The following is a 57,671-nucleotide window of genomic DNA, read 5'->3' as shown; positions in this document are numbered from 1 at the left end:
TATTATCATAATTTACTCCTATTTTTATTTATTACTGTGATCATGTCTTTTTTTATTTCCTGTATTGCTGTTTTTATTAGCCCCTGCAAGCGAAGCAAATATTACTCTTCCTGCTTCTTTAGGAAGTACATTATCTATTTCTATATCAACGTTTTTTCCTATTAAATGTTTCGCATTATCAACAACAATCATAGTACCGTCTTCCAAATATCCAAGTGCCTGCTTATCTTTACCTTCTCTTATAAGATCTATTTTTATAGTTTCACCCGGTAAAACAACTACATGCAAAGAGTTAGCTAAATCATTAATATTTAATATATCAACTTCATGTATAGATGCTACCTTCATCAAGTTAAAATCATTTGTAATAACTTTAGCATCCATTTTTTTAGCAAGCTCTATAAGTTTTAGATCAACTTCTTTTATATTTGGAAAATCTATATCTGTTATTGAAAGCAGTATATTTTTAGAAGATTTCATTTTATTTAATATTTCTAAAGCTCTTCTTCCTCTTATTCTTTTTTGAGGATCTCTTGCATCGCTTAAAAATTGAACTTCTTTTATAACAAATTCAGGCAGTATAAGAAGCCCGTCAAAAAATTTCTTTTCAGCTATATCATATATTCTTCCATCAACTATAACAGATGTATCTAATATTTTGGCAGTTTTTGTTTTATCAGGCTTTGTTAATTTAAGCATATTTGATATATTAGGTATAAATGCCGAAATAATACCAAATGTTAAATAACCCTCTATAAAAAGAATAATAAGTTTTTCATTTAATGATAATGATATTCCTATTATATCGATAGCTGTTAAAGTTAATATTACTGTTACTATAGTTACAAAAAATGATATAAAAAAAGCTAATGCTGTTTTAGACGATTTTTTTCTAATAAATAAGAATTCAAATAAAAATACTAAAATAGAACTAACTAAAAATATTAATAAAGTTCTATAATTAAAAGATTTAAATTGAAAGTAATCTATTAAAGCAATTAAAAAAGATACTGCAAAGTACGCTATTCTCCACATAATTTTCCCCTAATTTATATATTATGATATATATTATTTTTTAATGGAATAAATTAATTAAGATAAATACAAAAATTATTCTTCTTCAGTATCCTTTTTTTTCTTCTTAGTTTTAGTGTTTTCTTTAACTATCTTTTCCTTTTCTAAAGGTTTAGTTTTAAATTTTTTAGCAGATTTTTCTAAAGCATTAGATACTATATCTTCAATTTCATCTTTATCTTTTTTAAGTGCTATACTAATTTCATTAACAATAAACATATAAGCTTTTTCATATAAACGTTTTTCACTAGCAGACAGCTCTTTTAATTTATTTCTTGTGAATAAACTTCTAGCAACTTCTATCGTATCTTTAATATCTCCGCTTCTAAGCTTCTCTTCATTTTCCTGATATCTTATTTTCCAATTATTTTCTATATCATGTATTTTTGTCTGCAAAACGTTTAAAAGATTTTCAGCTTCAGCCTTTGATATTATCTTTCTTATACGATATTCTTTGACTCTATTTATAGGTACTTTTAATGTTATATTTTCTCCTTCGCATTCTAAAACATAACATTCTACTAAGTTTGAATTTACTTTATTATCAGATATACCTATAACTTTACATATTCCATACATAGGATATACCACATAAGTATTTATTTTATACATAATAGCCTTTAAAATTAAGTCAAATTCTTTATTCTAAAAAAATATAATAATATACCTCCATACATTATATATCAACAAACCAAAAAATCAAGTACAAAAATTGGTATAAACTTTATAAAAGTTTATACCAATTTTATATACAAAATATTATTCTTAATTACATTTTTCTAAGAGCTATACTGAGAAAAAAAGCAAAACCTCCCCATATAGCTAATAAACTAAGTACCATAAATATAGCAGAATCAAATCCCATAATTTATCTCCTTTATGTTTAATAATATTATTTACTTTGCGGTATATTAGGCTGTCTGTCTTTAAACTTAGCTAGTAATATTCCAACTATAAACGCAATAACAGGCATTGACCATCCTAAAGCTACTAAAGCCCAAGTAGGATAATTACCATAAGGTGTTTTGAAATCATTTATTAATTTCAATGATAGCATCACAGCTAAAAATATTGGTGTTAAGAATTTTAAGCAGAAATCCCACCATATACCAACTTTAAATTCACTTACAGTGTTGATACTTTCTTTAAATGAACCAAGTTTATATACCCAAGCTATTAATATAATCTCTATTAAACCGCTTACTACAATATTGTAGTTATTTATAAAGGCGTCAACTATATCAAGTATTGAAAGTCCGCTTCCTGTAGCATATACCATAGATATAGCACCTTGAATTATTATTATGATTATACTTACTTTCTTTCTATTGAAGTGGAATTTATCTATAAATGAAGATATAACAACTTCAGCAAGAGATATAGCAGAAGTAAGTCCGGCAAATGCAAGTACCAAGAAGAATACAAGTCCGAACAAGCCATTTAAACCAGGTAAAGAATTAATAGCTTCTGGGAATACCATAAATGCTAAACCTATACCGCCGCTTCCAGCTACTTCAGCTACTTCTTTTCCTTGTGAATGTGCCATATATCCTATTATACTAAATACTGTTATACCGGCAAATAAACTGAAGCTTGTATCAGCAAAACCTGTCATAAATGCATTGTTTGCTATATCAGAATCATCAGGCAAATAGCTTGAATAAGTTATCATTATACCAAAAGCTACAGACATACTGTAAAATACCTGAGCATAAGCATCTATCCAAATTTTAGGATTAGTAAGTTTAGAAAAATCCGGTTTAAACATATAATCAAGACCAGCTAAAGCACCAGGCAAACTAATACCTCTTACAAGAATAATTACCACCAATACAGCCAATAAAGGCATAAATATTTTATTAGCTTTTTCTATACCATCCTTAACACCGCCGATAACTGAAATTAATATAATGATCCATACTATAATTAATGGTATAGCTACTCCAAAATTAAAATTACTAAGTGAAAAGCCGGATTGAAGTTTCAAATATTCATTAGTAAAAAATCCAGCAGTATCAGTTCCCCATTTCAAACCTTGAATAGAAAATAATCCGTAAGATAATGACCAAGCAATAATAACAGAATAGTAAATAACTATTGCAAAACATGTAAATACCTGCAGCCAGCCTAACCATTCCCAAGAAGGATTTAAAGCCTTTAAAGCACCTGGAGCACTTTTATGTGTTTTATGACCTATAGAGAATTCTAATATCATTATAGGTATTCCAGCTGTAAGCATAGCTAGAAGAAACACTATCATGAAAGCTCCGCCACCATTAGATGCTACCATATACGGGAAACGCCATATATTACCTAAACCAACAGCAGAACCAATAGCAGCTAATATAAAACCTGCCCTTGTACCCCACTGTCCTCTGTGATGATGATGACTCATCTTTCCTCTCTCCTTTTTATTGATTTTCTATATGTTAATTTTTTATAATATATGAAAAAGCATAAAATAGCAATACTTTTTATAGAATTTTTTTTCACATAAATAAATAATATAGATATAAAATATAGAACTTTATATATAAATATATTTGTATTATAAAAATAGAGGATATATAATAAATTAATATTATATATCCTCTAAAATAATATTATAATTAAAACTTAAAGAACTTCATAGCTTCTTGTAATGAATTAGCTTGATTTACTAAATCTCTTGAAGCACTTTCTGCATCTCCTACTAAAGCATTATTCATTTGAGTAGCACCATCCATTTCTGATACTGCTCTATTAACCTGTTCAACTCCTGCCTGCTGTTCAACTGCTGCTGAACTTATACCTTTCATTATGTTAGCAGTTTCATCTATTTTCGCTCTTAGATCATCAAATATCTCTTGTGATTTATGAGCAGTTTCTGTAGCCTTATTTATTTTATCATAAGCATTATCAACTAAGTCTGTAATGTCTTTAACAGATGACTGAGTGGTTTGAGCTAAGTTTCTTACTTCGCTTGCAACTACAGCAAATCCTTTTCCCTGTTCTCCGGCACGTGCTGCTTCTACTGAGGCATTAAGTGCAAGTATATTGGTTTGAAAAGCTATATTTTCTATAATTTTAGTAATATTTCTTATTTTTGTGCTTGCTTCATAAACTTCTTCTATATTGCTTGTTGTTTGTACTATAATATCTCCTGCTTCATCTATAGAAGATTTTGAAGATATCATCATATCATTTCCTGTTAATGAATATTCTGTAGACGATTTTATTGTAGAAGCCATTTGTTCCATAGAAGCTGCCGTCTGCTGCAAACTTGCTGCCTGAGCTTCTGTTCTTCTTGATAATTCGACATTTCCTTTAGCTAATTTTTCTGAAGCATTCATAATACATATAGAAGCATCATTAACTTCCTTTATAGTTTCTACTAATTTGCTTCTCATATTCATAAATGAATTTGATAATATACCTATTTCATCTTTTCTCTTTTTTATTTTATTTCCGCTTGAAGTTAAATCTCCTCTTTCTATTCTTTGTGCTTCTTCAACAACTATAGATAAAGGCTTTGTTATAGAACGTATAAATATATTGATAAATACAGCTATAGACATTATTGTTATTATTCCAAATATAATACCGCTTATAATAGCTTTTCTATTTTCAGCAAATATTTCTTCAGAAGTCATAGTCATAGAAGTAATCCAAGGAACATATTTCATTCTAGTATAAGACCCCATCATTTTATGATTATTAGCTGTGTAAGTAACTACACCTTTTGATAATTTTTTATCGAATGCTTCTTTATAAACGGAAGGAGCATCGCTATTAACTTTGTTATAATCTGTATTCATTAATACTTTTAAATCAGGAGATATTACATCCAATCCTCCTGTTTTTCCTAATTTTATACCTTCTATGTAATTTTTATAGAATTCTCTCCAGTTAAAAACTGTATATAAATAACCAACTTCTTCAGAACCGTTTCTTACAGGTGTTGCAAAAATAAATGATAATTCTCCATTAACTACAGAAGGAGCAAGTCCGTTTCCATAACTTACGCTTCCATATCCGTATTCTTTATTTTTTAATTTATTCCAAATATTAATATTGCTGTCTGTGAATTTTGAACCTACCCATTTATTATAATCGCTGTCTGCTATAATTATTCCATTTTTATCAACTATTCCTACATGTATAGCACAGGCATTTTTCTCCCTAAAAGTTTTTAATGTTGTTTCTACTCTATCTGTTCTAGTTGGGTCTTGATTTACAAGATATTCTTCTACTATAGGTATAGAGGCATAAGTTTCAAGTATATAAGATTGCGTTCTAAACCAAGCATCAAATACTGATGAGTATCCCATTACAGTTGTTTCAAATCCTTCAAATCTGCTTTTAGATATTCCATTTCCTGCTATTGTAAGCGATATAATTAGAAGTATTGTTATTAATATAGTTGTAACAATACATAAAATAACTGGAACTTTAACCGCTAAGCTGTTAAAATGTTTCATAATTCAATCCACTCCCATGTATAAGTCTAACAATATGTACAACAAATAATTTAATAATTATTTTTTTATTTTCAATTATTTTTTTTATAATTTTATACAATTGTAAAATTATAAATTAGTTTTGTTAAAAAAATATACGATATTAATATATTAGTAAAATTAATTGTTAAATAATTTTTATATGTAAAATATATATAGAAAATAAAAATCATTATTGATAAGTGAAAAAAATCCGAAAAATATTCATAATACAAAATTTTAATTTTATGGTACTAAAATGAAAATATTTATAAACGGTAAAGAATTATCAGTAATGTTAGAAAATGAAGAAAATGCTTATGAAGTATTAAAGCCTATAGAAGAATGGTGCAATTCTAATGATTTTCTCATTAATAAAGTTATTATAGATGACAGAGAGCTTCAGCCTTATATAGACGAAGAATATGAAACTATAGCAATAGATACAATAAACAAAATAGAAGTTGAAGCATTAAGTCATGCTGAATATTCTCTTTATTCTATTATGTCAATAATGGAATATCTTGAAAAAGTGTATAATACTGTTCCGGAATCTTTAGGCCAGAAAGATATTGAGGCTTTAAAAGACGGAATATCTTGGATACTTGATTCAATACCTAGAGCTATATTTTTATTTAATATGAGCTTGGATTCTTACGGTATCATACATATATTAAAAATGATTGAAGTAAAACTAGAAAGATTGAATTCTTTGAGCGATAATTTAGAAAAGAGTATAGAGTTCTTTAAGGATGATTTTAAACCTTTCTTAGCAGAAAAAATGATGCCTGCAATGGAGCTTGTTATAGAAGAAGCTAAAATAAATACTATAGCTTTATTTGCAAATAATATAACAAATAGTAATGCTTTATACAAAATAGGAAGTCTGCCTAAATTTTTACCTTTAATATTGGATATATTAGAATCTATTGTTAATAAACTTCAATCCGGAAATGATAAAGATGCATTTATATATGCAGAAAAATTTTCACGTATAGTAAGTTTTTCATTCAGCATACTTTCAAATGTAGCTTCTATGTATTCAATAGATTATTCTCAAATCACATTAAATTTGGTGCCTCTTTCCGATGCCATTAATGATTTTAATGAAATGATGAATAATGTTTTGGAAGCATTTTCCAATGAGGATTATATATCAATAGCAGATTTATTAGAATATGAGATAAAAGAAAGAATAGAAAATATTATGAATTATATACCGCTTGTAGAGGAACATATTGAAAAACTCAATGTTTGATTTTGGAGAGAGTGATAATTCTTTTAAGCCTATGGCTGAGAGAATGCGTCCTCTTTCAATAGAAGAAGTTTTCGGTCAGAAGCATATATTAGCTGAAGATAAAACTTTGAGAAAAATGATAGATAAAGATAAAATTACATCTATGGTTTTTTTCGGTCCTCCCGGTGTAGGTAAATCAACTGTAGCGTCAATAATAGCAAAAAAAACTAAAAGTGAATATATTAAACTTAATGCTGTACTTTCAAATGTTTCTGAAATCAGAGAAGCTATTAAAAAAGCAGAGAAAAATTTAGAAAATAGAAAAAAGACTATTCTTTTTATAGATGAAATACATAGATTCAATAAAAGTCAGCAGGATGCTCTTCTTCCGGCAGTAGAAAATGGCAGTGTAATACTTATAGGAAGCACTACGCAGAATCCTTATTTTTATCTTAATAATGCTTTGCTTTCACGTATAATGCTTTTTGAATTTAAGAATTTAGATGATAATGACATTAGAGAAGCTATAGAAAAAGCGATTAAAGATAAAAGAGGGCTAGGGGAGGCAGATGTTGATGTTGAAGATGAGGCTGTTAATTTAATAGTTCGTTATTCGCATGGAGATGTTAGGAAGGCTTTTACTTATCTTGAAGCTTCATATTTGGCAACTCAGATAGATGAAACTAAAGAGAAACTTACAATTACAGAAGAAATAGTAAAAGATGTTACAAGCAAGCAGTCTATAACATTTGATGAAGATGAACATTATAATACAATAAGTGCTTTTATAAAAAGTGTACGAGGAAGCGATGTTAATGCTGCTGTTTATTATTTGGCTAGAATGCTTGAATCTGGAGAAGATCCTAGATATATAGCAAGAAGACTATGCATATTAGCTTCTGAAGATATAGGACTTGCTGAACCTAATGCTATGAATATTGCTGCTTCTCTTGTAAGCATTATTGATTTTATAGGCATGCCGGAAGGAAGAATTCCATTAGCTGAGGTTACAATATATTTGGCATTATGCCCTAAATCAAATTCAGCATACAATGCTATTAACAAAGCAATAAAAGATATAAGAAACGGAGAATTATATTCCATTCCTAATTATTTAAAAGATAATAACTCAGCATCATTTGACAGAAAGAGCAATGAAGAATATAAGTATCCGCATGATTTCCCTTATCATATAGTAAAGCAGGATTATTTAGAGAAAGGCATAAAGAAAAATTATTATGAGCCTGTAGATATAGGTGAAGAGCGTGAGCTTAAAAAACGCTATGAATGGATTGAGAAACATATATAAATATAGCTATTTATGTCACTCATTTTTATATGTTTTTTGTTAAAAGTTTTATTTCCGCTTAATGTAGAATTAAAATTAAATTTTTCTATATTTTTATTGGAGGTAAATATGTATAACATTATTTTGGAAGATGGGGGATATGGAAGTAATCTTCAAAATAATAAATATGTAAAAATGAGTGATTACATAATAGGTATTCCCCACACTTCCGCAATTATTTCTTAGATTATAATTTTATTACCTATAAATAAAAGTTGAAAAAGTTTTATAAAAATATAGACTAATTTTATAAATTGTATATAATTATAGAATTACATATTTTATAATTGGAAATTTTAATGGATACAAAAACAATAAAATTAATTTTATGTTTAGCTATATCAATATTTTTCTTATCATGTTCAAACAATAATAGCAAAGAAAATATTATTATATTTTCAACTACCAGCCTAAGAAATCCATTAGCAAAAATATGTAATAATTATAAAGCAGAAACAAAAAATGAAATAGAATGTTTATTTGATTCATCAGGAAGATTAAGACAGCGAATACAAAATAATGATTATGCAGATTTATATATTTCGGCTTCTATTGATGAGATAAACATATTAAAGGATATAGAACGTTTGCATAATGACACTATAAACAATTTAGTTGGAAATAAAATAGTTTTAGTTATGCCTAAAGATTTGAATATAAATATTGATTCTTTTTTAGATTTGACTAATAGCTCGGTAAAAAAAATAGCAATAGGGGAGTCAATGACTTCTTCAGTAGGACGTTATACAGAAGAGATATTAAATAATTTGGGTATATACAATAAGATTGCGGATAAATTTATTTTAGGAAAAGATGCTAAGGAAGTAATTGATTTAATAAAAAATGATAAAATAGACTGCGGAATAGTTTATAAAACAGAAGCTATATTAAATGATAATGATTTAAAAATAGTTGCTGAAGCTGAAAATAATACAGAGATAATTTACAGTATTGCTGTATTAAAGAACTCTTCAAAAGAAAAAATGGCAAGAGAGTTTATAGAGTACTTATATACAGAAAAAAGTCTTAATATATTCAAAGAATATGGATTTGATATTATTGATTAAATTTTATTTGTGAACTAATAATATCTTATAGTTAATTAAGCTTTAACTTTTTAGTTAATTTATTGCTTATACTTTTAGTTCCTGATTCGCCTACAGATGTTAAAAAGAATTTCTTATCTGATAATTTTTCATCTATAACTTCATTTACCAATTTTAAATCTACACTGTCTATATATTTATAAATATCTTTTAATGAAAGGTATCTAGAAGAATATAATTCATTTCTTGCATTTTTATTCATTATAGATTCAGCATTAAATTTACTGAAAGCCATTGAACTTTTATAACTTTCTTTAGCTTCTTCAAGTTCTTCTTCTGATATTCTTTCTTTGAGCAGTTTTTCCATTTCATAATATATGCTTTCTATTGTTTCTTTATACCTATCTAAACTAGTTGATCCATGTATTTCAAAAGTACCGCCGTTTATAAAACTTGAATTATAACTATATATACTATAGCATAAGCCTTTATTTTCTCTTATAGCCTGAAACAGCCTAGAATAAGCACTTCCTCCGAATATATCATTAACTATATTCATGGCATATCTTTTTCTATTATCGCATGCATTGTATGAAGGCTTTACTAATGAGAAATAAACTTGATGAAGCTCCTTTTTTTCTTTAGTTATTGTTTTATAATAAAAAGGTAAATCCCCATTAACGGTTTTAGATTTTTTTTCTAACTTTATATTTGATAATCTTTTTACAGCATATTCGGCATCAAAATTACCTGCTATTGATATTATTAAATTATTAGAATGAAAATGTTCTTTAAAATAATTATATACTTTATCTCTGCTTATTTTTTTTATATTGCTTATATTTCCTCCTATAGGAAAACTCATAGAAGTTCCTTTATATGCTGCTGCAAAAAATTGATTTGCTGTTATTTCCTCAGGAGTATCATTTGACATTTTTAATTCTTCTATTATGACTTTTTTTTCTTTTTCTATATCATCTTCTCTAAATGCTGAATTCATTATAACATTTTCTAAAGTATCTATAGCTCTGTCAAAATATTTAGATATTATATTTATATAGAATGTTGTTAAATGTCTTGATGTAAATGCATTAAATATTCCTCCTACACCTTCTATATATCGTATTATATCTTTAGCTGTAAGATCATGAGTGCCTTTAAATAACATGTGTTCTATAAAATGAGTATATCCGTTTTCTTCTTTAGTTTCATTGGCACTTCCTGTTAAAAATACAAATCCTATTGATACAGTATCAAGCATAGGCATTCTTTCAAGTATTAATCTAGTGCCGTTTTTAAGAGTTATTCTTTTTACCATATTGTTTACCATATAAAATTATTGATTATTATTATACACTAATTTTATAATTTTCGACAATATTAATTATAAAAATGAAATTATATTATATATAATAAAAAAATAATTATAAAATATCACATATAGATTTTATAATATTAACTTTTTTTCTCTCTCTTTCGCTTAGAGGAGCATATTTTGATTTGTACATAACATCATTGGCAAGTACTATAAATTGTTCTTTTATCATCTCCGCTGCTTCTTTAGGAGTTTTACCAGTACCTTTTATAGCCAAATCATCATTATTAATAACAAAATGATCATCTGCTATTTTAGTTAAATAACCTTTTAAAGGAGCCTTAAAATGAAAGTCATCTACATTGCTGAAATTTAATTCTACTTTTTGTTTCTGTGCCATTAATTTATACCTGCCTTTTTTGCATAATCTTCATTTGTTAAACTAAATGTTTTTTGCGTGAATATAATATCATTAGTATTGAATGCATACGGTGTTCTGCCTTTTAGTTTGCTTACTCCATTTGATATAGCTTGATCTATAATGATATAAAGTTCTTCAGCATGTCTTTGCTGATATTTCATAACATCGGCAATAACTATTTCATAAGCAGTTTGTCTTGTAGGAGCCCCTGTATCGCCTATAATATGGTATGAATTACCATCCAAAGAGTCTATCCATAAATAACTGCCTTCGTTATCATAAATCTCAAAATCTATACTAACCTTCTGAGACCAAAAAGACATAGCAGCATGGGCATACATTAATCCGTCAATATTTTTATCTCTTAATATAGAAAAAACATCTCCGTCAATTGCAAGCGTACCTGTAGCAGCTACATAATCAGCACCTAATACATAGTGATAATCACTAGGAAGGGCGGCAAATTCATTATCTCCTATAGCCTCTTTTAATGTTACAAGTTTAATCATTTCATTTTGAGAATTAAAGTTGCTTATAAAACTGTTTAATACAAAGTCTGTATAAATTTCTGTATTTAAATATTTAAGTCTGTCATAGTATTGATTTGTCATGCTTTTAGGAAATGTAAATGAAGCAACAGCAATAGTTCTAGGCTTGCTTATTACTTCATCAACTCTTACATACGAATACTTACTTGCACATGAAATAAATATAAATAAAATTATTATAGCTAATATATAAATTTTAATTTTCATCTTTTAATATGCTTCCTATTCTTCTTCTGTTTCTTTTACATTATTTTGTATATTTTTTTCTCTATAAGCTACAACTTGTTTTATAAGAGCTCTTACAGCTATATCTGAATCGGTGGAAGAAAGCAGATTAAGAGATCTGTCAACTCTGCCGTCATCATAATCCTTTAAAGCTTCTATAGCAGCTATTCTTACCCATTTATTTTTACTAGATAAACTTTCTAGTATAGGGTTTAAAAGTTCTTTAGCTTGAAGACGTCCTGCAACTTTTAAGCCTTCTATTTGAACTTGTAAATCAGTGTCAGAAATAGCTCTTTTTACTCTATCTATGGCCTCAGCATTTTTAGCATCTAGTTTTCCAAGACCAAGAACTGCTAAACAGCGTACATTGAAATCAGGATCTTCTACACTTGCTCGTAAAAAATCACTGTATGCAATTTCTGCCTCTATATTGCCGAGGAGCCATACAGCCTCAGCTCTTACCTCTCTGCCGCCGTTTTGTGCAGCATTTATAACTTCCAATATAACTTCTTCATTATCCGGATTTTTAGCAAGCTCTTTTTCTGCTTTATGCACATCATCAAGTCTGCGTAAAGCAACATCCTTTTCAGAACATGATAAAAATAAAAAAGAAATTATTATAAAAATTAAAATATTTATATTTCTAATCATTTATTACAACCACTTATTCTTTATTTTATTAATCTCATCTTTAGCTTTTTGTACATCTTCTATAGAGCCTTGTGCAAATGTATCCTTTCCGCCTCCGCGTCCTCCAGCAGCAGCAATAATATCTTTTATTATATTATTTGCGGATATATTTTTATCTTTTAAAGCACTTCCTGTAACCTGTACAAGTATAGAGTTAGATGAGTCTGTTTTACTTATCATTATGCTGATGCCGTCTTTTACTCTTTCTTTTATAGTGTCAGCATAAAGTCTAACATCTTTTATATCTTCATTAAATTCTAAGTTATAGAATCTAATTCCATTTAAATCTTCAAAATTATCCATAAATGAAACAGCAGAAGCACCTGAAGTTTTAAGCTGTTTAATTTCTTTCTGCAGTTTTTTTACTTCATTTTGAAGGTTTTCTGCTCTTACAGTAAGTTCATCTGTTTTTGAAGCATTTAATATATGAGCTAAATTTTTCACTTTACTAAATAATTTACTAGCTTCATGAGCAGCTTTTAATCCTGTGATAGCTTCTATACGTCTTACACCGCTAGCCACAGAACCTTCACTTACTATATGGAAATAACCAACTTCGGATGTATTTGTCAAATGGCTTCCTCCGCAAAGTTCTACTGAAAAACCATTTCCTATATCTAATATCCTTACAGTATCCGGATATTTTTCTCCGAATAATGCTTTTGCTCCGCATGCTATAGCCTCTTCTTTAGGCATGTATTTTATTACAGCAGGCATTGACTTAAATACCACCTCATTAACCTGATTTTCTATGCTTATTAATGTATCTTCCGGAATTGAATCAGGATGAGTAAAGTCAAATCTTAAGTATTCATCGCTTACAAAACTTCCTGCCTGATTAACATGATTTCCTAATGTAAGCTCTAATACCTTTTGAAGTATATGTGTAGCTGTATGATTTTTTCTTATAGCACTTCTTCTGTCAAAATTAACAAATAATTTTATTTCTTCTCCTACACTTAAAGAATGACTGCTGCAGTCTGCTATATGTATAATAGTATTTTCTTTCTTTTGAGTATCTATTATTTTAATTATTTCTTTTTTGCTGTTTTCTATATATCCATTATCACCAATCTGTCCTCCCATTTCTCCATAGAAAGGCGATACATCTGTAATGATAACGGCATTTGAGGATGAAGCTTTTTCTTTTTTACTATTATCATCATATACAGCAATAATTTTAGCATTTACGCCGTTTATAAGATTATCAGTTTCTTCACCTACATATTTAGTTTCATAATTTTCAACATATCCGAATTTTGATTTTTTATCTTCTCCAGTACCTCTGCTTCTTTTCTTCTGCTCTTCCATAGCCTCTTCAAATCCAGCCTTATCAACTGTAAATCCATGATCAGATGCCTCTTCTTCTGTTATATCTATAGGAAGTCCGTAAGTATCAAATAGCATAAATGCATCTTTACCAGATATTACTTTGCTGTTTTTATTTTCTTCCATTACAGCATAAAGCTTATTCATTCCGGCAGATATTGTATTTATGAATTTATTTTCTTCATCTTTTAATATTTTTTTTACATTCTCTTCTTCTTTAGGAAGATAATCATATATATCTTTATATACATTAACTACAGAAGATGTAATTTCATTTAAGAAAGCACCTTTATGTCCTAAATCGCTTGCAGTTTTTAATGCTCTTCTTAAAAGTCTTCTAAGTACATATCCTCTTCCTTCATTAGAAGGAGTACATCCTTCAGATATTACAAATACCAATGCTCTTAAGTGATCTGCTATTAAATTGATTTTAGTTTTATTTTTATCTTCATATTTTACATTTAACTTTTTTGCTATAGCATCAACTATAGGCTTCATTACATCAGTTTGATAATTGCTTTCAACTCCTTGAGTAATATAGCACAATCTTTCAAGTCCCATACCTGTATCTATTCCAACATTTGGAAGAGGTGATAAATTGCCGTCAGTATCTTGGAAGAATTCATTGAATACTAAATTCCAGAACTCTAAATATCTTTCACAATCGCATCCAACATAACAATCAGGTTTTCCGCATCCTTTCTCTTCACCCATATCAATATAAAGTTCACTGCAAGGTCCGCAAGCTCCTGAATCTCCGGCAGGTCCCCAGAAATTGTCTTTTTTACCGAGTCTTACTATCTTTTCTTTAGGTATTCCAATATGTTTGTTCCAAATCTTAAAAGCATCGTCGTCCTTTTCGTATATAGAAACATATATTTTTTCAATAGGAAGTTTAATTACCTGAGTAGAAAATTCCCAAGCAAATTCTATAGCCTCTTTTTTAAAATAATCGCCCATAAAGCAGAAATTACCAAACATTTCAAAAAATGTATGATGTCTTGCTGTTTTTCCTATATTTTCTAAATCAGAAAGTCTGAAGCATTTTTGTATAGATGCAACTCTTGAATATGGTGCTTTTTTTATTCCTGCATAGTATGGCTTGAATTGAAGCATACCAGCAGTTGTAAATAAAAGGCTAGGGTCATCTATTGGTATAAGTGATGATGATTTTTCTATAGCATGTTTTTTACTTTTAAAAAACTCTTTAAATTTTTCTCTTAATTCCAAGTGTGTCATATTCTAATCTCCATATATATAAATTATCTATTAATCACATTAATATTGTTATAATCATAAGTATATGTTTTATTAATGATATACTAAATTAATTATGAATGCAAGTAAAAACATAAAAATAGTTAACATAACTTAAGATGATTAATATAAAAAAAGAGACTGCAGTTAATTATTTTCTGCAGCCTCTTACTTGTTCTTTTTTAACTTACTATTCTATTATTATTACATAAGTCATTCTAGCACGTTTAATTGTTATTGTGAAAGACTTATCATTTCCGTAAGATTTAACAAACTCATTATAATCATCTGTATTAGAGATAGTTATTCCATTTATAGCCTTTATAACATCTCCAGGTCTAAGTCCTGATTGATATGCTTTAGAGTTTTGTGTCATATTAAGTACAACAACACCTCTTTCATTGCTTCTAATTTGAAGTCTTTGAGATATTTCAGGAGTAATATTAGAAACATCTAATCCCATCCAAGAACGCGTATTGCTTTGTCCGTTATTTGGCAAAGTTCTGTTTGGAACAACTTCTTCATCGTCAACTCTAGCTTCGATTCTAACTTTAGTAGTTCCTTCTCTTCCGTTTCTTAAATATTTAACAGTAACTTCTTTTCCTACTTTTGTAGTAGCCACCTTATTGAATAAATCTCCTGATTTAGTCATTTTTTCGCCGTCAAATTCTGTAATGATATCTCCGTCTTGCAAACCGCCTTTAGAAGCAGGGGAATCAGGTATAACTTCACTTACATAAACACCGCTGTTTTGCTTAACATTAAGACCTCTTGATAAATTTTCATCAATATCTTGTAAGTATATACCTAAATATCCTCTTGTAACCTTTCCATTTTCTTTTAAATCTGTCATTACTGAAGTAGCAAGATTAATAGGAGTAGCAAAACCTATACCAATGCTTCCGCCTGAAGTAGAGTATATTAAAGTATTAATACCTATAACTTGACCATGAATATTGAATAAAGGTCCTCCTGAGTTACCAGGGTTTATAGCAACATCAGTTTGTATATATCTTTGATATTTATTGGCTCCTACATCGCTTCTTCCTTTAGCACTTACAATACCGAAAGTTACAGTATTATTAAGTCCGTAAGGATTTCCTATAGCAATGGCAAACTCACCAGGTTCTATAGCATCGCTGTCTCCCAAAGCAACATAAGGGAAAGTTCTATCATTAGAATCTATTTTTAATAAAGCCAAATCATAAGCCTCATCATATCCTATTAATTTAGCAGGAAGCTCTCCGTCTTCGCCGTAAAGCGTAATCATTATTTTAGTAGCACCTTTAACTACATGGTAATTGGAAAGTACATAACCTTCTTCATTAATTATGAATCCGCTTCCTAATGATTTTTGACTTCTTCTTTGTCTAGGCATCTGATCTCCGAAGAAAAATCTAAAAAATTCATCAGCATATCTGTCTTCTTCAGTTTGTCCTGCTTCAATTTCTGTAGATATATTAACTACAGCAGGCATATTTTTATCAACTACTTCCCTTATAGCACCTTCAACAGCCAAAGCACCGTCTAATGAACCTGAAAAAGCTGTTTTTTCAGGTGCTGCTTGAGCATGAACCAAGAACTCATCTTTTTTATAATTTTTTTCATACGAAAAAATAAAAAATGAAATAATTATACCAACTAAAGTGAATGTAAGTCCAAGATTTAAAAAGAACATAAAAGAACGTTTTTTTTGCTCCATATATGCATAACCTCCTTCGATAAAATATTTGTTAACCTTTTTTAAATTACTAAAAATTATATGATTTGTCAAATTTATAACAGTTAAAAACTGATATTATAAAATAAAATTATATGAAATGTAAATCCTTTAAGAAAATTAAATACTAATTTTAGTATACAATATAAACCGCCGGCAAAAAAATAAAGTAAAAAAGATTATTTATAATCATTAGTATCATAAAATATTTCAGGTTCGCCTTTAGGCCTTGTATTCCATCTAGTATGAACCCAAAGCCAATTTTCCGGGTGTTTAGCAATTATCTCTTCCAGTTTTTTTGTGTATCTTTGGACATTATGTCTTAATGTTTCTTCTTTTGTTTCCTTTTCTTCTATATACATAATATCATGTACTATAATTTTATGATGTCCGTATCTGTCAGACAAATCATAAAGTATAGCCATAGGAAGTTTTGTTTTCATAGCTATTGCAACAGGTCCTACAGCTGTAGCACATGGATATCCGAAAAAATCTACGAATATACCTTGTGTGTAATTTTGATCTGATAAGAATGCTACAGGTGTATTTTTATTTAAAGCATGGAATATGTCTCTTAAATCCCCCCATCTTGATATACATGTCATTCCTCTCTTTTCTCTCCAAGATTTCATATATACATCTAATTTAGGATTATCAAGAGGCCTTACTATAACGCTAGGATCATAACCTTTTATGGCAAAATAGAAAGCTATATATTCCCAATTTCCTATATGCCCAGTTATAGCTATTATTCCTCTATTTTTTTCATGCATAGCCTTATCAAAAATATCCTGACCTTCTATTTTTATTCTTTTCAAAATTTGTTCATTAGACATTCTTGATGCTTTTATAAATTCAGCAAAAGTCATAAGCATTGATTCCATAGAACGTTTTGCAATTTTTTTCCTTTCATGGAAACTTTTTTCTGGGAAAGCCTGCTTTAAATTTATCAAAGCTACTTTTCTGCTTTTAAAAGCAAATATATACATTAAAATACCCATTAATTTTGCAAAAAGCACAACAGTAATATACGGCATAAAGGATATTATTTCCATTAGTATACGTAATGGAATATATTCAAGCATAACAACTTTCGGTGATTTATAAGCCAAAGTAAAACCTCACACTATTTTTTTTCTTCTTCTGTATCATCTAACAAATTTTCATCTTCTTGAGACTCTTCAAATTCTTCTTCAGAATTATTATCATCTTGTTCTTCAGTTTCAGAAACATCTTCATTTTCTTCTGTATTTACATCTTCAGCATTATTTTCTGCTTCATTATATTCGCTGTCATTATTATTTACATTGTCATCATTTATATTGCTTTCATTATTTTCAACTGATGCAGTAGCATTCTCTTCTTTTACAGCACTTTCATTTGCAGCAGCTGTATTTTCTACTATAGGCTGCTCTTCTTCATCTCCGCCTTCAATTAAAATTCCAGCACCGGATAATTCTCCTTGAGTAATCAAATAATTAAAACCAGCTACAAAGTAATAAGCTTCTGTTAATGCTTTCATTACATTGTATCCTTGTATTCTTTTTTTAGTTTTTCCTATTTCAGCAGAAAAAGTTAATATATCATTAGGGTTTTCAATTATTCTTTCTCTTTCTTCTTTATCCAATAAAAGCTTATCTAATTTTCTTTTGAATGGTGTGATTATAGAAACAAAAGTATTTCTTAAATTCTTAGCTAAGTATGAACGCTGTCCGTTTTTATCTGAAAGCATTGATACTCTTTGTTCAAAACGCATAGTTTTATCTGCTTCTACTTTTTCTATAGTTTTGCAAAGCTCGCTGTATTCATTTAATCTTGAATTAGTATCTGATAATGATAAGAATATATTATTGAAATCATTTTTATAATCTGTTCTAACTTGATTATCATAAACTAAATTATATCTTACTTTGTTAGATACAAATACAGCTGAATATTCTCTGTCTAAAAAATCTATTAAAACTTTTATTCTGTATATTTTATCTTTAGTTGAAACAATGAAAAAAGGATCTGCTTCATATTCTATATCATTATCTTCTTTTTTGAATGACACACATTTATTTATAAGTTTAACACCTATAGATTCAACTTTACTTAGTTTGTCATCTTCAGCATTTTCTTTATTCTTTCCTATATTTTCCTTTGCTTCCTCTATTTTTATTTCTTTCATTTTTTCTTTATCTTTTTTGAGTTTTGTATAATATCCTAATATATCAACGTCAGTAATATTTAAATAGCGGTTAAAATCATTTATAGTTTCAAGTCTTTCTTTTGAGGCATATTGTAATAAAGCAAACAATTTAGGATAATATTTTGAATATACAAGTTCTACAGCTCTTTTAAATGCTGAAATTCTTGAATTAACTATTCCTTTACTTATGTTATCAACCATAGCATAAGCAAACATAGCTTTTTCTCCGGCTAGTTTCATTCTTGAAGAATATGCATGAAGAACATATAAAGGTCTGAACATTGCTTTTATTTCTTTAACATAGCTTTCAGCGATAACATTAGTATTTAATTCTTTAAATGGTCTTAAAAAATCTTTATATAATTTTTCATCGTATTGATCTTTTATTCTTTCCAAAAGCTCTAAATCGTCTAAATCTTTAGCAAATTGCGATATTATTTTTTCATGTTTTATTTTAGAATCTACATTTGAAGATTCTACAGGGTTTAAAGCATTAAAAATAAGAGTATCCATTTCAAGTAAAGCAGCTATTACATTTTTATCTATAAAATTTAGGAATTTAGGATTAACATTTCCGCCTACAAAAGTTATAACCCCAGCACTAAGAGCATTGAACCATAATTTAATGTTGAAAAATATGCTGTTATCCTTTTTTAGGGCAATGGTATTACTATTAGAAGCTGATGTTTTTGATTTTGATTTATTATCAGAAGATGAAGATTTACTTGATGAAGCATCAGATTTGCTTTTAGAATCTGATGATGAACCTCCGACTAAAGTATTGCTTCTTCTTGACCCTCCGATTACTCCTGTATTCGGCTTCTTTTTTTCTGCTATTACCTCTCCGCCTGCATCAACAAACTTATTAAACAAGTCTTTTCTTGTATTTTGTTCAAGATTATCTAATTTTAATCTGTCTCTAGTGTTGTCTATTTCACCCATAGAAAGATAGCTCCCTTATTAAAAAATTATATTTTATTTTTCTCTATGTATTATAGTAGCAGTGCCTTGATTTTCTGCCATAATAGTCATGCTTGATATTTGTACATGACTTTTACGAGTTAATACATACTCTATATTATCGGCTATATCTTCAGCATATAAAGGACTAAATCCTTTATATACATTATCTGCTTTTTCTTTATCTCCTTTAAATCTTACTGTAGAAAATTCTGTATTAACAGCACCAGGTTTAATATTTGTTACTTTTACAGGCTTATCTATTAATTCAATTCTGATACTGTCTCCAAACATATCAACAAATGATTTTGTAGCACAATATATAGCCCCTCCGTTATATCCTTCATCGGCAGCAGTAGATGATAAATTTACTATATGGCCATATTTGCTCTTTAATATAAGCGGAAGTATTAATCTAGTTAATACTATTAATCCTTCACAATTAACTCTAACCATCTGTAATACATCTTCTAAATTATTATTATAATATACATCTTTGCCTAAAGCTAAACCGGCATTATTTATAAGTATATCTATATTTTTCCATTCATCTTCAAGATTATTTACAGCATTAATTATTTCATCGGGTTTTGAATAGTCTATTTTTATTACTTTTACTTTTATATTATAGTCTTTTTCAAATGATGATTTTAATTCATTAAGTTTATCTATTCTTCTCGCAGATAAAATAAGATTAACACCGTTAGAAGCAAGCATTTTTGCTACAGCTTCTCCAATACCTGCACTTGCTCCTGAAATAAATGCTAATCTTCCGCTAATATTTTCTGTATACATTATGACTCCCCAAATTTTTATTTTTAATTATATATTTTGAATACTATATTGCAATAGTATATAAAAAATATTTTTTGTTATGCTATTGCTTATAAAAAATAAAGGGAGTATATTGTATAAATATACTCCCTAATTAATTACATAACAAATTATTATTCTCTAGTTCTAACCATACCGGCTACATCCTGAGCAGTGTACTGCATGCCAACTTCATTAAGATATTTAGTTACTAAAGCATCCATTTGTTTTTTCAAACCTTTAGAATAAAGCTCCATAACTACAGTACAATTTTGCTGAGAATCCCATTTGCTTTCTACAACAGAAGCACCTCTTATTCTTCCGCCAACTCTCTCTTGTATAACATATTCATCTATCATACCTTTTTCTGTTGAACTCAATGATTCTATATAAGAACCTACTATTTTAGCAACTATTTTGTTTTTTGCATCTAATTCTGCAGCTTGTTTTGCAGCTAACTCTCTTCTAAATTTATCAGAAGAGTCTATATCTGGAGATGGAGAACCCATTCCCATTACTCTAAATGTATCATCATTAATCCATCCTTCAGGATTGCTTCTGCTTACACCTGTTCCGCATGATATTACAAATAGAGACAGCATCAATGCAGCAATACAATATTTTGAATATTTTTTCATAGATTCCCTCCTTTTTTCTCTCTATAAATTAATTATACATTTTTAAAATTATATTGCAATAGTATTAACATATCGGAAATATAATAAAAACAAATAAATTTTATATTATTAATTTACCATTCCTTCAGGATCTTGTGCCGTATGCTGCATTCCTACTTCATTTAAGTATTCGCTGACTAAATTATCCATTTTATTTTTAAGTCCTTTTCCATATAATTCCATAACAACAGTGCAGTTTTGCAGAAAATCCCATTTGCTTTCTATAACAGATAGACCTATTACTTTTTCTGCAACTCTTTCCTGTATGACATATTCATCTATCATATCTTTTTCTGTTGAATTCAATGATTCCATATAATAACCTACTATTTTAGCAGCTATTTTATTTTTTCCATCTAATACAGCAGCTTGTCTTGCATTAACTTCTCTTTCAAATTTATCTGATATATCTTTTGAAGGTGAACCCTTTCCTATTACTCTAAATATGTCATTATTAACCCAGCCTTCCGGTTTATTTCCGCTGATGCCGGTTCCGCATGAAATTATAAATAATGAAATAACAAGCATTATAATTACTATTTTCTTTATCATAAATAAATGCCTCCATAATGATATATTCTAATTATAAATTTAATATCTTCATTATGAAAATTATATATATTTAATAGTATATTTCAATATACATTATTATAAATTTTAAGATTATAATTGACATAAAATAAACATTATATATAATTATTACTTAATATTTCTAAATAAAATCAAGGATCTAAAATGAAACTCAAACATACAATAAATTTCATTAAAAAACATACAGTAGCTATTTTTGTGAAAGTTGAGAAAGAAGAGCCTAAAGTATGTACTTTTAATGAAGAATACATAAAATTATTCAATAGTTTAGTTAAAGATAAATATTATACAACTTCCACTCCATTTGCATTTGCTTTTGCAAGCAATACTAGAGTTATTTTTATTACCTATAAAGAAGTAAAAAATTATATGTATGAGACTTGGAAAAATGCCGGAGCTTCTTTGATAAAAATAATGAAAGATTTGCATATTGATGATATTGAAGTTGATATGGCTGAATTATTTTCAGAAATAGCATCTGAGGAATCTTATATACAGTTTTGTTTAGGTATTATACTTTCTTCATATAGATTTGATAATTATTTGGGAGATAAAAGATTAAAGGAACAAGCAGTTATAAAAAATATTCTTTTGGTTTCAGAGCATAAAAAAGATACGGAAAATGCTATATTAAAGGCAAGTCAGATAGCAGACTGTATATTCTGGGCTAGAGATATGATTAATGAACCAAGCAATGTTATAAATTCATTAACATTTACAGACAGAGCTAAAAAACAGGCTGAAAGCAGAAAAATCACAACTACAGTTTTGACTGAAAAAGAATTAAAAGCAGCTAATATGAACGGAATACTAGGAGTTAATGCAGGAAGTAAAAATCCTCCTAGAGTATTTATAGCACAATATAAAAAAGCAAAAGCTAAGAGAAGCATTTTATTAGTTGGAAAAGGAATAACTTTTGATACAGGCGGAATGTCATTAAAACCAGCTGACAGCATGTATGGAATGAAAGATGATATGTCAGGGGCAGCTGCTGTATGCGGAGCATTATTTTTAATATCTGATATGGGTTTGGATGCCAATGTTACTGTAATATGTCCTTTAACAGATAATAAAACAGGAAGCGGAGCAATAAATCCGGGAGATGTATTAAAAATGCATAATGGTGTTACAGTAGAGGTTGTAAATACTGATGCTGAGGGAAGATTAATACTTGCTGATGCTTTAGCTTATGGAATAAAGAAATATAATCCTGATTATGTTATAGATATAGCTACATTGACAGGTGCTTGTTCTATAGCTTTAGGTAAACATGCTACAGGATTAATGTCTAATGATGAGTTTTTATCAAATGCAATTAAGGAAGCAGGAAATGATACTTATGAGAGAGTTTGGGAGCTTCCAATGTTTGATGAATATAAAGAACAGATAAAATCCGATATAGCAGATATAAAAAATACAGGCGGAAGAGAAGCCGGAACAATTACAGCAGCACAATTCCTTTCTTATTTTACAGAAGGTTCAAAATGGGCTCATTTGGATATAGCGTGCACTTCTTACAGTAATACAGATAATAAATATATATCTAAAGGCGGTACAGGAGTAGGTGTTTATCTTCTTGCTAAGACAGTAGAAAAACTTGTTGATATAGAAAAATTTTGATAATTTCAATATTTAATTAATAAATAAAAAATAATCATAGTATATAAAAATGCTATGATTATTTTTTATTAATATTTTCCCAATTTAAGTTTTTTTCTTTATCTTTGTCTGTTATTTCCCTAATAATTTTGCATGGATTTCCAAATGCAATGACATTATTTGGAATATCTTTTACAACAACGCTTCCGGCACCTATAACTGATCCATTTCCTATAGTTACCCCTGGAATAACAATGGTATTAGCACCAATCCATATATCATTTCCTATTGTTATGGGGTATGCATATTCTATGCAATTATTTCTTCTTTCTATGTCTAAAGGATGTCCGGCTGTATAAAACCCGCAATTAGGTGCTATAAATACATTATTTCCAAATTTTACTTTAGCACAGTCCAAAATTACACAATTATGATTAATGTAAAGATTATCACCGGCTTCTATATTAAATCCATAATCACAATAAAAAGGAGCATTAATTCCAAAATTTTTACCTATTTTTCCAAACAATTTTCTTATAATATCCTCTTTTTCTTTTTGCTGATTTGATTTTAGAAAATTATAATCAAAACATAAATCTTTTGCTTTGTTTCTCATTTCTTCTAAATCTTTATCTCCGCTGAAATACTCAAATCCGTTAATCATTTTTTCTAATTCATTCATTTTTTATCCTTATTATTGTTAAATAAATTATTAAAATGCATTATAAACTACATAGCGAAATAAATAAAGAAGTTTTTTTAGTTTAAACTTGAAATTATTTACATAACATGGTATAATAAATGTTCAAATTATAAAAAATGGGAGTGAATATGCCTTCAGGAAGAAAAAGACTTCGTCAAAAGATGGCTACGCATAAACGCAAAAAACGTTTACGCAAAAATAGGCATAAAAAGAAATAATATATAATAAGCATTATACTCAATATAATGTTTTCATCTCTTTAATTTATAGTTATTTATTGGGAAAGAATAGTATGTCAGCCAATGTAAATACTCTTATAGAAGTATGTGTAGGGTTTCATTGCTCTATGAATGGTAGTTATGCTCTTTTAGAGGCTATTCGTTCTCATTATGACTTACAGATAGGTGTACCATCTGCTGATGGTATGCTGCTTAGAGAGATGGAGTGTATTCATGATTGCCATAATGCTGTGCCTGTACTTATTAATGGTATGGAATGTACAAAATCGTCTTTTAAAAGCATTATAAAGTATATAGAAGCTGTACATGTAAGAAAAAGATGAAAAAATTTGTGTTGCATAGCCAAAATTGTATAGATAATATTAATTTATACAGAGATAGTTTTGGGGATTATTTGATAAATGAAGTACTTGCTGAAAGTATATTAAAAGAGCTTTATAATTATCCTATTCTTACCAGAGATATTTTTCAGCATTCTTTATATGAAATCCTAACAGAAAATAATAACAATAAAGAAAATAATATTCTAATAAATGCCTGTTCATTTGACTATTTAGTTTTTAAAGATAAGTTTCTAATAAAAAATAATCCTCATCTCATTTTAGACGGTTCTGTATTTATAGCTAAAATTCTCGGAATAAAAAATATAGATATAGTATTGAAAGACTATTACTTAGAAGAAAAAGATATATTATTAAAGGCCATTGTAGAATTTGAAGATTCAAAATTTACAAATGATATAAAAATTTCCCTATATGATGAAGAATTATATTATCAGGAAAATAAAATCAGAATAACCCCTCATTATTTAGAAAATAAAAAATATGTATTTGATTTAGAAACTATAGCTCAATTTACATATTTAGCACATATAGGAGAATTAAGTTTTAAAAATTATGGTTCTTCCAGTCTTAAAGGAACTTATATATTGTCTTTATCCGGAGATATTATATATCCTAACATATATGAATTTGAGATAGGAAAATCATTTAAAGATATAGTAAAAACTGCAGGAAATTTTGATAAAGATTATAGTATAAAATGTGTATTTACCAATGGTTTTTTAAATCCGCCTATGGATATTGATACTTTTTTAAAAATGAACTTGGATTATGATATTACACTTGGAAATGGAGGAATATGTTTTATACGTGAAGACAGATGTATAATAAGAGTCGTATTAAAAATCGTTAAATTTGCTAAAACTATTTCATGTAAAAAATGTATGCCTTGTAATTATGGTTTTGATTTATGCGAGTATTATATTAATAGAATACTTTTAGGAAAATCTATTTTTAGCGATTATTCAAATTTAAAAGATACTGTTAATATGATATATAATTTAGCATCTTGTTTATATATAAAATCTTTAGCTTATTGTATATTATCAACTATAGAAATGTTTAAAGATGAATTTCTTTATGCCGTAGAAAATAAGATAACCTTATATAGCTTTATATAAAAAATCATTATTTGAGAGATTTTATTATGATAATAAAATTCACTGTGGATGGTAAAACAGTTTCTGCCCAAAGAGGATATACAATATTGCAGGCCTTATCATACGTAAATATTGATATACCGCATTTATGCTCATATAAAATGAACAGTACCAATACTTTTGATAAAGAAGATAATTTGTTAAGATGCAGATTATGTGCTGTTAAAGTTAAGAAAAAAAATGAGGAAACTTATAGTATAAAATATGCCTGTAATGAAATAGTAGAAAACGGCATGAGTGTTTTAAATAATGATGAGGATATAATAAAATACAGAATAGCATTATTAAATGCTATACTGTATATGCATAAGCCTATATGTGAAAGCTGTAATGCTGATTATATTTGCAAATTAAAAAAATATTTAGATATTTATAATGTTTCTATAGAACCTTCAAATGATGCCTCTAATGATAGTAATATAGAAGATATAAAAAAAATTGTAAAAGGTATGAATTTGCCTAAATATATTAAAGCAGATTATGAAAGATGTATTAATTGCGGAATATGCGAAGATTATAAAACTATAAGCGGATATTCTTCTATGATAGTTGATTTTTGTCCTACGCATGTATTTTATACAGAAAGATCTATAGATGATAAAATCAGCGAAGATATAAGTACAGCTAAGAGTATAAGAAGTTTTTGTATAGGATGCAATTATTTATGCGATGCAAATTATATATATATCAGCAGCAGTATAAAAGATATTTGCTCCCCTTCAAAAAAGAAGTATGCTTTATGCGATTATGGCAGAAAAATGGATTACTATTCCAATAATACATTTGAAATGCCTTTAAATAATGGAATTCAATACAATTTTAAAAAAGCAAAAAATATGTATTATGAATTTATGTCTGACATAGATGTTAATTCATGTTTGGCTGTATATTCAAGCATGTATCCTATAGAAGATATCAATGCTTTTGATGAACTTATTTATTCTACAGGTATAATTAATAGTATGATAAAAAAAAATACAATGTCTACTAATTCAGAAATTATAAGAGATAATTATACAAATATAAATAATTATTCTATTAAAGAGTTAAAAAATAAAGAGTATGATCATAATATTGATTTGAATAATAATAATTTTAATAAATTTATAATACTTGGAGATGCCCTTGATGATATTAATGATGAAATAATATCTTTTTCCAAGAAAAATAAAGGAAATTATATAGTATTCAGTCCATGCTTTTCTATATTATCTTATAATGCATATTTAGCTTTTCCTATATCTGGTCTTGGGGAGTTCAGCGGACATTATATAGATAAACATGGAAAGAAAAAAGAAATGCAGTCTTTTTTGAAAAGTAATAAAAACCGATTAAATTTAAGAGATTTGTTAAAATATTTGTATTTATGAAAATTTTGTTCTATACTATATATTAGGAGGTTTATTGATATATTAGCTTAAATTTTATTGTGTTTTTATTATATAAAAGGAGATTTTTTTATGGCAAAAACAAGGGCTGATATACTCCATAGTGATAAAAATTACGATATCATTATTATAGGCGGAGGTGTTATAGGTGCAACTATAGCATTAAAGACATCACGTGTAGGAATTTCAACTCTTCTTTTAGAAAAACATGACTTTTCTTATGGGGCTTCTTCCCGTACTTCAAAAATGCTTTCAGGCGGATTTAATGATATGAACAGCAGAAATATAATATCTACTGCTTTTAAAGTAAAAGAGAGAAATAATCTAATGTATAAAAGCTCTTTTGATTCATTCGGCATCATTAATCCCATATATGATCATGGCGGAAGCGGTATATTCAGAGAGGAGCTAAAAGCTTCGTTATATGATATTTTATCTTTGTTCGGAAAGACTAAAAGGCATGTATCCCATAGCAGAAATTCAACATTAGAATGTTTGCCTGATTTAATAAATAACGATGTAATAGCTTCTATAGAATATTATGAAGGTTTATTAGATGATTCCAGATATGTAATGGAAATACTTTTAAAGGCTGAGAGTTATGGGGGTGATATATTAAATTATGCTGAGGTAAAAGCTTTTGAATATAATCAAAAAGAAATACAAAGTGTTATATTCAGCGATAATATTACTAGAAAAATTCACAGTGCTTCAGCTAAAACAATATTAATAGCAGCAGGGGCTTGGGGAAACAGCATAAGTTCTTTAGTTCCAAACGGTTCTTTTGAAAATAGGGTTTCTTATGTTAAAGGTACTCATTTAGTTATTAACAGCGATTCTATTCATATCAATAAAGCTGTTGTGCTTCCTAAAATAAAATCAAGACCTAATATATTTTTAATGCGTTGGAAAAATACAACTATAATAGGTCCTACAATAAAAAAATATAATTCTGACTTAGACTGTATATATGCCACAAGCGATGAGGCAGAATATTTGCTTGATGTTTATAATACATATTTCAGCTCTATAGTTAATAAAAATCATATAGTAACAACTCAGTCCGGAATGATGCCTGTAAATCCATCTAATATAAAAATACATGCACATCCTAATTACAGGCTATTTATGGTTGAAGGCGGAAATTTCACTACATCATCTTTGGTTGCTATTAAGGCTTTAATAAAGATGTATGGAAAACCTTATAAATGGTTTAGTAATCAAAAAATAATGACAAACAAATTAGAAAAAAATATTGACTGGGTATTAAATGAAGGCATAGTAAAATTCTTAATAGATTATTATGGTTCTGTTGATTTGGTTTTGAGGCTTAATGAGTTTTGCAAGAATGACTCTTCTTTGCTTGTTGAAGTTGGACTTGATTATAGAATAAATAGGGGATTAATAAAATATTTTATAGAAGTTGAACATGCTTTGCATTTAGATGATATTATGATAAGAAGACTAAGATTTATTTTAACTGAAAGTGACTGCGGAACATTGATTGCAGAACATATTGCAGAAGAGATGGCTAATGTTTTGGGATGGAATAAAGAAAAGATTGAATGGGAAATAAAGAGATACAGAACTGAAATAAAAAGAGCTAGAATTTCATTATTTTAATATATAAAAAGAGCAGGACTATGAATATTAAGTTCTGCTCTTTTTATAATTATATTAAATCTTTAAAACCTTTTAGTATATTAAGTCCGGTGCTTCCGCTTTTTTCCGGATGAAATTGTATTCCATATACATTATCATTTTTAACTACGGCTGGTATATTTATTTCATATTCACTATCTGCGATTATGCTTTCTTCACAGTCTTTTCCATAATAAGAATGCACAAAGTATACATATTCCATATTGTTAATATATTTAAATATTTTATCTTCTTTTTTTATATTTATATTATTCCACCCCATGTGCGGTACTTTTAAATCTTTATTTTTTAAATCTTTAACTATAGGACATATATTTCCTTTTATTAATCCAAGTCCGTTATATTCTCCATATTCATAGCTTTTATCAAAAAACATCTGCATACCCAAGCATATACCTAAAATTAATTTTCCTTTTTTGGCTTCCTCTATTATAGTATTTTTGAGTATTCCGTTATTTATTTTTTCTAATTTTGTTATAGCGTCTCTGAAAGCACCTACTCCCGGTAATATAATTGCATCAGCATTCTTTATGATTTTTTCATCATCTGTAAGTTTTGTATCTATTCCTACATAATCAAGAGATGACATTAAAGAAAATAAATTTCCTACTCCGTAATCTATTATAGCTGTCATATTAATATCCTAGTTATTGATTAATAAAAATTATTTAGGTTATTATACTGAAATAAAATATAAAAGTCAAAATACTATTGATTATTTTCAATCATTCCCTTTGTAGATAATACTTCATTTTTATATTTTTCATCTATTTCGCAGGCTTGAGATAAAGCACGTGCTACGCCTTTAAAAATGGATTCTATAATATGATGCGTATTTTCACCATGAAAAGTTTTTATATGCAAAGTTATATTCATAGAATTTGTAAATGCAGTAAAAAATTCTTTTACAAGTTCTGTGTCGAAATCTCCTACTTTTTCATGCTTTAAATCGCTGTCAAAAACTAAATGGCTTCTTCCGCATATATCAACTGCTGCCAATGTTAAAGCCTCGCACATAGGCATGCAGAAATTACCATATCTTTTTATTCCTTTCATATCTCCCAAAGCTTCAGAAAAGCATTTACCCAAAACTATACCTACATCTTCAACTGAATGATGATAATCAACATTTATATCTCCAAAACATTCCGTATTTAAATCGAATCTGCCATGACGTGCAAATAAATCAAGCATATGATTAAAAAAACCAATATTAGTGTTATTAGTATATTTGCCGGTTCCGTCTATATTTAATTCTATTTTTATTTTTGTCTCATTAGTATTTCTTTCTATAGCTGAAGTTCTCATATTTTTTAATCTCCTAAAATATTATTTTATATTATAATAATAATGCTTTTAATTTTTTTCAATATCTTTAAAAAACTTTTATAGATTTGATATATAATTATTATATAGGAGTTAATTATGGGAACTTTAGAAAATTTTGATGTTCATAATTTAAATGATTCTAATAATAAGATGACTAAAGAGCAGGTGAGGGATAAGGTTCATAAAGATAAGAATATAGAAAATGCTATTAAAAACGGAGTTGAAAATTATTTAGATTCTATAATGAAGCAGTTATATTCTGATACGGCAAATGCTGAATATGAATATCTAAGCGGATATACTCTTATCACAACAGAAATTTTTGAAGAAGGTTATGTTATTTCTGATGTTCATATAGATGTTAATATGATTATATATGATTATTCCAGTAAAGATGACGGAAAAATGGAAAGATATATAGCTTTGAATAATAATTATTTAATGGGACTTAATTTAAAATTTAAATTAAAAAATATAGATGATGATATAGAAGATATTGAGGTTAGATATTTTAATATATACGGCTTTACAGATAATTTAAAAAAATAAGCTGATAACTTATTATAGTTACCAGCCTTTTATAAGAATAAAATATTAAGATTTGTTTTTTTTCTTTAAAGCAAGTATAGAAATAAACTCAAAAGCTATATTAGCAGCTAAATAAGAAGTGATTTCAGAACTGTCATAACAAGGAGCAACCTCAACTATATCAAATCCTACATAATTAACATTAGATAAAGCTCTAATCATAGTTAAAGTTTCATAAGAAGTAAATCCTCCGACTTCAGGAGTACCAGTTCCAGGGGCATAAGCAGGATCAACAAAGTCTATATCAAATGTTAAGAAAGTTTTATTATTTCCAACTCTGTTTAATATTTCTTCATTTAATTTTTCAAATCCCATTTCTCTTACTTTATGTGCAGGTATAAGTTTTAAACCAAGCTCAGCAGCTTTTTTAAACTCATCAGGATCATATAAAGAACCGCGCATTCCTATTTGTATAGATTTATGAGGATCTATTAAGTTTTCTTCTATAGCACGTCTGAAAGGTGTTCCATGATTATATTTCTGTCCGAATACCAAGTCATTTATATCAGCATGCGAATAAAAATGTATTAATGATACAGGACCATGTTTTTTAGCTATGGATCTTAATTCTGCCAATGTAATAGAATGATCTCCTCCAAGTGAAATAGGTATAACATCATTCTTTAATATTTCATCCATTTCGGATTCTATATTTTTATAAGTTTCTAAAATATATCCAGGAATTATGTTAATATCGCCGTAATCGGCACCATTTAATTCTTTTAATACATTAACTTCAAATATAACATTATTAGGCTTAATCATAGTTGATATTTGCCTAATAGCACTAGGTCCGAATCTTGCACCGGTTCTATATGAACAAGCTGTATCAAATGGTATGCCTACTATAGCAAAATCCAAACTTGATAAATCTGAAACTTTAGGAAGTCTCATAAAATTTCCTGTATTGCAGAATCTAGGAGAGCTTAATGCACTTAATGGTTTATTTTCCATAAAAATATCCTTAAAAAGAAAATTGATTATAAAAACAAATTATATTATAAAATATATTTTGTCAATTATATATTTATGGAAATAAATCTGCATGCTCTTTCTGCTGCATCTTCTATTAAAGTTTTGGCATTATTAATGGCTTCTTCAATTGTAATAGACTTTTTAAATACAGGCATTATAGAACGTATGCCAAATTCATATACTTCTTCAGCATTTTCCAACATGGATCCTACTACAGCAATTACAGGTATATTATTAGCTCTTCTAGCTACACCTACAGGAACTTTTCCTTCCTTAGTTTGTCCGTCAATAGCTCCTTCTCCTGTTATAATTAATGAAGCTTCTTTTATTTCATTTTCAAAATCTATTATATCAAGTACAGCATCTATTCCTCTTTTTAACTCAGCATTGCAGAATGCAACCAATCCTCCTCCAAGTCCTCCTGCAGCACCGGCTCCTTCCAAATAATCTATTTCTTTGTTAAATTTAGTTTTTACAATTTTTGCTATGTTCTTAAGTCCGTTATCAAGTATATCAAAACTTTCTTCGGTAACCCCCTTCTGCTTACCATATACCGCTGTGGCTCCCTTTTCTCCATAAAGCGGATTTTTAACATCGCATGCCACGCTTATTTTTATATCAAATATTCTTTTATCTACATTACTGTCATCTATATCAGCAACTTTTATCATATTTTCAGCGATAGCTTCAAGTTTATTATTATCTTTATCTAAAAACTTATATCCCAATGCATTAGCCATACCTATGCCGCAGTCATTAGTAGCACTTCCTCCGATACCTATTAATATTTCTTTTATATTATTATTCAAAGCATCTTTTATAAGTTCTCCTGTTCCGTATGTAGAATATTTTAAAGGATTTCTTTTTTTATCATCTACTAAAGTAATTCCTGATGCTTCTGCCATTTCTATTACAGCTTTGTCTTTATTAATAAGACCATATTTTGCTTCTATTACTTTGCCTTCAGGATTTTTTACATTAACTTTTTTTATGCTGCCGCCTGCGGCATAAAGTATAGAATCAACTGTTCCTTCGCCTCCGTCAGCAACTGGTATTTTTTTTATTTTTGCATCTTTAAATACTTTTAATACTCCTTTTTCTATACTATTGCATACTTCTAAACTGCTTGCACTTCCTTTGAAAGAATCTGGTATTATTATTATTTTTTTCATTATATTATTATCCTAATAATTAAATTATTCACATTGTAATTGTGATAAAATATTTTTATAATATTCAAAATTTTCTTCAATATTATCCGTTGATGCTGTAATAGTTTGTATAACTAATCTATTGGAATTTTTTCCGAAAGTAGAGAGCTGTAAAGAATCAAAAGTTTCATTATCCTTTAATATTCTGAAAATACTATGATTGGCTGTTACTCTTGACCATATTAAATAAGCATCATCATTTACTTTTTCCAATTGTATTATTTTATAAGAGTCCATTTTATATTTTTTATTTTTTATATTGAATTGATTTTGAAATTCATTTATATAATCGTCAACTGAATTTATTTCTTTACTTTTTATCCATCTCAATGTCATACTAGTATCAGTTTTTTTGGTATTTGAAATTGAAGAGGCATCTATTTTCACAAAGCCGTTTTCAAATTGAAATGGTATTTGATTATTAATAAATATTTGCCAATTATTTGGATGAAGTATTGTTATGCCGTATACACTAAAAACAGATGTATTTTCTATTGTGTTATTTCTTTCAATAATGTTTTCCATAGTTATTTGCCAATTTATTAAACAGATGCAATTAAAATAAAAATTGCATCTGTTTTTTATTTATATATATTTTATTTATTATTTACCATATTTGATATAGAATCTTCCATAACAGAAGAAGTTTCAGCACCAGAATATATTATAGAGTCTATTCTAGTATGGAATTTTGCTACTACTTCCTGAGGACATTTTGTAACAAGACTTACCAATATAAACAATATAGAATTAACTACTAATGCCCATATAAGAGCTGAGAAACCCAAAGGAGGAGCTACAAAGAAAGTAAATACTATAGCTGTTATTAATCCTGCTATAGTACCTATTATAGCACCTTCTTTTGTACTTCTTTTCCAGAATAATCCGCCTATAGTTTCAGGCAATATCTGAGCAAAAAATGGTGATGACAATTTATATGCATAATCTGTAATTGAAGCAGGTCTTATAGCTACTATTATCAAAGTTATTATCATCAAGCAGAATAATACTATTCTTCCGAATGTTACAACATCTTTTGAAGAAGAAGCTGCATCATTTTTAAATTTATGTAAATAAATGTCTCTTGAGGCTATAGCAGATGCTGACAATAAAAGAGAATCTGCAGTAGATACGCCAAAAGCAAATAAACATAATAAAGATATAAATGCTACTATAGGAGGTGCATACTGAGTTGATAATACGGCAACTACGTTATCTGGTTTAGGGAAATTAGGTCCCAATATAGCCGGAGCCAATATAGCACCTATTAATACTATAGGAGTATAAACTAAAACATAAGATATAGGCATAGCCCAAGACATTTGTCTGAAATTATCTTTATTTGCTGCTACGAATGTTCTCATAAATATATGAGGCCATACTACAGTTGCTATAGCTCCTGTAAGTGCATTACCTATCATTCCTTTCCAGTCAAATGTTCCTCTAGGTCCAGGCATAGATAAAATAGGAGCAGTTTCAGGATTCTGCATTATTATTTCTACAGCTTGAGCAAATCCTCCGTCTGGGAAATGTTTGATAGTAAGATATGAAATTAATACTATTAAAGTACCGAATCCAAGTATCATGTGGAATGTATCCATCCAAGCTACTCCTCCCATACCTCCGCCGATAATGTGAAGAGATACAACTATAGTTCCAACAGCAACAGCTATAACGTAAGGAACTAAACTATTAGTTGTTACTACTACAGCATCACCTATAGCTATAAGCTGCATAGCTACATAAGGTACAATGAATACAATTAATACTAAAGCTATTAAGATTCCGTAAAACTCAGAATAGAATCTGGATCTTAAGAAATCAACAGGGGTACTAAATCCATATTCTTTACCTAATAACCATAATCTGTAACCTAATATTACAAACATCAAACCGGCAACCATACCGCCTGTATTAGAATAGAATCCTATACCATCCTTATAAATACCTGCAGGTGCACCGTAAAATGCTAAAGCAGAAAATACGGATATAGATGTTGTACATAATAATATAAATGGATTTAAACCTCTATTGGCAGTAAAAAAACTTTCTGATGATTTACTTGTAGTTTTAAAAGTTTTAAATCCATGAAAAACTATAAATATAGAGTATATTAATATACCTATAGAAATGAGAACTGAATTTACCATAATATTATACTCCTAATCAACTATTTTTTTGAATAATCAACATGTTTTTGCGTTTTGAAGAAAGCATTAAAATATAATCCCCATACTACAGATGCAGGCACCGGCAAAAATAATAAAACACAAAGCTGCAGCGGAAGCCATCCGAATAATATAGGATTTGGTATCATTGTTACTATTACATAATCAAATAAAAAGTAACATATATTAAATAATACAAACAATAGTTTGATACTTTTTTTCATATTGTATATCCTCCATTTTTATTTATAGTCATAAAATCCTTTTCCTGTTTTTCTTCCCAAATCTCCGGCTTCTACTTTTTTTACTAGGAGAGGACATGGTCTGAATTTAGAGTCTTTAAATCCGTCATATAAAGTATTCATAACAGAAAGAACTGTATCCAATCCGGCAAAATCAGCAAGTTCTAAAGGTCCCATAGGAAGATTAGCACCATATTTCATAGCATTATCAATATCTTTAGGTTCAACCCCTTCCATAACTAAAAACATAGCCTCATTCCACATTGGAACAAAAATTCTATTAACAATAAATCCTGGAAAATCCTTAGCAGTTACAGAAATTTTATTCAATTTATCTGATACATCTTTAACAAAATTAAATGTTTCTGATGATGTATTAATACCCGGAATAATCTCAACTAATTTCATTACAGGAGCAGGAATGAAAAAATGCATGCCTATTACTTTATCTGGTCTATTTGTTACAGAAGCTAAAGAAGTTATTGATAATGTAGAAGTATTAGAAGCTAATATAGTTTTTTTACCGCATATTTTATCAAGCTCTTTAAATACTGATTTTTTTATTTCAATGTTTTCATTAACTGCCTCTATAACCAAATCGCTGTCTTTAGCATCTTCATAATTAACGCTAATTTTTATTCTTGATAAAGTTTTATCTTTTTCTTCATTAGTGCATTTATTTTTTTCTGCCATACGGATTAATTGTGATTCTATTTTCTTGTATGCATTTTCAACTAGTTCTTTTTTTATATCTATAAGAATGGTATTAAATCCGCTGTAAGCACATACTTGGGCTATACCGCTTCCCATTAAACCAGAACCTATTACAGTAATCACTTTTTCCATAATTTAAATTCTCCTTAAATTATTGAAGATTTCTAAATATAGCAGAAATTCCCTGACCTCCGCCTATACACATAGTAATCAAACCAAGTTTAGCATTTCTTCTTTTCATTTCATGCATCATTTTAACTGTTAATATACATCCAGTAGCTCCTACAGGGTGTCCATGTGATATAGCTCCGCCATTAACATTTACTATATTCTCATCCAATCCAAGATCTCTTATAACAGCTAAACTTTGAGATGCAAATGCTTCGTTTAATTCTACTAAATCCAAATCTTTTACATCCATATTAAGTTTTTTTAATAATTTTTTAGTAGATAAAGCAGGTCCGAAACCCATTAATTCTGCTTCATTACCGGCAACAGCATATCCTACGAATTCCATTAAAGGTTTTGCACCTAATTCTTTAGCTTTTTCTTCTGTTGTCATAACTACAGCAGCTGCACCGTCATTAATACCTGAGGAGTTTCCTGCTGTTACAGAACCGCCTGTTTTGAAAGCTGGTTTTAATTTAGCAAGTTTTTCTAAAGTAAGTCCTCTTTTAGGATGTTCATCTGTATCTATAATAACAGTTTCTTTTTTGTTAACTACTTCTACTGGTATGATTTCTTCTTTAAACTTTCCTTCATCCTGTGCTTTTATCATTTTTTCTTGGCTTGATAATGCGAATTTATCCTGATCCTCTCTGCTTATATTATATTTGTCAGCAACATTTTCTGCTGTCATACCATTGTGGAAAGGTCCTAAAGGCCAAGTTAATATATCTAATAAACCATCCTCTAATTGCTGATGTCCCATTCTGTATCCGTTTCTTACATTAGTTACATAATAAGGAAGTCTGGACATATTTTCTGTACCGCATGCAACCACTACTTCAGAATTTCCTGTTAGAATTTCTAAAGCACCGTCTACTATAGCCTGCAAACCGCTTCCGCATTGTCTGTTAACGCTGTATGCAGTTGTTTCTTTTTCTAATCCTGCTTTAAACATAGCAGCTCTTGCTATAAATCCGCTGTCAGCTATTTGACCTACATTGCCAACTATAACTTCATCTACTTTTTCTTTTGCTATTTTAGCTCTATTAACAGCTTCTTTAATTACTATTCCGCCTAAATCTATTTGATTTATAGAGCTAAGTCCTCCCATAAATTCACCTATAGCAGTTCTTACACCGCTTATTAATACTATTTTTTTACTCATATAAAACTCCTTTATAATATCATTCCGCCGCTTACTTCTATTATCTGTCCGTTTATATAAGAAGCTTCATCGGAGGATAAAAATGCAACCATATTTCCTACGTCTTCAGGTGTTCCGGCTCTTCCAGCAGGTATTTTGCTTATCATTATATCCCATACTTTTTCAGGAACAGAACGCGTCATGTCTGTTTCTATAAATCCAGGGCATATAGCATTGCAAGTTATTCCTTTTTTTGCTAATTCTCTAGCTGCAGTTTTTGTAACTCCAATAACACCAGCTTTTGATGCAGCATAGTTAGTCTGACCAATATTGCCAAGCCAGCTCATAGAAGAAATATTAATGATTCTGCCGTATTCTTTTTCTCTCATTATTTTGGCAGCTTCTCTTGTCATGTAGAAAGTTCCTGTTAAATTAACAGCTATTACATTATCCCATTGTTCATCAGTCATTTTATGAAGCATGCTGTCTTTATTAATACCAGCATTATTAACAACTATATCAACTTTGCCGTATTCTTTAATTGCAGTTTGGAATATATTGTTTACATCTTCCAGCTTAGCAATATTACCTATAAGACATAATGCTTCTCCGCCTTCTTTTTTTATTTCTTCTACGCATTCTTTAGCATTGTCAAGAATAACGTCTGTAACTACAACTTTAGCTCCTTTTTCAGCAAGCTTTTTAGCAATTCCTTTACCTAATCCTCTTCCGGCACCTGTTACTATTGCAACTTTTCCGTCTAAAATTTTACTCATATATTTTTCTCCTTGATTATTTTTTCATTTTATCTTTTAAATTGAATTTACCCTTATTAAATAAATCCAAATCCATAGTTTTTAATTCTTTAGAAATAATAGGTTTGAAATCCATTTGATCTAATATATCTTTTTGTAAATCCATACCAGGTGCAATTTCTATAAGAACAACACCTTCTTTTACAATTTCAAATACAGCTCTCTCAGTTACAAATACAACTTTCTGACCTTTTGCTCTTGCAATCTCGCCGTTAAAAGATATTTGACCTACATTGGCAACCATCTTTCTGATTTTTCCTTCTTTGACTATTGTTAATTTATTATTCTCAAATGAGTATTCGCATTCAGAAGCAGTAAAGGTAGCACAGAATACAACTTTTTTAGCATTCTGTGTTATATCTATAAATCCGCCTGCACCTGTGCATCTGTCTCCCATTTTAGTAGAATTAACATTTCCGTATTGGTCTAATTCCCCAGCACCCATAAATGTAACATCCACTCCGGCACCATTATAATAATCCATTTGTTCATGGTGAGTTATCATAGCATATAAGTTTTTACCTATACCGAAATCTATTCCGCTTGCCTGAACTCCTCCGTATATTCCTGATTTAACTGTTATCATAATATCATCAGAAACACCTTCTTCATTGCATATTTTTCCTACAACATCATTTGGTATTCCTGTTCCTAGATTTATTATGTTGCCTTCAGCTATTTCCATACATGCTCTGCGTCCTATGAATTTTCTAACGCTGAACTCTAAAGGTGCTATATTGCTTTGAGGGCTTCTTAATTGTCCTGAATATGAAGGGTCAAAATACCAAGATGAAGTTTGTCTATGATCTTCAAAAGGATTATCGCAGACAACAACATAATCTATGAATACGCCTGGTACAGTAACACTTTTTGGATTTAATGTTCCTGTAGCAGCTACATTTTTAACTTGTGCTATAACTTTTCCTCCAAATCTTTTAGTAGCAAGTACAGCAGGCAATACTTCCAATTTCATTGCTTCTTCATCAGTAGTCAAATTACCCATTTCATCGCATACTGTTCCTCTTATCAAGCAGTAATCTATAGGTATTGATTTATATAATATATATTCCTGATTATCTATCATTATTATTTCTGATGTATTTTCATTCAATTTTTTTGTTCTGTCATTCATTTTTCCGCCCTCTATTCTTGGATCAACGAATGTTTTTAAACCTACTTTTGAAATTTTACCTGGAAGTCCGCAAGCCATGCTTCTATAAAGCTGAGCTATTTGTCCTTGAGGCATACAAAAAGCCTCTACTTTATTATTTGCAATCATTTCCATCCATCTAGGCTGCAATCCTCAGTGAGAACCTATTATTCTTGTAACAAAACCCTCATGGGCAAAATGCTGTATACCGTCTTTTCTGTCACTTTGTCCGCATGAATGCAGTAAAGTAAGATTACTAGGATGTTTAGTTTCTAAAAATCTTTTTTCTAAAGCTTTAAGTACAGATTCTGAAGCACTTACTAATGTCATACCTACCGGACATACTGTTTTATTATCTTCAAATAATTCCGCGGCCTCTTGTGCTGTTATAAAATTGTTTTTTAGCATATCACTTTCCTTTTTATTCTGTTTTTTTATTATTAAAAAAATTTTTTATTGCATTTTTATCTATTTTTCCATTTATTGTTTTTGGCAAATCATTTACAAATTCAATCTCAACAGGAATTTTGTATTTTGCTAAATTATTTGCTAGTATATTGTGCAAATCATCATAACTATAAGAATAACCATCATTTAATTTCACCATAGCAGCAGGAACTTCTCCGTATTTTTCATCATTTTTAGCTACTACTGCAGTTTCTAATATTCCTTCTATTTTGTATATTTTATTTTCAACATCAAAACTGCATATCTTTTCACCGCCTCTGTTAATCATATCTTTCTTTCTATCAACTACATATAAGTATCCATCTTCATTCAAATATCCTATATCTCCGGTTTTAAGCCATCCGTCTGTTATGTTGTTCGATTCTAAGTTATAATAATTTTCCAATACAACAGATCCGCTTACATATATTTCTCCTTTCTCTCCATATCCGCATTCTTTTCCTTCTTCGTCCATTATTTTTACATTGAATCCCGGTATAGGAATTCCTGATGAGCCTATATATTTACTGTCAGCAGCTCCTATTGGAAAAATTGTTCCTGGAGATGATGTTTCAGTTAATCCGTAAACTGTATGGAAATCTGCATGAGGAAGCCATTTTTTTATTATTAAAATGTTTTTTGGAGCCATATTGCTGCTTCCGCATGCAAAACTTCTTAAACTTGGAAGAGCAGGAAAATCATCTTTTATTTCTATCAAAAGCGAAAATACTGTAGGAGAGGCATGGATAAATGTTACATTATTTTTTAATACACATTCTAATACTTCTTTAGCATTAAACGTCTTCTTCAAAAATAAAAGACCTCCTGCATATATAAATAATCCTAATAAAGCTACGATTCCTGTTATATGATAAATAGGAGTTGCTATTATTGAGATATCTTTATCACTAATATTTAAAATTCTTTTATATGATATTATTGCATGTACCAGATTATAATTTTTTAATAGTACTGCTTTGCTTTTTGATGTTGTTCCTGATGTAAACATAATTATTGCATCTTCTTCTAATTTTCTTTCTGTATTATCCGCTATATTATTGAAATTCAAATTTGAAGAGTATATGCTGCTGAAACCATAATTATTTGATTCATTATCGCATTTTATTGTTTTTAGATTTTTTCATTTTTAAAATAATCTATATATTTATTGCCTGCAACTACGCATGCTATATCTAATTTGCTGTATAATGATATTATTTCTGATTCTTTATATTTTGATGGGAATATAACGTCAACGGCAGATAATTTTGATACGGACATAAGTGTAATACAAAATTCTATAGAATTAGATATTAAGATGCCTACTTTATCTCCTTTTTTTATTCCTATTTCTTTTTCCAAATAATACGCGAATTCATCTGTTAATTTTAATAAATTGCTATATGAATATTCTTTTTCATTACTGTCTATAATAGCTAATTTATCTTTAAAATATTTGGCACTTTCCAATAGAATATCATACATGCTTTTTGCTTCATCTTTATATGTATATACATTTTTATCAGCAATTTTTATATATTCCATTCCTTTTTTGATATCATCATTCCAAAAAGATTTGCCGCATATCATAGTAGAGCCTCGAATATATTATTAAATCAATTAGAATTCTAATTGATTTATATATAATATAGTCAAAAAAAATATTCTTGTCAATAAAAATTAAAATTTAAAAATTATTTTGACAATTTAATTATTTATTAGTATAATGATTCCATAATAATTTTGAGGAAGTTTTATATATGGACAATAATAGTTTAAAGCTTGTGGTTGTCTTATCAAAAGCTCATAATGCATATATAAAAAAAGTGAAGGCGAATATAAAATCTTTGGGGTTTTCCGGCAGTGAATTTGGGGCTTTAGAATATCTATATAATAAAAAAAGTGTTGTGAGTGTACAAGAATTATCTGAGAAAATACTGCTTACAACTGCAACTACTGCATACACTATAGAAAAACTTATAAAAAGGGGATATATCTCAAAAAAAGAAGGTTCATTTGATAAGAGGTTTGTAGAGATTTCTTTAACTAAGTCTGGTAAAAAAATTATGCAGGACCTTTTCCCTATACATTCAAGTTTTTTAGAAAAATTAAATCCTTTGACAGAAAAAGAAAGTGAAGAACTTATAGTTTTATTAAAGAAATTAGGAAAATCAAACAAATAAATTTTTATTAGTTAAATGTATTTTCCTATTAAATTTATCAATATATAATAAAGTTCTATATCATATTGTTCATAATAGTGCCGCATGGAATTTAGTATGCTGTCTGAAATGCATGAAAATAGATTTTCTATATTGCATATCATTTTTTTTATGTTTTCTTCATTTAGTTTTATTTCATTATCATCATAAAAATTTGGTGTTATATTTTTTATAATTGTTATCTTATTGTCATTTACAAAATTATCTTTTAGAACATTTTCTATTATATTTTGATAGGATACGAAATTATCTATATTGAAATCATCAAAACCTACATAATTCTTTTTTTCTATATTGGAAGAATATAAATTATATAAATCAGAATTTTCTATATTTTGAAATAAAAAATTTATAAAATGTTCTATGTCTTCTTTTTTTATTTCGTTAAATGGTATATTATTAATGGATGAGGATTTATAATAGATATTATAGTTATTATTAAGCATTGATTCTTCTATAGTTTTATCATTAAATATTATGTTATTTTTTGATTCCTCTATATCATTTGAAATCTTTTTATTTTTCTTTTCTTGTTTTAATAATTTTTTATAGATATTTATATATTCATAATATTTATCTTTTTGTCCAATGCTCATATAAAGCTGTGCTATTGATTTATATGTTTCTGCTTCATTATATTTTAAGTCTATAGATCTATTCAAATTAAATAAAGCTTTTTTATGATTTCCTATCTTAAAATATGAGTTGCCTAGCCATAATCTATTTAAATAATTATCTTTATCATTATTTAATTTTATTGATTTTTCTAAATATTTTATAGCTTCATCGTACTCGCTGTCTATATAATTAATATATCCAATCCAGTAAAATGCTAAATAGTTATTATCATTATTATTTTTTTCATTGATATCTATAGATTCCAGAAGATGATGTACAGCATTTTTGTAGCTTTCTAATCTGGCATAACAGATACCAAGATATAAATGATTCAAGTATTCATTGCTTTGAACTTCTGTAAGTCTTATAAAACATTCAGATGCTTTTTCTATATCTTCATATTCTAAAGCAATATTTCTAGCTTTTTCAAAACATTCTTTTGATAATGAATCATCTTCTATAACTTGATATAATTCGCCTATAGTAAACCAAGTGTCAAATTCATCATCTTTTAATCTTATTGATTCATTTAAATGTTTTAATGCTTTATCGTATACTTGCAGCAGAAAATATGTTGATCCTGCATAGTATCTTATAAGATAATCATCATCTTTTAATGATATAGATTTCTCCAAATGCATAATAGCGGTATCATAATTTTTTAATTTTATATGGCAGTATCCAAGATATCCGTATACTAGATAATCTTCCGAACCTAATGACATAGATAAATATATTAAAGCATTATTATAATCGTTTTTTTTGGCATAGCTGATACCCAGCCATAATGTATAATATTTGTTTGATGAATCTAAATTATAAGCATCTATAAAACATTCCAAAGCCTCTTTATATGAATGAAATACATCATAGCATCTTCCCATATAGTATTTATATATAGCCTTGTTTCTAGGGTTTTTTTCTAAATATAGTACCTTTGTAAAATTCATCATTGCAATATCATATTTTTGTAATTTATAGCTGCAGTATCCCGCTTTGAATATAGCTTCTATATTATTAGAATCAATATTATCTAATACATTATTGCATAAGGTAAATGCATCATCATAATTTTTATCATTTATATATTCATCTATTTCTTGAAGATATCTATTAATATTTTTCATAATCCACTTATTATAAATGATTATTAGGAAATTTAAACCTATAAAATTTTATAAGTTTTTATAATATACAATTTTTTATTGAAATTACAACCATATTGTATATTTTATAAATATATTAAAATAATTTTTATAAAATGTTATATTTTAAGTGTAAAAAACATATTAGGATAAAAATAATGAATAATCTAACATTTTTGAAGACTTATACATAAACCATATACTTATATACTAATAAAAAATACCATATAATTTAACTCTTGAAAAATAATATATAAAAGGATATTACAATGAATAATATAAATTTTGATATACAAAGCACTAAAGATAATTACTTCAAAAGCTTAGAAGAAGCATATATAGAACCTCCTAAGAAAATACCTTTCTTTTTAAAACTGCCTATGTGGATAGCAAAAAAGAAAGTGAAAAAAGACTTACTTCTTCCAAAGATTTTAGCTTGGAATCCTAAAACAGCAATAAGTTCGGGAATAATGGAAGCGTTAATAACTCATGATGATAAAGAAGTACCTAAAAGGCTTTTAAAACTTATAAGGATACAAATATCGATAGATGTTGCATGTCCGTTTTGTATAGACATGAACAGTTTTGAATATGATAAAGACAGTGTAACAGAAGAGGAAATAAAATATTTACAAAATAAAGATGTGGATTCCTGCCAAACCATGTCAAATAGAGAAAAAATAGCTTTAGAATATATTTCAGCTATAACAAAAACTCCTGTAATAATATCAGAAGAATTAATCATAGAAGTAAAAAAAGAGTATTCAGAGCGTGCAATATTAATATTGGCTTCCACTGCTGCACAGGTTAATTATTGGGCAAGGCTTATAAGAGGCTTGGGAGTTCCTACTGCCGGGTTTACAAATATATGTAAAATTAATAAAAAGTGAGATAAAACTTCAATATCATATTATATTTATAATATAAATAATATTTCTAATGTTGTTTTGTATTGGTCTAAAAATATTTTTGTAATAGAAAATAATATTTGTAAAAAAGACAGCAAAGAAATAGATTTTAATTTTGATTTAATGAGTATTAAAGAAGATAATGATAAAACAAAATTATATCAAATATTATATTGGATTGTTCCGGCATTTCAATTTATAAAATCTAATAAAGAAAAAATAAAAAATTATTATAATGAAAATATTTTAGATTATATACTTTTTGAAGAATCTGAAAATTATAAAAGATAAAATATTATTTTTTTCATTACTATATTTATGTAAAAATAAAAACGGCATCATATCTTCATCTGATTTAGAAACGATAGTATTATTTAGGGATTTAATATTTAATGCTGACATTGAATACACATCTGAAAATATTACAGCTTTGAAAGAAATAATAAAGTTAAATGATATGAATAATTTTACTTCTATTGGGTTTATATACATTATATTGACAAAAGAAATGTTATAAGTTTTAATAAAAATATAATAAACAAAATATACAACTATAATATATGAACATAGAAGTTAAAGTAACAGCGGGAGCTAAATCCAACAGTTTTAAATTAGAAAATGGGGCTTATTCCATTCGTATTATGGCTAAGGCTATAGACGGTAAAGCTAATAAAGCTATAATTGATTTTTTGGCTTATGAGCTTAATTTAAAAAAAAGAGATGTTGAAATATTAAAGGGTGAGAAAAGCAGCAAAAAACTTATTTCTATTAATATAGATGAGAAAAATCTTCAAAAATATTTTAATAAATAGTTAATTTTTTAAATTGCTATTGATTTTTTATATTAATTCTATATATTAATAATCATAATAAATCAGGGGTCTATATATGGCTAATAAATTTATATGTTTTTTAGCATTGTTTATCATCATTTCATGCGGTAATAATACTAATACTTCATCAAAAAATAAAAATACTTCAGATATGGAAGAATCAAAATTTTATCTTCTTACCGGAAATATATCAGGTGAAGAAGCATCAATGTATTTATATGTTAATGAAAAAAAGAATACTATAAGCGGATATTATTATACAAAAAATAAAAAAGCAATGATTACTGGAAAAATAAATAATAAAAAAATTAATTTACAAGAGATTGATCAAAATAATAATATACATGCTAATATAGTTGGGGTTTTAGATGAAAATATAAATTTTAATGCTGAGATAAGATATGAAGAGGGTAATGAAGTTAAGGATATGGAATTTTCTTTAAATAGAAATATTCCGGTGTATTATGCTGATATAGTTGATTATTATAAAAATGATAATATAGGAAATGCTATATTTTCATATCATAAAACTTTGCTTTTATTTACTAAAAACAATGAGATTAGTTCAATGGATATGGAATCTTCTTTGAATTATGCTAAAGAAGAATGTGAAAATTATTATAATGAATGGAAAACTCTCATAGCTGACGGTGTTAATTCTAATGCTTCCTATGAAATAGATTATACTGTAAATGTTGGTTATATAGATAATAGAGTAATAGCACTTGATAATTATTCTTATGTATATACTGCAGGAGCACATGGTGAAAAAGCAAATATTCAGGAAGTGTTTTCTTTGGAGAGTTCAAACTTAATTACAATAAGAGATTTAATTTTAGATTTTAATAATAATGATTTAATATCTGTAATGAGAGATAAAATACTTAAAACAGGAAGTACAAAGGAAGATTATTTCAATTTTGATGATATAACATTAGAAAGTTCTTCATTTAGAATACTTCCTAATTCCATCAATTTTATATGGCAGACTTATGATATAGCACCTTATTCTACAGGAGTGACAGAGATAAGTTTTAGTTTTGATGAGTTAAAGCCTTATGTAAGAGAAGATTCTCCATTGTATTATTTGTTTTTATAAATTGATACAATAACTTTTTATAACTATAATTTATTAATTATAGTTATAAAAATTGTTATTAATGTTGTTTTCATTATTGAAATATAATAATTATTATTTTTTATACTTAAAATTATTCGTTTTTATTGAATTCTAAATCTTTTAATTCTCTTAATTTTGGAAGGTCATCCAAACTATTTATACCAAAATGCATAAGGAATTTATCTGTAGTACCGTAAGTTTGTCTCTTATCCAAATAGTTCTTTCTTCCTTTCCAAGCAATAAAACCATCTTCCATAAGAGCTTTCAAATGATAACCGCTGTCGCTTTGTCTTATATCATCTATTTCAGCTTTAGTTAGAGGCTGTTTATATGCTATGATTGATAATGTTTGAAGCATTGCTTTTGATATTTTTTTCTTACGTTTTTTATCATAAATAGCAGATAAAGTACCAAAAGTTGAAGGTATTATAGTCATAATAATAGAATTTCCAACTTCAAGAATTTCTATAGCACTTCCTGCATTTCTATATTTGTTATTTATGTTTTCTATATAATTTCTTATATCAGAATTTTCACATTTAAAAAGATTTCTTAATCTAGCTATGTCTATACTGCCTTCTACATATATTACAGCTTCCATAATTTTCTCAAGTTCTTCTTTATTTGATAAAATAGACTCATCTATTTCTAAAGTATTCTTTTCAGCTGTATTAACTTCTTTCTCTTCAGTTTCAACATTTTCTGCAGTTTCTTTTATATCATCCATAATATTAATCAAAATCCTTTTTTATTTTATATTTGTTATTATAACATATATAAAACTTTTTTCAATGGTGCAGAAACATTTGGAATTTATATTTTCGATAAAAGTAAAATTATATTGAGCAATTTATTATTAAGTCTTTGTATAAAATAATATATTTTTATAGTATAAATTGGCATAATTAAATTTAATTATCATAAAATAAATGTTGCTAAAATAATAAAAAATGTTATTATATTTTAGTAAAATACTAAAAAAATAGAATAAATTTATATGAATATAGAATTTTTACTTTCGGCTAAATTTGATAATAGAAGGGTTATTCCTACACAGGATAGATTGTTTAGAGCAATAGTATCTTCTTTAAATGAAGTTAATATAAACCCTTTAGTAATGCTGTCAGAATTTTCTTTAATAGAAGATGGTAATACATTGACATATTCTTTTCATCCATCATCAGATCCCATATATTTTGAATTTAAAAATGATACTATTTTTATAACTATAAGTACCGGAACATTTGGAGCCGGATATCATAAATTTATAGTAGGTGTTTTAGATAGAATAGCCAGAAGATTGGATATTGAGTTTAAAGAAGATGATGCTCATAAAGATCCAAGCGGATATTTTAAAGACAGGGATTTCAAATCTCTTCAAAAGTTTTTTATAAATTCTTTAGCAAGCTATGCTGAAATGCTTATAACTCATCATGATAATGGATTTAATAATTTTATGATATCAATGCCTTATAATTATCCTATGATAGAAAAAGGGTATTTTGCTCTTTCTTCTTTAGGATATTGGGGCAAGAGCTGGTTTACAGATTTGATAGCTGCAAATGAAGAAGACAGATTAAGATTAGCTGAAGATTTCTTTATTTGGAATACTGAGGAAATGAATGCCAATTTTTGGTTTAAAAGTTTTATCAGCATGATTTGGCTTTACTTTCCATTTAGAGAGATTATAGATGACAGCGAAAAGACTATGTATAAGAAGATTATGTATTCTTTTCAAGAGGCATATAAAAAAGACAGCAGCTTAAAATATCCTTGGGACATACTTATAAATATAGCCAATTACTTAGATGATGAAAATATGGTTAAATTTATAGAATCAAAGAAAAATCCTCATCAGCCTAATATAGAAATAGGATTCAGAGTTGAGCATGCAAGATATTCAATAGCGGCAGGTTTTACAATAAAGCTTCCTATGCGTATGAATGTATGTAAAAATGATAAAACTTTGATAGAGTTTAAGGATATAAATATATATATAGCTATGCAGGTTTATTCTTTTGCTAATGAAGAGCTTGATGTCATAATGGAATATGTATTAAAACAGATAGATATTGCAGGAGAATATAAGGGTGATCCTATAGATATTAAGATAGAAAGCAATAAGATAGAAAGCGTAGTATATGAAAAAAGTCTTGAACAAGATGATTATATGATAACTCTTGCCGCTGTTACAAAAAAATTGGCATTGCTTGCTTGGTTTACATACTCAGGCAAGGAAAATAGAGATACATGCTTGGAAGCTATCAAATCAATAGATATAGAAAATTAGAAAAATTATGTAAAGTAATCATAATAAATACCGAAAATTTTATTGTAGTTAATTAATAATGATTAAGTAACTATTAACTTAAAGGCGGTATTTTATGTTTAACTTATATGAAGAGCTTACAAAAATAGAGATACTTCTCTCTAAAGAAATAGAAGTTTACAAAATTATATTGGAAGATGAAGAGAAAAAAGTAAATTCCATAATCAATACTAGACTTCAGGATATACATTTATATTGCGATCATCAAAATGAGAAAATGACTGAAGCTAATGAACTTAGAAAATTGAGAGAAAGTGTTATAGATTTAATAGTTTTGAATAAATTTCCACATCTTTCAGAGACAGCAACATTATCAGATATTATTAGAAGAATACCTTTAAATAAAACTGCAAAAATATCTGCATTGCGTCTTGAATTAGTAACCTTAATGGCACGTTTAAAACATTTAAATAAATTAGCTCCGAAACTTTTTGATGAAGCTTTAGATTTATTTGCCAATATGAAAGAAGTTTTACATGAAAGCAAAAAAGTAGGTTATAACAACAAAGGTAAAGAACATGTTGTTAATAGAAAATTATCAGTATTAGTAAATAAGCAAGTTTAATATAGAATATTTATATCTTAATAAAACACATAGCATTTTATGTTATGTGTTTATTTTTATTTAACCTTTTGAAAAGCTATTCTATCTTCATTGTTTCTATGCAGTATAATTCTTCCGCATTTTATAAATCCTTCTTTTTCTAAAAATTTCTGCATAGGTATATTATCTTTATGCGTATCTATTCTTATATTATTATGAATATTAAAACAATAATTCATACAAAAAGATGCAGCTCCTCTTCTTCCGTGTAATGATGCTATTCTATGTACAACAGCATATTCATCATTGTTAAGCCAAGCACCGTCATATATTTCATTATAATTATTATCTATTCCAATATAAAAACAAAAAGTGCATATTATATTGCTATCATCATCCAAGCAAACATAACTATGTCCTTTATCTATATCTGCTTTTATATTTAATTCAGAAGGGTATCCGTTAGTCCATTGATTAGGATTATTATTTGCTGCCATAAATTTTCTTGCATAATCAAATATTTCTAATAATTTTTCAATATCTTCATATTTTGTTTTTCTTATTTGCATATATTTATACTCCTGCTGCATTTCTATTTTTTAGATAATCGAATATTGTTTTTAAATCTTTTTTAGTTAAATCTATTTTTGAAAATAAATCAGCTCTGTTTGCGAATGTTTTTATTAAACTTCTTTCTCTTCTGTATTCATTAATATTTTTATGATTTCCGGATATTAAAACTTCAGGCACTTTCATATTATCTATTTCTACTGGTCTTGTATATTGTTCGTATTCTAATAACCCCATAGAATTTTCTTCAAATGTATCGCTAGGTACAGATTCATTATTATTTAAAATTCCTTTATATCTTGAAATGGCATCTACAATTAGCAAAGCAGGTATTTCTCCTCCGCTTAATACATAATCTCCTATGCTTACAGCTTCATCAGAATATTTATGCTCAACTCTATAATCTATTCCTTCATAATGTCCTAATATCATTGTTATATGTTCTTTATTTGATAATTCTTTTATTTTTTCCTGAGTAAGAGTTTTTCCAGACGGTGAAAAAAATATGGTATAACCTTTATTATGATTATCAAAATATTTTTTAAAAATATTGTAAGTCATTATCATTCCAGGTCCGCCGCCGTAAGGGTAATCATCGCATCTTTTATAATTTCCTTCTCCATAATCTCTCATATTAACAATATTTAAATTTATTTTATTTTCGTTAACAGCACTGCCTATAAGTCCTACAGATATAGGGCTTTCATAAAATTTTGGAAAAAGTGTTAGAATATCTATTGTCATTTATGTATTATACTTAATTAATATTAATTAGGCAAGTAAAAAAAATTGACTTATATTATTTGTTGTTATATAATAATATTATTAAATATTTATAGAAATAATAAAATTTGTCGCCGGATAAATTTTTTAAAACGTTTGTATTCATACCGTAGGCCTTAGAAAGTATGAACGCAAACGTTTTTTTATTATGGGGTATTTTTTATGAATATATTAAATTTATTTGTTAAATATGTATCTTTAAACATACTTGGAATGATGGGTTTATCATGCTATATACTTGCAGATACTTTTTTTGTTGCCAGAGGTACTGGTTCTGAAGGACTTGCTGCTTTAAATATTGCTATACCTATTTATAATTTTATAAATGGTATAGGTCTTATGATTGGTATGGGATCTGCTACTAAATATGCTATATTAAAAACTCAAAATAGAAACCATGAAGCAAATATTATATTTTCAAATGCTTTAATTTATATTGTTATATTTGCCGCTTTATTCATTATAACAGCTGCTTTTTTTACAGGAAAAATAGCATATATGCTTGGGGCAAGGGACAATGTCCATACAATGACTGATATATATTTAAAAGTTGTATTATTCTTTTCCCCTATGTTTATGCTTAATAATTTGCTTCTTGGTTTCATTAGAAATGATAATCATCCTAAACTTGCAATGTTTGGTATGATTATGGGGAGTTTATTTAATATAGTATTTGATTATGTTTTTATATTTCCTTTAAATATGGGAATATTCGGAGCTGCTTTGGCTACAGGTTTTTCTCCTATTGTAAGTATGCTGGTTTTATCAGTTTTATTCATAAAAAAAGAAAATACTTTTTGCATTGTAAAGCCTAGTATAAATTTTAAAAAATTTTTTGAAACAGTTTCATTAGGTATTTCATTTTTAATAACAGAAGTTTCTTCATGTTTTGTTATGATAACTTTTAATATTGTAATACTTAATATAGCGGGCAATATTGGTGTGGCAGCTTACGGCATAATAGCTAATATTGCATTGGTTATTATAGCGATATTTACAGGAACAGGGCAGGGAATACAGCCTATAATAAGCAGCAATTTTGGAAACATTAAAAATATAAATAAAATATATAAGTATGCTTTGATTTTATCTTCATTTATTGCAATTATAGTTTATATAATAACAACTGTATTTGCTAATGAGATAACTAGTGCATTTAATAAAGATAATGATATGGAACTTCAAAAAATATCAGTTAAAGGGCTTTATTTATATTTTACAGCTTTTATATTTGTAGGATATAATATAATTACATGCGTTTATTTCAGTGCAATGGATAAGGCAAAACCTTCATTTATAATATCAATGCTTAGAGGATTTATACTGATAATGCCTTCTATATTCATTTTATCTTCAATTTTTAATATGACAGGAGTATGGCTTTCTTTTCCTACAGCGGAAATTTTAACGAGTATTTTTTCATTTATATTTTTTATAAGAAATAAAAAAGAAATTAATGATTAATATTTTATTATATTAGAAGTTTATTTAAAATATCAATATATATGAATTGATTTATTATATAGTTATTGTATATACGATAATATTTAACTTTGTATTGTGGATGTTTTATAAAATATAATAATTGACTATAAAATAATAATTGACTATTTTTATTATTATGATACAATACATGACATTATGAGTATATTTACAACAAGCAACAAGCAACAAGCAACAAGCAACAAGCAACAAGCAACAAGCAACAAGCAACAAGCAACAAGCAACAAGCAACAAGCCTAGTTTTACTCCGCTAATCAATTCTATACTCATTGCAAAAAAATATTTCACAAATTCAAATGTAATCTTAACATTTATATGAGGTAATATGTGAAAAGTAAAAATTTATTCATAAAAATATATATTTCTTTATTAATAATTTGTATTATAGTATTATTTACACTTTCAATTTTAGGTAAAAAAACAAGAGTCGGATATTTAGGAGAATTTAAATTTGATGAATACCATATAAACCGTACTTTGGAGTTAAATGGTTTAACTAATATAAAAGCAAGTTATATTATAGATGAAAAATTAGATGAAGAAGGATTAAGAAATTTTATATTTACAAATGAAGCTATAACTAATTACAGTTATGGTGTGAAATTACAGTATTATAGTAAAGTATTTAGACATAGTGATATTTATGGAGTTTATGTAGATACTAACAAAGTTTTAAAAGATAATCCATTCATCAAAGAAATTATAATGAATGAAGGTGGAAGTCCGTTTGGTAATTTAGTTAGTGTTAAAAAAATAGATTTTGAAAAAATAGATAATATTAATTATATTTTAAAAATAAAACAAAAAATATTAATATATTTTGTGCTTATATTTACAGCCATTATTTTATATTATTTAGTTTCTAACTATAAAACTAGTATCACAAATTTTGTTGATAAACATTTTGAAATTAATAGTGAATTGGTAATATTATCAGAAAATGGATTTGTGAAAAAATATCATATAATAAATATATTATTCATTATATATGTAATATTTATATCTTTATTGATATTATCTGTAGGATATATTTTACCAATGCATGTAGATGAATGGCTGTATTCTTCAATATCACACCCTTTTTATAATATATTTGATTTTAAATTATTTGATAGTAAAGGCAATATATTATTTTGGGAAAGAGGAAGGCATTTTTCTCATATTTTTATGAGATCAAGTGGGAGCTTTACTGATATATTTACATCATTTGGATTTGATCCTATTGATACGTATAAAGCTGCAAGATCTATAATTTATTTAATTTACTATTTTGTTATATTTGTTTCATCTTCTATATTTGTTTGGTTATTAAATAATAAAAGAAATTATAAATTAATATTTATTTCATTATCATTATTTTTATTATATATATGTGATAATATTGATTTTGTACATATGAGTTGTTATATAATGACAGCAGGAGTTGCTATATTTATTTGGCTGCCTATTTTGTATTATTATTTAAATGATAAAGAACTAGTTTTATTTAAAAATAAATTTTTATATTATTCTCTTTCTATTATATTAATATATATAGCCACTTTTTCTATAGAGCCATCTTCTCTAACAGTTGCTGGTTTATCATTTTTTGTATTATTTTATTTAATAAATAAAAATAATAAATTATTTGTAGAAAATAATAATATTGAGCGAAAAAACTCTATATTTATATTTTTTAGTCTTATTTTATTTATATTATTTTCATTAATATCTTTTATAACAACTACTTTCTTTAGTGGAAGGGGTTTAACTCAAGTATCTTTTTTAGACAAAAATGATAAATCTTTATTTGATAATATAGTTTTTTTATTTAGAGATACTTTAAATGATTATGAAAAAACATTGTTTTTTGTTGGAATATTATTATTTGTATATATTATTTTTATTACTATAAAAAATAAATCCATTTCTAAAATATATTATATATATTTTAGTATGTTATTTACCGCTATATTAGGAATATTAGGTTTTTTTGCTATATATGTATTTAAAGTATGGATTTGTTTATTGTTAATTTTTATGGTTATATTATCTATTTTATTAGATAATATAAATAAAAAAACAGTTATTTCATTTTTATCAGGTTTATTATTATCCATTTTAATTACATTTATGTTATTTGGAATTAATGTTAATCATAGTAAATTTATTTATGATAATATAAATAAAAATCCAGAAAAAACTATAGCTAGACTTTATCAAGAAGCAGAAAAAAATAATTTAGATGAAATAGTATTAACAAAAAAATTTGTTAATGATAATAGTTTGAATTCACTATTACCATCAGCTACTAATAGAGACATTCCATATTGGATGAAAAATTATGGATATGTTAATAAAGTTATAAAAATAATAGTAGTAGAATAATAATTTTATTTTTTAATATGTAGTAAAAAATGGAGATTTTGAATGAAAAAGGTAAGCTTTATTATACCATGTTATAATGAAGAAGAAGTTTTACCTTTATTATATGAGAGGTTAAACAATATATCTAAAAAAATAGAAAATTATGAGTGTGAATTTCTATTCATTAATGATGGGAGTAAAGATCGAACTGAAGAGATAATAGAAAATTTATATAAAAAAGACAATAGAATAAAACTATATTCATTTTCTAGGAATTTTGGTCATCAAGCAGCAGTTAGTTGCGGAATACATAATACTAATTCTGATTTGGCAATTATTATAGATGCAGATTTGCAAGATCCACCTGAAATAATACCAGATATGATAAAATTATATGAAGAAACCAATATACCAATAATATATGGTAAAAGAATATCAAGATATGGTGAGACCTTTTTTAAAAAGGTAACAGCAGCTATATTTTACCGTTTTATTAATGTTCTTTCAGAAGTGCAATTTCCCGTTGATACAGGAGATTTTAGATTAATAGATAAAAAAGTTATAGATACATATAAGCAATTTTCAGAAAATCCTAAATATATTAGAGGATTGATTAGTTGGACAGGTTTTGAACAGAAAGCTTTTGAATATAAAAGAGATGCCAGAGTTGCTGGTTCTACGAAATATACATTAAAGAAAATGTTAAAACTAGCAATTACAGGTATATTGTCTTTTTCAACAAAACCTTTAAGAATATCATTGTATTTTGGTTTGATTAGTATATTAATTGCTGTTATATTTTCTTTAAGAGTTTTTTATATTTATTTGTTTACACCAGAATTATTAGTCAAAGGTTGGGCTTCTACTATTATTATTGTTCTTTTTATGGGAGGAGTACAATTGATTTCTTTATCTGTTATAAGTGAATATTTAGCGAATCTTTTTAATGAAGTTAAAAAAAGGCCTGAATATGTTATTTCTAAAAAATTAGTATAAATTATTGATAATAGGAGTGTTATAAATGGATAGTATTTTAGAAAAAGAAGAAAAATTTCATGATGAATGGGCAAAATCTGTAAATATTGATAATATATTAGTAGATGAATATTTTGAAAGCTGTACTACACCAGAAAATAAGTATTTAATTAAAAAAATTGGTAATATAAAAGGTAAAAAACTGTTAGAAATAGGATGTGGTCTTGGTGAAGCATCAGTATATTTTGCTAAACAAGGTGCAGAAGTTACTGCAACAGATATTAGCGGAGAAATGTTAAATGTAGCATTAGAATTGGCTAAAAAACATAATGTAGAAATAAAAACTTTAAAATCTACCTCTGACAAAATAGAAGTTAAAGATGAATCATTTGATATAGTATATGCAGGAAATTTATTACATCATGTAGATATAGATAAAACATTAAAAGAAGTACATAGAATTCTGCGGGGGGGGGGGGGGTATTTTTATCAATAGATCCTTTAGCACACAATCCTGCCATAAATATTTATAGAAATATTGCCAAAGATGTTAGAACGGATGATGAACACCCTATTAAAATGAAAGAAATTAAATTATTTAAAAAATACTTTTCCAATGTAGAATACGATGCTTTTTGGTTATTCACCAATTTAATATTTGTAAAATATTATTTTATAGATAAGATAAATCCAAATGAAGAGAGATATTGGAAAAAAATAATTAATGACGCTAAAAATATAGAAAAGTTATATTATAAATGTGAAAAAATAGATAATATACTAAAAAAAATATTCCCTTTTTTAAGAAGATATTGTTGGAATATAGCTATAATCTCATATAAATAAATTTTATATTTAAGGTTAACTTTGTTTAATATTAAAGTTAACCTTAAATTATGAATTACATCTCAACAACTAAAGCAGTACCCATACCTCCGCCTATACAAAGTGTAGCAAGTCCTTTTTTAGATCCGCGTTTTTTCATCTCGTATAGCAGTGTAGTAAGTATTCTGGCTCCGGAAGCTCCTATAGGGTGTCCTATAGCAATAGCTCCTCCATTAACATTAACTTTTTCCATATCGAATTTTAATTCACGAGCTACAGCAATAGACTGAGCAGCAAAAGCCTCATTACTTTCTATTAAATCCATATCTTCAACTGTAAGATTAGCCATTTTCAAAGCCTTTCTGCTTGCCTCTATAGGTCCTATACCCATTATTCTAGGCTCAACACCATGAGTGGCATAACCCAAAACTTTAGCCATAGGTTTAATTCCAAGCTCATCAGCTTTTTCTTTTGACATAAGTACTACAGCAGAAGCAGCATCATTTATACCGGAAGCATTACCAGCAGTAACTGTACCATCCTTTTTGAATGCAGGTTTTAATTTAGCTAAAGATTCCATAGTAGTACCGAATGTAGGATGTTCATCTGTATCTACTACTATTTCTCCTTTTTTAGTTTTTATAGTCACAGGTACTATTTCATCTTTAAATCTTCCGCTTTTAACTGCAGCTTCAGCTCTGTTCTGACTTCTGCATGCAAACTCATCTTGCTCCTGTCTAGTTATTCCCCATTGTTCAGCAATATTTTCAGCAGTAACTCCCATGTGATAATGCTCAAAAGCACAAATAAGAGCATCATTAAGTAAAGTATCCTGCATTTTAGTTTCTCCCATTCTAGCACCCATTCTCATGGCAGAAGCGGTATATGGAGCCATACTCATATTTTCTGTACCTCCGGCAACCACTATATCAGCATCTCCTGCTTTAATCATTTGTGCTGCCATTGATACAGCTCTAAGTCCTGAAC

At 27.6% G+C, this 57,671-nt stretch carries 59 protein-coding genes (1 of these 59 running past the window's edge); 22 read left to right on the top strand and 37 right to left on the bottom strand.

Annotated features, from left to right (window positions below; all coding sequences use genetic code 11):
* The 6 genes from Q0J90_RS13330 to Q0J90_RS13305 all read right to left on the bottom strand — a co-directional run.
* Positions 1 to 9, bottom strand: the start of a protein-coding gene (locus Q0J90_RS13330) for a cyclase family protein (RefSeq protein ID WP_297278372.1). It extends 621 nt beyond the left edge of the window; the window shows 9 of its 630 coding nt (coding positions 1–9); the start codon lies at positions 7 to 9; its stop codon lies beyond the left edge, outside the window.
* Between the two features lie 15 nt (positions 10 to 24).
* Positions 25 to 1,035: a PIN domain-containing protein gene (locus Q0J90_RS13325; RefSeq protein WP_297278371.1), complete on the bottom strand. Its 1,011-nt coding sequence runs from the start codon at positions 1,033 to 1,035 to the stop codon at positions 25 to 27.
* A gap of 75 nt (positions 1,036 to 1,110) precedes the next feature.
* Positions 1,111 to 1,686 (bottom strand): CarD family transcriptional regulator, encoded by a 576-nt coding sequence (locus Q0J90_RS13320; protein ID WP_297278370.1) that lies wholly within the window; start codon positions 1,684 to 1,686, stop codon positions 1,111 to 1,113.
* A 157-nt stretch (positions 1,687 to 1,843) separates the two neighbouring features.
* On the bottom strand, positions 1,844 to 1,939 hold the full coding sequence (locus Q0J90_RS13315; protein WP_156920166.1) for a MetS family NSS transporter small subunit: 96 nt from the start codon (positions 1,937 to 1,939) through the stop codon (positions 1,844 to 1,846).
* 27 nt (positions 1,940 to 1,966) lie between these two features.
* Complete coding sequence (locus Q0J90_RS13310) at positions 1,967 to 3,469, bottom strand: sodium-dependent transporter (RefSeq protein WP_297278369.1); 1,503 nt, start codon at positions 3,467 to 3,469, stop codon at positions 1,967 to 1,969.
* Between the two features lie 214 nt (positions 3,470 to 3,683).
* A complete protein-coding gene (locus Q0J90_RS13305) occupies positions 3,684 to 5,534 on the bottom strand; it encodes a methyl-accepting chemotaxis protein (protein ID WP_297278368.1) in 1,851 nt (616 codons plus the stop codon).
* Positions 5,535 to 5,811: 277 nt separating this feature from the next.
* Between Q0J90_RS13305 and Q0J90_RS13300 the strand changes: the two genes are divergently transcribed.
* The 3 genes from Q0J90_RS13300 (at position 5,812) to modA (ending at position 9,204) form a co-directional block, all read left to right on the top strand.
* The gene (locus Q0J90_RS13300) at positions 5,812 to 6,810 is read left to right on the top strand and encodes a hypothetical protein (RefSeq protein ID WP_297278367.1); all 999 of its coding nucleotides are present in this window, start codon (positions 5,812 to 5,814) and stop codon (positions 6,808 to 6,810) included.
* Positions 6,803 to 8,098 (top strand): replication-associated recombination protein A, encoded by a 1,296-nt coding sequence (locus Q0J90_RS13295; protein WP_367173893.1) that lies wholly within the window; start codon positions 6,803 to 6,805, stop codon positions 8,096 to 8,098. The genes Q0J90_RS13300 and Q0J90_RS13295 overlap by 8 nt, the downstream gene beginning before the upstream one ends.
* Positions 8,099 to 8,436: 338 nt before the next feature.
* Positions 8,437 to 9,204 (top strand): molybdate ABC transporter substrate-binding protein, encoded by a 768-nt coding sequence (gene modA, locus Q0J90_RS13290; RefSeq protein ID WP_297278365.1) that lies wholly within the window; start codon positions 8,437 to 8,439, stop codon positions 9,202 to 9,204.
* Positions 9,205 to 9,235: 31 nt separating this feature from the next.
* Here the strand turns inward: modA and Q0J90_RS13285 are convergent, their stop codons facing one another.
* The 11 genes from Q0J90_RS13285 to Q0J90_RS13235 all read right to left on the bottom strand — a co-directional run bounded on the left by Q0J90_RS13285 (position 9,236) and on the right by Q0J90_RS13235 (position 21,881).
* Complete coding sequence (locus Q0J90_RS13285) at positions 9,236 to 10,501, bottom strand: pitrilysin family protein (RefSeq protein ID WP_297278364.1); 1,266 nt, start codon at positions 10,499 to 10,501, stop codon at positions 9,236 to 9,238.
* Between the two features lie 106 nt (positions 10,502 to 10,607).
* Positions 10,608 to 10,898, bottom strand: coding sequence for a hypothetical protein (locus Q0J90_RS13280; RefSeq protein WP_028330307.1), 291 nt, complete (start codon positions 10,896 to 10,898; stop codon positions 10,608 to 10,610).
* Positions 10,898 to 11,674, bottom strand: coding sequence for a hypothetical protein (locus Q0J90_RS13275; RefSeq protein ID WP_297278363.1), 777 nt, complete (start codon positions 11,672 to 11,674; stop codon positions 10,898 to 10,900). Before Q0J90_RS13275 ends, Q0J90_RS13280 begins: the two co-directional genes overlap by 1 nt.
* A 15-nt stretch (positions 11,675 to 11,689) precedes the next feature.
* Positions 11,690 to 12,343 carry a HEAT repeat domain-containing protein gene (locus Q0J90_RS13270; protein ID WP_297278362.1) on the bottom strand — a complete coding sequence of 218 codons (654 nt, stop codon included), beginning with the start codon at positions 12,341 to 12,343 and terminating at the stop codon, positions 11,690 to 11,692.
* A 3-nt stretch (positions 12,344 to 12,346) separates the two neighbouring features.
* The gene (gene alaS / locus Q0J90_RS13265; RefSeq protein ID WP_297278361.1) at positions 12,347 to 14,950 is read right to left on the bottom strand and encodes an alanine--tRNA ligase; all 2,604 of its coding nucleotides are present in this window, start codon (positions 14,948 to 14,950) and stop codon (positions 12,347 to 12,349) included.
* Positions 14,951 to 15,158: 208 nt separating this feature from the next.
* Positions 15,159 to 16,670 (bottom strand): DegQ family serine endoprotease, encoded by a 1,512-nt coding sequence (locus tag Q0J90_RS13260; protein WP_297278360.1) that lies wholly within the window; start codon positions 16,668 to 16,670, stop codon positions 15,159 to 15,161.
* A 197-nt stretch (positions 16,671 to 16,867) separates the two neighbouring features.
* Positions 16,868 to 17,800 carry a lysophospholipid acyltransferase family protein gene (locus Q0J90_RS13255; protein ID WP_297278359.1) on the bottom strand — a complete coding sequence of 311 codons (933 nt, stop codon included), beginning with the start codon at positions 17,798 to 17,800 and terminating at the stop codon, positions 16,868 to 16,870.
* 14 nt (positions 17,801 to 17,814) lie between these two features.
* Positions 17,815 to 19,821, bottom strand: coding sequence for a hypothetical protein (locus Q0J90_RS13250; protein WP_297278358.1), 2,007 nt, complete (start codon positions 19,819 to 19,821; stop codon positions 17,815 to 17,817).
* A 33-nt stretch (positions 19,822 to 19,854) separates the two neighbouring features.
* Positions 19,855 to 20,634, bottom strand: a complete 780-nt coding sequence (locus Q0J90_RS13245) for an SDR family NAD(P)-dependent oxidoreductase (protein WP_297278357.1) — start codon at positions 20,632 to 20,634, stop codon at positions 19,855 to 19,857.
* A gap of 152 nt (positions 20,635 to 20,786) precedes the next feature.
* On the bottom strand, positions 20,787 to 21,290 hold the full coding sequence (locus tag Q0J90_RS13240) for a hypothetical protein (protein ID WP_297278356.1): 504 nt from the start codon (positions 21,288 to 21,290) through the stop codon (positions 20,787 to 20,789).
* A 108-nt stretch (positions 21,291 to 21,398) separates the two neighbouring features.
* On the bottom strand, positions 21,399 to 21,881 hold the full coding sequence (locus Q0J90_RS13235) for a hypothetical protein (RefSeq protein ID WP_297278355.1): 483 nt from the start codon (positions 21,879 to 21,881) through the stop codon (positions 21,399 to 21,401).
* Positions 21,882 to 22,064: 183 nt separating this feature from the next.
* On the opposite strand from Q0J90_RS13235, the gene Q0J90_RS13230 reads away from it, so the two are divergent.
* Positions 22,065 to 23,540, top strand: coding sequence for a M17 family metallopeptidase (locus Q0J90_RS13230; protein WP_297278354.1), 1,476 nt, complete (start codon positions 22,065 to 22,067; stop codon positions 23,538 to 23,540).
* 58 nt (positions 23,541 to 23,598) lie between these two features.
* On the opposite strand, the gene Q0J90_RS13225 is transcribed toward Q0J90_RS13230, so the two are convergent.
* Positions 23,599 to 24,201 (bottom strand): sugar O-acetyltransferase, encoded by a 603-nt coding sequence (locus Q0J90_RS13225; RefSeq protein ID WP_297278353.1) that lies wholly within the window; start codon positions 24,199 to 24,201, stop codon positions 23,599 to 23,601.
* A 313-nt stretch (positions 24,202 to 24,514) separates the two neighbouring features.
* On the opposite strand from Q0J90_RS13225, the gene Q0J90_RS13220 reads away from it, so the two are divergent.
* The 4 genes from Q0J90_RS13220 (at position 24,515) to Q0J90_RS13205 (ending at position 28,973) form a co-directional block, all read left to right on the top strand.
* Entirely contained in the window at positions 24,515 to 24,784 is a 270-nt protein-coding gene (locus Q0J90_RS13220; protein WP_297278352.1) for an NAD(P)H-dependent oxidoreductase subunit E, read from the top strand.
* The gene (locus Q0J90_RS13215; RefSeq protein ID WP_297278351.1) at positions 24,781 to 25,923 is read left to right on the top strand and encodes an NADH-ubiquinone oxidoreductase-F iron-sulfur binding region domain-containing protein; all 1,143 of its coding nucleotides are present in this window, start codon (positions 24,781 to 24,783) and stop codon (positions 25,921 to 25,923) included. The genes Q0J90_RS13220 and Q0J90_RS13215 overlap by 4 nt, the downstream gene beginning before the upstream one ends.
* Positions 25,924 to 25,949: 26 nt before the next feature.
* Entirely contained in the window at positions 25,950 to 27,332 is a 1,383-nt protein-coding gene (locus Q0J90_RS13210) for a 2Fe-2S iron-sulfur cluster-binding protein (RefSeq protein ID WP_297278350.1), read from the top strand.
* 90 nt (positions 27,333 to 27,422) lie between these two features.
* On the top strand, positions 27,423 to 28,973 hold the full coding sequence (locus tag Q0J90_RS13205) for an FAD-dependent oxidoreductase (protein WP_297278349.1): 1,551 nt from the start codon (positions 27,423 to 27,425) through the stop codon (positions 28,971 to 28,973).
* Positions 28,974 to 29,022: 49 nt separating this feature from the next.
* Here Q0J90_RS13205 and hisH read toward each other — a convergent pair whose 3' ends face one another.
* Entirely contained in the window at positions 29,023 to 29,646 is a 624-nt protein-coding gene (gene hisH / locus Q0J90_RS13200; RefSeq protein WP_297278348.1) for an imidazole glycerol phosphate synthase subunit HisH, read from the bottom strand.
* 74 nt (positions 29,647 to 29,720) lie between these two features.
* Positions 29,721 to 30,320: an imidazoleglycerol-phosphate dehydratase HisB gene (gene hisB / locus Q0J90_RS13195; RefSeq protein ID WP_297278347.1), complete on the bottom strand. Its 600-nt coding sequence runs from the start codon at positions 30,318 to 30,320 to the stop codon at positions 29,721 to 29,723.
* A 117-nt stretch (positions 30,321 to 30,437) separates the two neighbouring features.
* Between hisB and Q0J90_RS13190 the strand changes: the two genes are divergently transcribed.
* Positions 30,438 to 30,890 carry a hypothetical protein gene (locus Q0J90_RS13190; protein WP_297278346.1) on the top strand — a complete coding sequence of 151 codons (453 nt, stop codon included), beginning with the start codon at positions 30,438 to 30,440 and terminating at the stop codon, positions 30,888 to 30,890.
* A gap of 45 nt (positions 30,891 to 30,935) precedes the next feature.
* Here Q0J90_RS13190 and speB read toward each other — a convergent pair whose 3' ends face one another.
* The 12 genes from speB to Q0J90_RS13130 all read right to left on the bottom strand — a co-directional run bounded on the left by speB (position 30,936) and on the right by Q0J90_RS13130 (position 41,553).
* On the bottom strand, positions 30,936 to 31,883 hold the full coding sequence (gene speB, locus Q0J90_RS13185) for an agmatinase (protein ID WP_297278345.1): 948 nt from the start codon (positions 31,881 to 31,883) through the stop codon (positions 30,936 to 30,938).
* Between the two features lie 65 nt (positions 31,884 to 31,948).
* Positions 31,949 to 33,076, bottom strand: coding sequence for a glycerate kinase (locus Q0J90_RS13180; protein ID WP_297278344.1), 1,128 nt, complete (start codon positions 33,074 to 33,076; stop codon positions 31,949 to 31,951).
* A gap of 24 nt (positions 33,077 to 33,100) precedes the next feature.
* Positions 33,101 to 33,640: a hypothetical protein gene (locus Q0J90_RS13175; protein WP_297278343.1), complete on the bottom strand. Its 540-nt coding sequence runs from the start codon at positions 33,638 to 33,640 to the stop codon at positions 33,101 to 33,103.
* A gap of 71 nt (positions 33,641 to 33,711) precedes the next feature.
* Positions 33,712 to 35,265, bottom strand: coding sequence for a sodium:solute symporter family protein (locus Q0J90_RS13170; RefSeq protein WP_297278342.1), 1,554 nt, complete (start codon positions 35,263 to 35,265; stop codon positions 33,712 to 33,714).
* Between the two features lie 20 nt (positions 35,266 to 35,285).
* On the bottom strand, positions 35,286 to 35,507 hold the full coding sequence (locus Q0J90_RS13165; RefSeq protein ID WP_297278341.1) for a hypothetical protein: 222 nt from the start codon (positions 35,505 to 35,507) through the stop codon (positions 35,286 to 35,288).
* Positions 35,508 to 35,525: 18 nt separating this feature from the next.
* Positions 35,526 to 36,374, bottom strand: coding sequence for a 3-hydroxyacyl-CoA dehydrogenase family protein (locus Q0J90_RS13160; RefSeq protein ID WP_367173892.1), 849 nt, complete (start codon positions 36,372 to 36,374; stop codon positions 35,526 to 35,528).
* Between the two features lie 16 nt (positions 36,375 to 36,390).
* The gene (locus tag Q0J90_RS13155; protein WP_297278339.1) at positions 36,391 to 37,572 is read right to left on the bottom strand and encodes a thiolase family protein; all 1,182 of its coding nucleotides are present in this window, start codon (positions 37,570 to 37,572) and stop codon (positions 36,391 to 36,393) included.
* 11 nt (positions 37,573 to 37,583) lie between these two features.
* The gene (gene fabG / locus Q0J90_RS13150; RefSeq protein ID WP_297278338.1) at positions 37,584 to 38,327 is read right to left on the bottom strand and encodes a 3-oxoacyl-ACP reductase FabG; all 744 of its coding nucleotides are present in this window, start codon (positions 38,325 to 38,327) and stop codon (positions 37,584 to 37,586) included.
* A gap of 16 nt (positions 38,328 to 38,343) precedes the next feature.
* Positions 38,344 to 39,651, bottom strand: coding sequence for an acyl CoA:acetate/3-ketoacid CoA transferase (locus Q0J90_RS13145; protein ID WP_297278337.1), 1,308 nt, complete (start codon positions 39,649 to 39,651; stop codon positions 38,344 to 38,346).
* Between the two features lie 18 nt (positions 39,652 to 39,669).
* The gene (locus tag Q0J90_RS13140; RefSeq protein ID WP_297278336.1) at positions 39,670 to 39,924 is read right to left on the bottom strand and encodes a hypothetical protein; all 255 of its coding nucleotides are present in this window, start codon (positions 39,922 to 39,924) and stop codon (positions 39,670 to 39,672) included.
* Between the two features lie 13 nt (positions 39,925 to 39,937).
* The gene (locus Q0J90_RS13135) at positions 39,938 to 41,032 is read right to left on the bottom strand and encodes a class I adenylate-forming enzyme family protein (protein ID WP_297278335.1); all 1,095 of its coding nucleotides are present in this window, start codon (positions 41,030 to 41,032) and stop codon (positions 39,938 to 39,940) included.
* A gap of 62 nt (positions 41,033 to 41,094) precedes the next feature.
* Positions 41,095 to 41,553 carry an AMP-binding protein gene (locus Q0J90_RS13130; protein ID WP_297278334.1) on the bottom strand — a complete coding sequence of 153 codons (459 nt, stop codon included), beginning with the start codon at positions 41,551 to 41,553 and terminating at the stop codon, positions 41,095 to 41,097.
* A gap of 170 nt (positions 41,554 to 41,723) precedes the next feature.
* Here Q0J90_RS13130 and Q0J90_RS13125 point away from each other — a divergent pair, with 170 nt between their 5' ends.
* Complete coding sequence (locus tag Q0J90_RS13125) at positions 41,724 to 42,146, top strand: MarR family winged helix-turn-helix transcriptional regulator (protein ID WP_297278333.1); 423 nt, start codon at positions 41,724 to 41,726, stop codon at positions 42,144 to 42,146.
* A gap of 11 nt (positions 42,147 to 42,157) precedes the next feature.
* On the opposite strand, the gene Q0J90_RS13120 is transcribed toward Q0J90_RS13125, so the two are convergent.
* Positions 42,158 to 43,930: a hypothetical protein gene (locus Q0J90_RS13120; protein WP_297278332.1), complete on the bottom strand. Its 1,773-nt coding sequence runs from the start codon at positions 43,928 to 43,930 to the stop codon at positions 42,158 to 42,160.
* Between the two features lie 287 nt (positions 43,931 to 44,217).
* On the opposite strand from Q0J90_RS13120, the gene Q0J90_RS13115 reads away from it, so the two are divergent.
* From Q0J90_RS13115 to Q0J90_RS13095, 5 genes are all read left to right on the top strand, one after another.
* On the top strand, positions 44,218 to 44,838 hold the full coding sequence (locus tag Q0J90_RS13115) for a carboxymuconolactone decarboxylase family protein (RefSeq protein ID WP_297278331.1): 621 nt from the start codon (positions 44,218 to 44,220) through the stop codon (positions 44,836 to 44,838).
* A 57-nt stretch (positions 44,839 to 44,895) separates the two neighbouring features.
* Positions 44,896 to 45,147: a hypothetical protein gene (locus tag Q0J90_RS13110; RefSeq protein WP_297278330.1), complete on the top strand. Its 252-nt coding sequence runs from the start codon at positions 44,896 to 44,898 to the stop codon at positions 45,145 to 45,147.
* A complete protein-coding gene (locus Q0J90_RS13105; protein WP_297278329.1) occupies positions 45,119 to 45,373 on the top strand; it encodes a hypothetical protein in 255 nt (84 codons plus the stop codon). The genes Q0J90_RS13110 and Q0J90_RS13105 overlap by 29 nt, the downstream gene beginning before the upstream one ends.
* Positions 45,374 to 45,416: 43 nt before the next feature.
* A complete protein-coding gene (locus tag Q0J90_RS13100; protein WP_297278328.1) occupies positions 45,417 to 45,668 on the top strand; it encodes a DUF167 domain-containing protein in 252 nt (83 codons plus the stop codon).
* A gap of 76 nt (positions 45,669 to 45,744) precedes the next feature.
* The gene (locus tag Q0J90_RS13095; protein ID WP_297278327.1) at positions 45,745 to 46,788 is read left to right on the top strand and encodes an RsiV family protein; all 1,044 of its coding nucleotides are present in this window, start codon (positions 45,745 to 45,747) and stop codon (positions 46,786 to 46,788) included.
* A gap of 112 nt (positions 46,789 to 46,900) precedes the next feature.
* Here the strand turns inward: Q0J90_RS13095 and scpB are convergent, their stop codons facing one another.
* Positions 46,901 to 47,536: an SMC-Scp complex subunit ScpB gene (scpB, locus tag Q0J90_RS13090; protein WP_297278326.1), complete on the bottom strand. Its 636-nt coding sequence runs from the start codon at positions 47,534 to 47,536 to the stop codon at positions 46,901 to 46,903.
* A gap of 270 nt (positions 47,537 to 47,806) precedes the next feature.
* Between scpB and Q0J90_RS13085 the strand changes: the two genes are divergently transcribed.
* Both Q0J90_RS13085 and flgN read left to right on the top strand, forming a co-directional pair.
* Positions 47,807 to 49,099: a hypothetical protein gene (locus tag Q0J90_RS13085; protein ID WP_297278325.1), complete on the top strand. Its 1,293-nt coding sequence runs from the start codon at positions 47,807 to 47,809 to the stop codon at positions 49,097 to 49,099.
* 94 nt (positions 49,100 to 49,193) lie between these two features.
* Entirely contained in the window at positions 49,194 to 49,703 is a 510-nt protein-coding gene (gene flgN / locus Q0J90_RS13080) for a flagellar export chaperone FlgN (RefSeq protein WP_028330344.1), read from the top strand.
* Positions 49,704 to 49,759: 56 nt separating this feature from the next.
* On the opposite strand, the gene Q0J90_RS13075 is transcribed toward flgN, so the two are convergent.
* On the bottom strand, positions 49,760 to 50,251 hold the full coding sequence (locus tag Q0J90_RS13075) for a GNAT family N-acetyltransferase (RefSeq protein ID WP_297278324.1): 492 nt from the start codon (positions 50,249 to 50,251) through the stop codon (positions 49,760 to 49,762).
* Between the two features lie 4 nt (positions 50,252 to 50,255).
* The gene (gene trmD, locus Q0J90_RS13070) at positions 50,256 to 50,996 is read right to left on the bottom strand and encodes a tRNA (guanosine(37)-N1)-methyltransferase TrmD (protein WP_297278323.1); all 741 of its coding nucleotides are present in this window, start codon (positions 50,994 to 50,996) and stop codon (positions 50,256 to 50,258) included.
* 201 nt (positions 50,997 to 51,197) lie between these two features.
* Between trmD and Q0J90_RS13065 the strand changes: the two genes are divergently transcribed.
* The 5 genes from Q0J90_RS13065 to Q0J90_RS13045 all read left to right on the top strand — a co-directional run bounded on the left by Q0J90_RS13065 (position 51,198) and on the right by Q0J90_RS13045 (position 56,705).
* Complete coding sequence (locus tag Q0J90_RS13065; protein ID WP_297278322.1) at positions 51,198 to 52,499, top strand: MATE family efflux transporter; 1,302 nt, start codon at positions 51,198 to 51,200, stop codon at positions 52,497 to 52,499.
* 366 nt (positions 52,500 to 52,865) lie between these two features.
* Positions 52,866 to 54,905: a hypothetical protein gene (locus Q0J90_RS13060; protein ID WP_297278321.1), complete on the top strand. Its 2,040-nt coding sequence runs from the start codon at positions 52,866 to 52,868 to the stop codon at positions 54,903 to 54,905.
* Between the two features lie 42 nt (positions 54,906 to 54,947).
* Positions 54,948 to 55,880 (top strand): glycosyltransferase family 2 protein, encoded by a 933-nt coding sequence (locus Q0J90_RS13055; protein ID WP_297278320.1) that lies wholly within the window; start codon positions 54,948 to 54,950, stop codon positions 55,878 to 55,880.
* 25 nt (positions 55,881 to 55,905) lie between these two features.
* The gene (locus Q0J90_RS13050; protein WP_297278319.1) at positions 55,906 to 56,355 is read left to right on the top strand and encodes a class I SAM-dependent methyltransferase; all 450 of its coding nucleotides are present in this window, start codon (positions 55,906 to 55,908) and stop codon (positions 56,353 to 56,355) included.
* 83 nt (positions 56,356 to 56,438) lie between these two features.
* Entirely contained in the window at positions 56,439 to 56,705 is a 267-nt protein-coding gene (locus tag Q0J90_RS13045) for a hypothetical protein (protein ID WP_297278318.1), read from the top strand.
* A 55-nt stretch (positions 56,706 to 56,760) separates the two neighbouring features.
* On the opposite strand, the gene Q0J90_RS13040 is transcribed toward Q0J90_RS13045, so the two are convergent.
* On the bottom strand, positions 56,761 to 57,671 hold a 911-nt coding region (locus Q0J90_RS13040; RefSeq protein ID WP_297278317.1), incomplete at its 5' end, for an acetyl-CoA C-acetyltransferase.

It is taken from the genome of uncultured Brachyspira sp. (genome assembly GCF_944390595.1).
Lineage (GTDB): Bacteria > Spirochaetota > Brachyspiria > Brachyspirales > Brachyspiraceae > Brachyspira.
Note: the sequence above shows the minus strand (reverse complement) of the source record. Positions and strands in the feature narration are given on the sequence as shown.

Excerpts from the sequence above, each read along its gene's own strand:
- Q0J90_RS13165 (WP_297278341.1), bottom strand. The coding sequence starts at position 35,507 with ATGAAAAAAAGTATCAAACTATTGTTTGTATTATTTAATATATGTTAC.
- Q0J90_RS13280 (WP_028330307.1), bottom strand. The coding sequence starts at position 10,898 with ATGGCACAGAAACAAAAAGTAGAATTAAATTTCAGCAATGTAGATGAC.
- Q0J90_RS13285 (WP_297278364.1), bottom strand. The coding sequence starts at position 10,501 with ATGGTAAAAAGAATAACTCTTAAAAACGGCACTAGATTAATACTTGAA.
- Q0J90_RS13320 (WP_297278370.1), bottom strand. The coding sequence starts at position 1,686 with ATGTATAAAATAAATACTTATGTGGTATATCCTATGTATGGAATATGT.
- Q0J90_RS13130 (WP_297278334.1), bottom strand. The coding sequence starts at position 41,553 with ATGATATGCGGCAAATCTTTTTGGAATGATGATATCAAAAAAGGAATG.
- hisB (WP_297278347.1), bottom strand. The coding sequence starts at position 30,320 with ATGAGAACTTCAGCTATAGAAAGAAATACTAATGAGACAAAAATAAAA.
- Q0J90_RS13190 (WP_297278346.1), top strand. The coding sequence starts at position 30,438 with ATGGGAACTTTAGAAAATTTTGATGTTCATAATTTAAATGATTCTAAT.
- Q0J90_RS13050 (WP_297278319.1), top strand. The coding sequence starts at position 55,906 with ATGGATAGTATTTTAGAAAAAGAAGAAAAATTTCATGATGAATGGGCA.
- Q0J90_RS13095 (WP_297278327.1), top strand. The coding sequence starts at position 45,745 with ATGGCTAATAAATTTATATGTTTTTTAGCATTGTTTATCATCATTTCA.
- Q0J90_RS13205 (WP_297278349.1), top strand. The coding sequence starts at position 27,423 with ATGGCAAAAACAAGGGCTGATATACTCCATAGTGATAAAAATTACGAT.
- Q0J90_RS13295 (WP_367173893.1), top strand. The coding sequence starts at position 6,803 with ATGTTTGATTTTGGAGAGAGTGATAATTCTTTTAAGCCTATGGCTGAG.
- scpB (WP_297278326.1), bottom strand. The coding sequence starts at position 47,536 with ATGGATGATATAAAAGAAACTGCAGAAAATGTTGAAACTGAAGAGAAA.
- Q0J90_RS13245 (WP_297278357.1), bottom strand. The coding sequence starts at position 20,634 with ATGTATACAGAAAATATTAGCGGAAGATTAGCATTTATTTCAGGAGCA.
- Q0J90_RS13180 (WP_297278344.1), bottom strand. The coding sequence starts at position 33,076 with ATGAAAAAAATAATAATAATACCAGATTCTTTCAAAGGAAGTGCAAGC.
- Q0J90_RS13115 (WP_297278331.1), top strand. The coding sequence starts at position 44,218 with ATGAATAATATAAATTTTGATATACAAAGCACTAAAGATAATTACTTC.
- Q0J90_RS13325 (WP_297278371.1), bottom strand. The coding sequence starts at position 1,035 with ATGTGGAGAATAGCGTACTTTGCAGTATCTTTTTTAATTGCTTTAATA.
- Q0J90_RS13210 (WP_297278350.1), top strand. The coding sequence starts at position 25,950 with ATGATAATAAAATTCACTGTGGATGGTAAAACAGTTTCTGCCCAAAGA.
- Q0J90_RS13075 (WP_297278324.1), bottom strand. The coding sequence starts at position 50,251 with ATGCAAATAAGAAAAACAAAATATGAAGATATTGAAAAATTATTAGAA.
- Q0J90_RS13155 (WP_297278339.1), bottom strand. The coding sequence starts at position 37,572 with ATGAGTAAAAAAATAGTATTAATAAGCGGTGTAAGAACTGCTATAGGT.
- Q0J90_RS13270 (WP_297278362.1), bottom strand. The coding sequence starts at position 12,343 with ATGATTAGAAATATAAATATTTTAATTTTTATAATAATTTCTTTTTTA.
- Q0J90_RS13085 (WP_297278325.1), top strand. The coding sequence starts at position 47,807 with ATGAATATAGAATTTTTACTTTCGGCTAAATTTGATAATAGAAGGGTT.
- Q0J90_RS13310 (WP_297278369.1), bottom strand. The coding sequence starts at position 3,469 with ATGAGTCATCATCATCACAGAGGACAGTGGGGTACAAGGGCAGGTTTT.
- Q0J90_RS13305 (WP_297278368.1), bottom strand. The coding sequence starts at position 5,534 with ATGAAACATTTTAACAGCTTAGCGGTTAAAGTTCCAGTTATTTTATGT.
- Q0J90_RS13175 (WP_297278343.1), bottom strand. The coding sequence starts at position 33,640 with ATGGAAAACATTATTGAAAGAAATAACACAATAGAAAATACATCTGTT.
- Q0J90_RS13120 (WP_297278332.1), bottom strand. The coding sequence starts at position 43,930 with ATGAAAAATATTAATAGATATCTTCAAGAAATAGATGAATATATAAAT.
- Q0J90_RS13225 (WP_297278353.1), bottom strand. The coding sequence starts at position 24,201 with ATGAATGAATTAGAAAAAATGATTAACGGATTTGAGTATTTCAGCGGA.
- Q0J90_RS13235 (WP_297278355.1), bottom strand. The coding sequence starts at position 21,881 with ATGATAAAGAAAATAGTAATTATAATGCTTGTTATTTCATTATTTATA.
- Q0J90_RS13055 (WP_297278320.1), top strand. The coding sequence starts at position 54,948 with ATGAAAAAGGTAAGCTTTATTATACCATGTTATAATGAAGAAGAAGTT.
- Q0J90_RS13300 (WP_297278367.1), top strand. The coding sequence starts at position 5,812 with ATGAAAATATTTATAAACGGTAAAGAATTATCAGTAATGTTAGAAAAT.
- hisH (WP_297278348.1), bottom strand. The coding sequence starts at position 29,646 with ATGACAGCTATAATAGATTACGGAGTAGGAAATTTATTTTCTTTAATG.
- Q0J90_RS13260 (WP_297278360.1), bottom strand. The coding sequence starts at position 16,670 with ATGGAGCAAAAAAAACGTTCTTTTATGTTCTTTTTAAATCTTGGACTT.
- Q0J90_RS13140 (WP_297278336.1), bottom strand. The coding sequence starts at position 39,924 with ATGCTAAAAAACAATTTTATAACAGCACAAGAGGCCGCGGAATTATTT.
- Q0J90_RS13275 (WP_297278363.1), bottom strand. The coding sequence starts at position 11,674 with ATGAAAATTAAAATTTATATATTAGCTATAATAATTTTATTTATATTT.
- alaS (WP_297278361.1), bottom strand. The coding sequence starts at position 14,950 with ATGACACACTTGGAATTAAGAGAAAAATTTAAAGAGTTTTTTAAAAGT.
- Q0J90_RS13315 (WP_156920166.1), bottom strand. The coding sequence starts at position 1,939 with ATGGGATTTGATTCTGCTATATTTATGGTACTTAGTTTATTAGCTATA.
- Q0J90_RS13220 (WP_297278352.1), top strand. The coding sequence starts at position 24,515 with ATGTCAGCCAATGTAAATACTCTTATAGAAGTATGTGTAGGGTTTCAT.
- trmD (WP_297278323.1), bottom strand. The coding sequence starts at position 50,996 with ATGACAATAGATATTCTAACACTTTTTCCAAAATTTTATGAAAGCCCT.
- flgN (WP_028330344.1), top strand. The coding sequence starts at position 49,194 with ATGTTTAACTTATATGAAGAGCTTACAAAAATAGAGATACTTCTCTCT.
- speB (WP_297278345.1), bottom strand. The coding sequence starts at position 31,883 with ATGGAAAATAAACCATTAAGTGCATTAAGCTCTCCTAGATTCTGCAAT.
- Q0J90_RS13250 (WP_297278358.1), bottom strand. The coding sequence starts at position 19,821 with ATGGGTGAAATAGACAACACTAGAGACAGATTAAAATTAGATAATCTT.
- Q0J90_RS13125 (WP_297278333.1), top strand. The coding sequence starts at position 41,724 with ATGGACAATAATAGTTTAAAGCTTGTGGTTGTCTTATCAAAAGCTCAT.
- modA (WP_297278365.1), top strand. The coding sequence starts at position 8,437 with ATGGATACAAAAACAATAAAATTAATTTTATGTTTAGCTATATCAATA.
- Q0J90_RS13145 (WP_297278337.1), bottom strand. The coding sequence starts at position 39,651 with ATGGAAATGATTGCAAATAATAAAGTAGAGGCTTTTTGTATGCCTCAA.
- Q0J90_RS13170 (WP_297278342.1), bottom strand. The coding sequence starts at position 35,265 with ATGGTAAATTCAGTTCTCATTTCTATAGGTATATTAATATACTCTATA.
- Q0J90_RS13100 (WP_297278328.1), top strand. The coding sequence starts at position 45,417 with ATGAACATAGAAGTTAAAGTAACAGCGGGAGCTAAATCCAACAGTTTT.
- fabG (WP_297278338.1), bottom strand. The coding sequence starts at position 38,327 with ATGAGTAAAATTTTAGACGGAAAAGTTGCAATAGTAACAGGTGCCGGA.
- Q0J90_RS13240 (WP_297278356.1), bottom strand. The coding sequence starts at position 21,290 with ATGAAAAAATATTCAAAATATTGTATTGCTGCATTGATGCTGTCTCTA.
- Q0J90_RS13230 (WP_297278354.1), top strand. The coding sequence starts at position 22,065 with ATGAAACTCAAACATACAATAAATTTCATTAAAAAACATACAGTAGCT.
- Q0J90_RS13065 (WP_297278322.1), top strand. The coding sequence starts at position 51,198 with ATGAATATATTAAATTTATTTGTTAAATATGTATCTTTAAACATACTT.
- Q0J90_RS13045 (WP_297278318.1), top strand. The coding sequence starts at position 56,439 with ATGAAAGAAATTAAATTATTTAAAAAATACTTTTCCAATGTAGAATAC.
- Q0J90_RS13215 (WP_297278351.1), top strand. The coding sequence starts at position 24,781 with ATGAAAAAATTTGTGTTGCATAGCCAAAATTGTATAGATAATATTAAT.